The organism is Methanobacterium sp. (assembly GCF_016217785.1).
Lineage (GTDB): Archaea > Methanobacteriota > Methanobacteria > Methanobacteriales > Methanobacteriaceae > Methanobacterium.
In genome coordinates this window covers 57672-112827 of sequence record NZ_JACRGA010000008.1, presented here as the reverse complement: position 1 = coordinate 112827, position 55156 = coordinate 57672, and the positions used below count along the sequence as shown (strand labels likewise).

The 55156-nt window shown below is 40.8% G+C and carries 54 protein-coding genes, 1 tRNA gene and 1 pseudogene (1 of these 56 running past the window's edge); 26 read left to right on the top strand and 30 right to left on the bottom strand.

Going from position 1 to position 55156, the window contains the following annotated elements:
• Positions 1-1417: pseudogene (locus HY987_RS04230) on the top strand (hypothetical protein); the annotation flags it as partial.
• 834 nt (positions 1418-2251) lie between these two features.
• Here HY987_RS04230 and HY987_RS04225 read toward each other — a convergent pair.
• Positions 2252-3640, bottom strand: a complete 1389-nt coding sequence (locus tag HY987_RS04225; RefSeq protein ID WP_292755970.1) for a cation transporter — start codon at positions 3638-3640, stop codon at positions 2252-2254.
• Between the two features lie 294 nt (positions 3641-3934).
• Here HY987_RS04225 and HY987_RS04220 point away from each other — a divergent pair, with 294 nt between their 5' ends.
• The 4 genes from HY987_RS04220 to HY987_RS04205 all read left to right on the top strand — a co-directional run bounded on the left by HY987_RS04220 (position 3935) and on the right by HY987_RS04205 (position 7008).
• Positions 3935-4642 carry a hypothetical protein gene (locus HY987_RS04220; RefSeq protein WP_292755969.1) on the top strand — a complete coding sequence of 236 codons (708 nt, stop codon included), beginning with the start codon at positions 3935-3937 and terminating at the stop codon, positions 4640-4642.
• A gap of 251 nt (positions 4643-4893) precedes the next feature.
• Positions 4894-5568, top strand: coding sequence for a CRISPR-associated protein Cas4 (locus HY987_RS04215; protein ID WP_292755968.1), 675 nt, complete (start codon positions 4894-4896; stop codon positions 5566-5568).
• A gap of 94 nt (positions 5569-5662) precedes the next feature.
• Positions 5663-5734 (top strand) — tRNA-Gln (locus tag HY987_RS04210).
• A gap of 44 nt (positions 5735-5778) precedes the next feature.
• Positions 5779-7008 carry an ATP-grasp domain-containing protein gene (locus tag HY987_RS04205; RefSeq protein WP_292755967.1) on the top strand — a complete coding sequence of 410 codons (1230 nt, stop codon included), beginning with the start codon at positions 5779-5781 and terminating at the stop codon, positions 7006-7008.
• Between the two features lie 111 nt (positions 7009-7119).
• Here the strand turns inward: HY987_RS04205 and HY987_RS04200 are convergent, their stop codons facing one another.
• Both HY987_RS04200 and HY987_RS04195 read right to left on the bottom strand, forming a co-directional pair.
• Positions 7120-7317 carry a hypothetical protein gene (locus tag HY987_RS04200; protein ID WP_292755966.1) on the bottom strand — a complete coding sequence of 66 codons (198 nt, stop codon included), beginning with the start codon at positions 7315-7317 and terminating at the stop codon, positions 7120-7122.
• 104 nt (positions 7318-7421) lie between these two features.
• On the bottom strand, positions 7422-7964 hold the full coding sequence (locus tag HY987_RS04195) for a DUF61 family protein (protein WP_367146875.1): 543 nt from the start codon (positions 7962-7964) through the stop codon (positions 7422-7424).
• On the opposite strand from HY987_RS04195, the gene HY987_RS04190 reads away from it, so the two are divergent.
• Entirely contained in the window at positions 7957-8292 is a 336-nt protein-coding gene (locus tag HY987_RS04190; RefSeq protein WP_292755965.1) for a hypothetical protein, read from the top strand. The two genes, HY987_RS04195 and HY987_RS04190, sit on opposite strands and share 8 nt — an antisense overlap.
• Positions 8293-8395: 103 nt before the next feature.
• Positions 8396-8806: a hypothetical protein gene (locus tag HY987_RS04185; RefSeq protein WP_292755964.1), complete on the top strand. Its 411-nt coding sequence runs from the start codon at positions 8396-8398 to the stop codon at positions 8804-8806.
• Between the two features lie 249 nt (positions 8807-9055).
• Here HY987_RS04185 and HY987_RS04180 read toward each other — a convergent pair whose 3' ends face one another.
• The 15 genes from HY987_RS04180 to HY987_RS04110 form a co-directional block, all read right to left on the bottom strand.
• On the bottom strand, positions 9056-9439 hold the full coding sequence (locus HY987_RS04180; protein ID WP_292755963.1) for a DUF22 domain-containing protein: 384 nt from the start codon (positions 9437-9439) through the stop codon (positions 9056-9058).
• Positions 9439-10092 carry a V-type ATP synthase subunit D gene (locus tag HY987_RS04175; protein ID WP_292755962.1) on the bottom strand — a complete coding sequence of 218 codons (654 nt, stop codon included), beginning with the start codon at positions 10090-10092 and terminating at the stop codon, positions 9439-9441. The genes HY987_RS04180 and HY987_RS04175 overlap by 1 nt, the downstream gene beginning before the upstream one ends.
• A gap of 41 nt (positions 10093-10133) precedes the next feature.
• Positions 10134-11525 (bottom strand): ATP synthase subunit B, encoded by a 1392-nt coding sequence (locus HY987_RS04170; protein ID WP_292755961.1) that lies wholly within the window; start codon positions 11523-11525, stop codon positions 10134-10136.
• A gap of 2 nt (positions 11526-11527) precedes the next feature.
• On the bottom strand, positions 11528-13282 hold the full coding sequence (locus tag HY987_RS04165; protein WP_292755960.1) for an ATP synthase subunit A: 1755 nt from the start codon (positions 13280-13282) through the stop codon (positions 11528-11530).
• Positions 13279-13596: a V-type ATP synthase subunit F gene (locus HY987_RS04160; RefSeq protein ID WP_292755959.1), complete on the bottom strand. Its 318-nt coding sequence runs from the start codon at positions 13594-13596 to the stop codon at positions 13279-13281. The genes HY987_RS04165 and HY987_RS04160 overlap by 4 nt, the downstream gene beginning before the upstream one ends.
• Positions 13593-14750, bottom strand: a complete 1158-nt coding sequence (locus HY987_RS04155) for a V-type ATP synthase subunit C (RefSeq protein WP_292755958.1) — start codon at positions 14748-14750, stop codon at positions 13593-13595. The genes HY987_RS04160 and HY987_RS04155 overlap by 4 nt, the downstream gene beginning before the upstream one ends.
• Positions 14751-14762: 12 nt before the next feature.
• The gene (locus HY987_RS04150) at positions 14763-15386 is read right to left on the bottom strand and encodes a V-type proton ATPase subunit E (RefSeq protein ID WP_292755975.1); all 624 of its coding nucleotides are present in this window, start codon (positions 15384-15386) and stop codon (positions 14763-14765) included.
• A 5-nt stretch (positions 15387-15391) separates the two neighbouring features.
• The gene (locus HY987_RS04145; protein WP_048072398.1) at positions 15392-15874 is read right to left on the bottom strand and encodes an ATP synthase subunit K; all 483 of its coding nucleotides are present in this window, start codon (positions 15872-15874) and stop codon (positions 15392-15394) included.
• A 1-nt stretch (position 15875) separates the two neighbouring features.
• Complete coding sequence (locus HY987_RS04140) at positions 15876-17888, bottom strand: V-type ATP synthase subunit I (RefSeq protein ID WP_292755957.1); 2013 nt, start codon at positions 17886-17888, stop codon at positions 15876-15878.
• A gap of 10 nt (positions 17889-17898) precedes the next feature.
• Complete coding sequence (locus HY987_RS04135) at positions 17899-18213, bottom strand: V-type ATP synthase subunit H (RefSeq protein ID WP_292755956.1); 315 nt, start codon at positions 18211-18213, stop codon at positions 17899-17901.
• Between the two features lie 99 nt (positions 18214-18312).
• Entirely contained in the window at positions 18313-19176 is an 864-nt protein-coding gene (locus tag HY987_RS04130; RefSeq protein ID WP_292755955.1) for a citryl-CoA lyase, read from the bottom strand.
• Between the two features lie 5 nt (positions 19177-19181).
• Entirely contained in the window at positions 19182-20048 is an 867-nt protein-coding gene (locus tag HY987_RS04125) for a fumarate hydratase (RefSeq protein WP_292755954.1), read from the bottom strand.
• A gap of 161 nt (positions 20049-20209) precedes the next feature.
• A complete protein-coding gene (locus HY987_RS04120) occupies positions 20210-21112 on the bottom strand; it encodes a peptidase (RefSeq protein ID WP_292755953.1) in 903 nt (300 codons plus the stop codon).
• 214 nt (positions 21113-21326) lie between these two features.
• A complete protein-coding gene (locus HY987_RS04115) occupies positions 21327-22667 on the bottom strand; it encodes an MmgE/PrpD family protein (RefSeq protein WP_292755952.1) in 1341 nt (446 codons plus the stop codon).
• Between the two features lie 166 nt (positions 22668-22833).
• On the bottom strand, positions 22834-24129 hold the full coding sequence (locus tag HY987_RS04110; RefSeq protein WP_292755951.1) for a tRNA(Ile)(2)-agmatinylcytidine synthase: 1296 nt from the start codon (positions 24127-24129) through the stop codon (positions 22834-22836).
• Between the two features lie 27 nt (positions 24130-24156).
• Between HY987_RS04110 and HY987_RS04105 the strand changes: the two genes are divergently transcribed.
• The gene (locus tag HY987_RS04105) at positions 24157-25113 is read left to right on the top strand and encodes a transcriptional regulator (protein WP_292755950.1); all 957 of its coding nucleotides are present in this window, start codon (positions 24157-24159) and stop codon (positions 25111-25113) included.
• A 59-nt stretch (positions 25114-25172) separates the two neighbouring features.
• Here the strand turns inward: HY987_RS04105 and HY987_RS04100 are convergent, their stop codons facing one another.
• Positions 25173-25922, bottom strand: coding sequence for a hypothetical protein (locus tag HY987_RS04100; RefSeq protein ID WP_292755949.1), 750 nt, complete (start codon positions 25920-25922; stop codon positions 25173-25175).
• 63 nt (positions 25923-25985) lie between these two features.
• Positions 25986-26327 carry a heavy metal-binding domain-containing protein gene (locus tag HY987_RS04095; protein WP_292755948.1) on the bottom strand — a complete coding sequence of 114 codons (342 nt, stop codon included), beginning with the start codon at positions 26325-26327 and terminating at the stop codon, positions 25986-25988.
• A gap of 460 nt (positions 26328-26787) precedes the next feature.
• Here HY987_RS04095 and serA point away from each other — a divergent pair, with 460 nt between their 5' ends.
• Positions 26788-28359, top strand: a complete 1572-nt coding sequence (serA, locus tag HY987_RS04090) for a phosphoglycerate dehydrogenase (RefSeq protein ID WP_292755947.1) — start codon at positions 26788-26790, stop codon at positions 28357-28359.
• Positions 28360-28575: 216 nt separating this feature from the next.
• On the opposite strand, the gene HY987_RS04085 is transcribed toward serA, so the two are convergent.
• The 4 genes from HY987_RS04085 to HY987_RS04070 form a co-directional block, all read right to left on the bottom strand.
• Entirely contained in the window at positions 28576-29019 is a 444-nt protein-coding gene (locus tag HY987_RS04085) for a Mov34/MPN/PAD-1 family protein (RefSeq protein WP_292755946.1), read from the bottom strand.
• 212 nt (positions 29020-29231) lie between these two features.
• On the bottom strand, positions 29232-29978 hold the full coding sequence (locus HY987_RS04080) for a tRNA(His) guanylyltransferase Thg1 family protein (protein ID WP_292755945.1): 747 nt from the start codon (positions 29976-29978) through the stop codon (positions 29232-29234).
• A 205-nt stretch (positions 29979-30183) separates the two neighbouring features.
• Positions 30184-30948 (bottom strand): aspartate dehydrogenase, encoded by a 765-nt coding sequence (locus tag HY987_RS04075; RefSeq protein WP_292755944.1) that lies wholly within the window; start codon positions 30946-30948, stop codon positions 30184-30186.
• A 6-nt stretch (positions 30949-30954) separates the two neighbouring features.
• Positions 30955-31284, bottom strand: a complete 330-nt coding sequence (locus HY987_RS04070; RefSeq protein WP_292755943.1) for a PRC-barrel domain-containing protein — start codon at positions 31282-31284, stop codon at positions 30955-30957.
• 349 nt (positions 31285-31633) lie between these two features.
• Between HY987_RS04070 and HY987_RS04065 the strand changes: the two genes are divergently transcribed.
• Positions 31634-32356 carry a tRNA-binding protein gene (locus tag HY987_RS04065; RefSeq protein WP_292755942.1) on the top strand — a complete coding sequence of 241 codons (723 nt, stop codon included), beginning with the start codon at positions 31634-31636 and terminating at the stop codon, positions 32354-32356.
• A gap of 90 nt (positions 32357-32446) precedes the next feature.
• Here the strand turns inward: HY987_RS04065 and HY987_RS04060 are convergent, their stop codons facing one another.
• From HY987_RS04060 to HY987_RS04040, 5 genes are all read right to left on the bottom strand, one after another.
• The gene (locus HY987_RS04060) at positions 32447-33853 is read right to left on the bottom strand and encodes a lactaldehyde dehydrogenase (RefSeq protein ID WP_292755941.1); all 1407 of its coding nucleotides are present in this window, start codon (positions 33851-33853) and stop codon (positions 32447-32449) included.
• Between the two features lie 123 nt (positions 33854-33976).
• Positions 33977-34195 carry a class III signal peptide-containing protein gene (locus HY987_RS04055; RefSeq protein WP_292755940.1) on the bottom strand — a complete coding sequence of 73 codons (219 nt, stop codon included), beginning with the start codon at positions 34193-34195 and terminating at the stop codon, positions 33977-33979.
• A 21-nt stretch (positions 34196-34216) separates the two neighbouring features.
• Positions 34217-35155 (bottom strand): type II secretion system F family protein, encoded by a 939-nt coding sequence (locus HY987_RS04050; protein ID WP_292755939.1) that lies wholly within the window; start codon positions 35153-35155, stop codon positions 34217-34219.
• Positions 35156-35347: 192 nt separating this feature from the next.
• On the bottom strand, positions 35348-36352 hold the full coding sequence (locus HY987_RS04045) for a Xaa-Pro peptidase family protein (protein WP_292755938.1): 1005 nt from the start codon (positions 36350-36352) through the stop codon (positions 35348-35350).
• Positions 36353-36434: 82 nt separating this feature from the next.
• On the bottom strand, positions 36435-36902 hold the full coding sequence (locus tag HY987_RS04040; RefSeq protein ID WP_367146874.1) for an HIT family protein: 468 nt from the start codon (positions 36900-36902) through the stop codon (positions 36435-36437).
• Positions 36903-37370: 468 nt separating this feature from the next.
• Here HY987_RS04040 and HY987_RS04035 point away from each other — a divergent pair, with 468 nt between their 5' ends.
• From HY987_RS04035 to HY987_RS04000, 8 genes are all read left to right on the top strand, one after another.
• Entirely contained in the window at positions 37371-37976 is a 606-nt protein-coding gene (locus HY987_RS04035) for a site-2 protease family protein (protein WP_292755937.1), read from the top strand.
• Positions 37977-38020: 44 nt separating this feature from the next.
• A complete protein-coding gene (locus HY987_RS04030; protein WP_292755936.1) occupies positions 38021-39217 on the top strand; it encodes a YcaO-related McrA-glycine thioamidation protein in 1197 nt (398 codons plus the stop codon).
• Between the two features lie 264 nt (positions 39218-39481).
• Entirely contained in the window at positions 39482-39982 is a 501-nt protein-coding gene (locus HY987_RS04025; RefSeq protein WP_292755935.1) for a PsbP-related protein, read from the top strand.
• Between the two features lie 176 nt (positions 39983-40158).
• A complete protein-coding gene (gene pth2 / locus HY987_RS04020) occupies positions 40159-40500 on the top strand; it encodes an aminoacyl-tRNA hydrolase (protein WP_292755934.1) in 342 nt (113 codons plus the stop codon).
• Between the two features lie 169 nt (positions 40501-40669).
• On the top strand, positions 40670-41314 hold the full coding sequence (locus tag HY987_RS04015; RefSeq protein WP_292755933.1) for a delta 1-pyrroline-5-carboxylate synthetase: 645 nt from the start codon (positions 40670-40672) through the stop codon (positions 41312-41314).
• Entirely contained in the window at positions 41315-41476 is a 162-nt protein-coding gene (locus tag HY987_RS04010; RefSeq protein ID WP_004030688.1) for a zinc finger domain-containing protein, read from the top strand.
• 228 nt (positions 41477-41704) lie between these two features.
• On the top strand, positions 41705-41974 hold the full coding sequence (locus tag HY987_RS04005; RefSeq protein ID WP_292755932.1) for an elongation factor 1-beta: 270 nt from the start codon (positions 41705-41707) through the stop codon (positions 41972-41974).
• Positions 41975-42213: 239 nt separating this feature from the next.
• On the top strand, positions 42214-43464 hold the full coding sequence (locus HY987_RS04000) for a tripartite tricarboxylate transporter permease (RefSeq protein WP_292755931.1): 1251 nt from the start codon (positions 42214-42216) through the stop codon (positions 43462-43464).
• 9 nt (positions 43465-43473) lie between these two features.
• Here HY987_RS04000 and HY987_RS03995 read toward each other — a convergent pair whose 3' ends face one another.
• Entirely contained in the window at positions 43474-44457 is a 984-nt protein-coding gene (locus HY987_RS03995; protein WP_292755930.1) for a 50S ribosomal protein L11 methyltransferase, read from the bottom strand.
• A gap of 136 nt (positions 44458-44593) precedes the next feature.
• Between HY987_RS03995 and HY987_RS03990 the strand changes: the two genes are divergently transcribed.
• The 8 genes from HY987_RS03990 to acsC form a co-directional block, all read left to right on the top strand.
• A complete protein-coding gene (locus HY987_RS03990) occupies positions 44594-46225 on the top strand; it encodes a CpaF family protein (protein WP_292755929.1) in 1632 nt (543 codons plus the stop codon).
• 159 nt (positions 46226-46384) lie between these two features.
• Positions 46385-47518, top strand: coding sequence for a type II secretion system F family protein (locus HY987_RS03985; protein ID WP_292755928.1), 1134 nt, complete (start codon positions 46385-46387; stop codon positions 47516-47518).
• Positions 47519-47854: 336 nt separating this feature from the next.
• The gene (gene cdhA / locus HY987_RS03980; RefSeq protein WP_292755927.1) at positions 47855-50218 is read left to right on the top strand and encodes a CO dehydrogenase/acetyl-CoA synthase complex subunit alpha; all 2364 of its coding nucleotides are present in this window, start codon (positions 47855-47857) and stop codon (positions 50216-50218) included.
• Positions 50219-50737, top strand: a complete 519-nt coding sequence (gene cdhB, locus HY987_RS03975) for a CO dehydrogenase/acetyl-CoA synthase complex subunit epsilon (RefSeq protein WP_292755926.1) — start codon at positions 50219-50221, stop codon at positions 50735-50737.
• Positions 50738-50896: 159 nt separating this feature from the next.
• Positions 50897-52312 (top strand): CO dehydrogenase/CO-methylating acetyl-CoA synthase complex subunit beta, encoded by a 1416-nt coding sequence (cdhC, locus tag HY987_RS03970; protein WP_292755925.1) that lies wholly within the window; start codon positions 50897-50899, stop codon positions 52310-52312.
• 128 nt (positions 52313-52440) lie between these two features.
• A complete protein-coding gene (locus HY987_RS03965; protein WP_292755924.1) occupies positions 52441-53196 on the top strand; it encodes an AAA family ATPase in 756 nt (251 codons plus the stop codon).
• 12 nt (positions 53197-53208) lie between these two features.
• Positions 53209-54372, top strand: a complete 1164-nt coding sequence (gene cdhD, locus HY987_RS03960; protein ID WP_292755923.1) for a CO dehydrogenase/acetyl-CoA synthase subunit delta — start codon at positions 53209-53211, stop codon at positions 54370-54372.
• A 12-nt stretch (positions 54373-54384) separates the two neighbouring features.
• A protein-coding gene (gene acsC, locus HY987_RS03955; protein ID WP_292755922.1) for an acetyl-CoA decarbonylase/synthase complex subunit gamma crosses the window boundary here: on the top strand, positions 54385-55156 show its 5' portion. 620 nt of this gene lie beyond the right edge of the window; only the first 772 of its 1392 coding nucleotides appear in the window; the start codon lies at positions 54385-54387; the stop codon falls past the right edge of the window.

Below are 55156 nucleotides of genomic sequence, written 5' to 3'. Positions count from 1 at the left end.
GTACACGCCTCCGGTTACTTTTACACCGGAGCAGATTGTTGCTGCGGCTGTAGTGTTACAAAACACCATTGAAACAACCAAATCTATACCTAACACTGTTACTGTTAATGGGATTACCGTTTACACTGCGCAATTCCTGCACCTAGCCACACAAGCCACCAACCAACTAAAAAACAACAATAATAACCCTATTTTACTACAAAATGATGATAAACCGGGGTTCAGTGAAGAATCACTTCGCACTGGCACTATGACTATGGCAGATTATTTGGATTTCGCTCAGAGAATCGCTAATCATATGAATGAGAATCATCAGGCACCACCTTATGGATTTATTGGATTGGGGAAAATTGGATATCAATCACAGGTCTATTTATTTGCACGAATTTTGAGCATCTACAATAGTACGGGAAGTTTACCTTCCTTTGTAACGGTGAAACCTTTCACTTCCTCGAATATTCCGATATTGTACACGCCTCCGGTTACTTTTACACCGGAGCAGATTGTTACTGCTGCTGTAGCGTTACAAAACACCATTGAAACAACCAAATCTATACCAAATACTGTTACTGTTAATGGAGTCACTGTTTACACTGCTCAGTTCCTGCATTTAGCTACGCAGGCTACTGTGCAATTAAAGAATAAGAGTAGTAATCCTATTTTGTTGCAGAATGATGATAAACCAGGATACACTGAAGAATCACTCCGCACTGGTACCCTGACCCTGGCGGATTATGTTGATTTCGCACAAAGAATCACCAACCACATGAATGACAATCATCAGGCACCACCTTACGGCTTTATCGGATTGGGAAAAATCAGTTATCAATCACAGGTCTATCTATTCACACGAGTTCTAACTATCTACAACAGCACTGGGAGTCTACCAGTACATGTAACCATGAAACCATGGAGCGCTAGCAACATTCCAATAGTATACACCCCTCCCGCCTCATTCACCTCGGATCAGATTGTTAATGCTTCCGTCGAGCTAAAAAATACAATAGAAACAACTAAAACATTACCTGGCACAGTAGTTGTGGGTGGAATCACTGTTTCCACGGCACAGTTTTTGCATTTAGCAGTACAAGCTATATCTCAGTTGAATGGTGATAGTAGCAGTAGTCCGATTGAGTTGCAGGATGATAGTGCTCCAAGTTACAGTGAAGAATCATTAAGCTCAGGTAGTTTAAGTCAGGCAAGTTATGTGGACTTTGCAGAGCGTATTAATGGTTATATGAACGATAATCATCAGGCACCACCATATGGCTGGATAGGCCTCGGTAAAATCAGTTATAAGTCGCAAGTTTATCTGTTTAGCCGCGTGTTGAGTGCCTACAAGTCTTCTGATACGTTGCCGGGTTCTATTACTGTCACGTCTTGGTCTGCTCAAAATATACCCATATTGGAACCTTGAAGTCTTTTAACCAAAGATGAATTATAGCTGGGCACCGGAATCGTCAGCTATAATTCCAACTATATCTTATTTCGCATACATAGATTCCATTAACTAATAATTGATTTAGCTATTTTCGAGTAAATATAAGTTAGAATTCATTTTTTTAATCATTTGGGGGGGTTATTTAAATAAGAATATTTACTTCGTTATTCGTATATATTACGAAGTAGCTATTCAATTAGTCTTTTTTTAAATTAACCTTAAATTAAAAAAATAAGAAGATGATTCTGTTGTTGAAGCTAAACTCCATTTTCCAGGCATCAATTGTATTTTAATCAACTAATATATTGGAATAATTGTACTTAAGTGAAACTTTAAAACCAGATTCATCCCCTAATCAATCCGAACAGTTCGCATTCGCCCCGGAATAACCATTAGATATATAAGGCTGCAAGATCAATACTGGTTCTGTTAATAGGAGATCTTTTTTATGGCCCGGTTTTATAACATACGTGATTTTCTCGATGATGAGAGTGTTGAAAGATTTATTAATGAGCTTATCGAGGAAAACATGGAATATTTAAGGACTAAATACAGACAGATCGTGCATACAGCAAATAAATCTAGAAATAGAGTTTAAATAGGATTTAAAAGTGAATTACTAAATTTTCACATTTTATTTAGAATTTTATTGTATTTTTATTCATTAAAACCTTCAATTTAAGTTGATTTAGGTATTGGGGTTTTCCTGGATTGGCTTCATTTTTTATTTTTAACTCTACCATTATTGGAATATTAAATAAACATAAAAAATAGAGAGGGGAATTTTCCCATTCTAACTACTTTAAACTTCTATTCTTTTCCTGATTCTTCCTGTGGCAGGCTTTCATCCTCAGCCATGGCCAACAAAATGGTATCAGACATGTGGACATCGTAGTAGTCAAAATTACGCATGAAGTCCTTCAGGTACTGACTTCCATTATCGGTTAGGAGGAAATATTCATCTTCCAATGCCAGGAGTTCCAGCTCCTTCAGGGGACCAGTCATTTTTTCCCAGTCTCCTTCAAAATCATGAACCTCAGAACAGGTTGCATTAAGCTCTGAAAGTACAGGAATGTAATTTTTGGGGTTGAATGCCTGTTCTAGTGATGCAATGATCTCTTTCTGGGTTTTACGATCACCAGTCCACAGTATGTAGAGTATCCAATTCTGGAAGGCTCTGATCTTGTTATCCTCCCAGCACTCCTCCATAGGGAGTTTGTACTGGGAATAATCTTCTTCTTCTCCTTTACGGGCTGAAATAGCTTCTCGGAGTAAGTCCACAGCATCTTTGAATATTCCAATAGAGATGAATAATGCTATAAGAGAGTCTACAAAGAAAATTCCCTGTAACGTGAAAACTGCACCGGCAATAACGGAAAAACCTATGAATATATGGTTTTTAGAATCCACTGACTGGGAGATAAGGGTTAGATTGGAATCCACCTTTCCCACGTAGCGCTGGTAATAGAATAAGAAGACTGCTGCCATGATAGCTATTCCTTCTACTGCTATAGCCAGATATGGCATACCCATGGGGGTCAGTGTCCCATAAAAGGCGCTTATAAGATGAGTAACAGAATCATAACCAATGCTGAGTGAGGCAAAGAATAGTCCGAATATCACCAGGAGAGTTGAGAGAGTTTCCCGGTGGTATTTGATTCCCAGCCATACCATGAATGCAGAAATTGTGTCCATGGTGGCATCGGTACCATCGGCAGTCAGCCCCACACTTCCACTGACGAGCCCTGATCCTAATTTCATTACAGCCAAAAAGCCGTCTAATACTGTAGTATTTTTGGCTGCTGCATCTACTTTAAAGAAATCCTTCCGCACCAGAGATGCCTTCCTTTCCATATTTTCAACGAATTGTAGGGCTTCTTTCTCGCCCTCTCCAGTCAGGGTATAACGTCCATCATCCAGCTTCACCCAGCCATAATCAATAAGTTTTGCACATTCATCTTCAGTCTTACCCACTCTTTTATCCTTTCTTTCATCTTCTAACTCAGACCTCAGATGGGATAAGGTGAAAAAAAGCCTTTCCATTAGTGGTTCCCCTTTTTCAGGTACTTGCTGGTACCAGATGAGGGATAAAAATAGGATAGTCTTATCATCCAGTTCCTCCAGTGTGAGTGGACCTTCCTTGAGAAGTGCCATCATCAGGAACCGGTCATATCCCAGGATGTTTTTATCAGTTTTCATAATTTACCTCAATTTTTTTCCTTTTAAATTATTTTATTCAATTATCTTCTTTAATTATAATGTATAACTCTGCTATAAACTTAATTGTCTCAGTATCTTTAGAAGGAGGTGGCGGATGAGCCTTAACTCCATTTCAAAGAGGTTAATGATAAAATGTTAACTTAATAATCCCTTTTCAGGGGATTAAAAAATATATGAATTTAATTTTTTTTTTATCCTGTTTTGAGGGAGATAATGGATAATACAACTTTTTGGACTTTTTTAAAATGCAATAGTAATGGTTGTAATATTTAAATGATTGGGAGTGTTGTGTGCTCATCATCAACTATAAAAGACCGTCTTACCAATAGGGATATAGATAAAGGAGTGTTTTTTTACATGGTGAAGCTAGTCAAATCTGCGGTCAAGTGCTATAAGAAAAAGACCAAAAAAACAGTGGGAGGCCAGAGGAAGACCTATGAATACAACCAGTATCTGGTGCCCCTGAAAAGATCAGATAACCTGGATTGCAGCATGGAAGTGTTCATCGTACCCCAGGAGGATCTGGCAGATTTGGTGGATGAAAACGGCGAACTCAAGGATCTTTCCAGTAACAAAGATGAATACGAAAGCAAGCTCGACCAGTATGAAGCTGATTTTGCCGACCTGGAATGGAAACACAGTAAACTGTCCAGAACCTATAAAGAATTATTCAGCAAACATAATAAAACCCGCAAAAAGGAGAAGGAACTGGAAGATAAGATCAAAACCCTGGAAAGTGATAGGCGAAAACTGATCAGTGCCTTGAAAGTGGAAAGAAGAGCTACTGAAAAACTTAAAATGGAACAACAGCCAGTGAACAAAACATCTCCTGCCACAAATGTTACCGTTAAATCGGATCAAATTAAATTAAATAACGAAAATATTAAAAATAAGGATGTAAATGAGGATAAAGAGGATAAGGATATTTGGACAGTTCTCAGAAGCCGCCTTACCAAGAAAGAGGAAGAAAAAGAAGAGTAACCTTATTGATTACTTTTCAAATACCCTACCCTTAACTTATTATTCTTAAGTTTTTAATATTCATTTAAGTAATTAACTATCCCTTATCTATCATATCAATTAATTTTTACACAAGTTTCAAAAACACGATTAAAGTTTTTTAAAATAAAATTAAGTTTCAAGAAACGTTTAAGTTCCCCTAATATGCGTAAATCTCCTAACGGAATCAAATTCCAAAAAAAACAACTTAATAATATATTAATGGTGGTTTTATGCCCAAAACCAAATCTAAACCCCATCCTGAAATATCGCAGGTTATGATCATTGATGGGTGCAACAACTTCCCCATCAGCTGGCTGAATAAACAGGGATACTGTGAGTACAGCATATACTTGGAGAATGTTAAGGGTATTGATGTAAAACCCACCAGAAACATGGTGGTAGGGACCCAGGAACACACCCGGTTAGAGATGGAATTCCAGAAGGATGCAGAGCCAGCCACCTTTGAAGAGATGCTTGAAACTTCCAAGACTGCAGAACTCTTATCCCGGGAACTCCCGGTCATTTCATCCCGTTATGGTATCCGCGGATACATTGATGAAGTGTGGATGACTCCTGATGAATTCATAATCATTGATGATAAACCTGGAAAGAGAGCCTTTTCCTCATCCATCAACCAGGTTTTCGGATACTGCCTGGCCTTCCAGGATATGGTTAAGGATGAAAGGAGGATCGTTGGTGCCCTAAGGGAGCGAGGAACTGATAACATATTCTGGTCAGCATACTTCGATGGAAAGGCGGAACAAGACATAGTATCATTAATTAATCGTGTTCAGAACCTTTTGGTTGGGAAAACGGATTTTATACCCACTAATAATCCTAGGAAATGCCGAAGCTGCCGTTTGAAGATAAAATGCGATAAAAAAGCCAGGCCAGGGTCACTTTAAACAATCTGATCCACTTTAAATAAAATGTAGATAACTTTAAATATCACCTCCGCCTAAAAGGAGAATGCTGCAACTGCGGCCTTTTTTAATGTTTAGTCCCGTGGGGTAGTGGTAATCCTGCTGGTCTTTGGAACCGGCGACGGCGGTTCGACTCCGCTCGGGACTATTTTTATTCTAAAGGAAAATCACATTCTTTTAAAGGGTGATCACATGGAAAACATTCTTCTGGTGGGTGTAAACACCCGTGCCGTGGCCTGCTCCCTTAAAAAGTTAGGATATACAGTTTACTCTTCTGATTATTTTGGAACAATGGATCTAAGATCCTGTGCAGATAGGGTGCAATCGGTTTTGGATCAAAAACCAGAAAGTTCCTGTGGTAAGTTCACTCAGCGCTTCAACCCCCAGCTAATCAGGGATATGGCCCTGGAAATGGTTGATGATGCATATGGGATAATTTGCTGCGCAGGTTCCTCTCCTACTTGGTTCCCTTCCCATAAAATCATTGGAAACCGTGATATTGGTGGTGTTGAAGATAAATTTTCCCTATACCAAAAGCTTAAAAAACATTTCCGTGTTCCAGAAACATACCTCCCTGCTGATATTCATGAAGCTGTAGAAATTGTCAGTAATGCACCTGGAAAAAAATTTATTTTAAAACCCCAATCAGGAGCGGGTGGTTACGGGGTGAGAATTCTGGAAGATAAAAATATTGGACTTTTGAATGATAAGAATATTGGACTTTTGAAAAACATTGATCTAGGGCTTTTAAAGGATATGGATCCTGAAAAAGACCCTACAAATATTATCCGAGAACTTTCATCTGATGAGTGTATACTGCAGGAGTTTGTTGATGGTGAAAATATCAGTGCATCAGTTCTATCCACCGAGGATGAAGCCAGGACTATACTCACCAGTACCCAGATAATCGGTGATACCAAGTTGGGGCAAATGGAACCTTTTGGATACTGTGGGAACACCGTTCCCTACATTGGTGATATGGAAATCTCCGAACTTGCCCAAAAAGTGGTGACTCATCTATCCCTAATTGGCTCTAATGGGGTGGATTTCATGGCCAGAAATGGGGAACTATATGTTATTGAAGTTAACCCCCGACTACAGGGAACATTTGAATGTGCAGAACTATCACTGGGTATGAACATGGCTGAAGCCCACCTTGAGGCATGCCAGGGACACCTGGTAGAAGTTCCAGCTCCCCATAGATTTGCAGTTAAGATGGTGGTCCATGCACTGCAATCATCAACAGTGGGTAATCTAAACTTCCCAGGAGTTTGTGACCTACCCCGTCCTGGAGTTATAATAGAAAGAGGAGAACCCCTGGTCACAGTTTTAAGTTCAGGACAATTAAGGGAAGATGTAATATATACGGCCCGAAAACTGGTTGGTAAGGTTTACAACTCGGTGAAGGTTGAAAATCAATGAATTCTTATTAAAATTTTGTTGAATTTAATGATTAAATTAATTTGAAATATTTCGTTTAGATTGTAACTAAAAATAGATTAGATTTATTAAAATTTTTTTTATCCACCTAAATCATCTAAATACAACTGCTAGGATGAAGATGATTGTTCCGATTACAATGAGAACTGTAACCATAATTTCGGCACCAAAAACTAACATGGATACTTTGGCCATTTTATCCGGGTCTTTCTTTATTTCTTCCCAATCAAAATCGTATAAAAAGTCTAAATTGAATGATTTCAATTTTTTCCATATATTTCTGAATCCCATGCTTAAATTCATCCCTTTAATTTGTTTTATTGTTTAATCAAATTCAAATTTTTATGGTTAGTTTCAATTAAATCAGTTATTATTATTAAATTTAAGTTCCAACATCACCTGACCAGAAATATGTACTGTGAAGTGGTGGGTAACTCTCTCCTAACTAACTTTATGTCCCCTCTGTAAATATAGATTTCCTCACCACAATCTTCCTTCTTTAGAATCTGGCAAACTATTCTGCATTCTTGCTCTCCTTTTATACGAGACCCGCTCATTTGGGAACTTATTTCAATATACAGTGGTAATTTTAATCTCCCCCATGATTCTTCTGGAATTAATGATGCGATTTTATAAAGTTCATTTTTCTTAAAACGATGACGGGATCCGTCTGTACCCAGCACATGGGGTTTTTCCTCCCCTAAAAGCTCCTTTAAGGTTTTTCTCTTCCGGGGAAGATGACGGTTTAATACCATTATCTGCTTTTTTAAGAGCCTATCATCCCGGTTTCCATCTCCTCTTTCCATAGTTAAGAATATATCTGGGTGGAATATAATATTTAGTAGGATTGTTTGTAGGTAGTAGAATTGTTGAGAAATTGTTGCAGTATTATTGGACTCATTGAAACTTTGATGGATGGATGTGATATGGATGGACATCGATATTGAACAGTGCCGGGAAAATGATAAGATCAAAGATATTATCAGCAAAAGTGGACTTCCCATTAAACATATTAAACTCTTACTTCGCTTATCTGACACCATCTACATAAATGGCATTAACTACAACGTGATGGTGGAGGGTGAACATGTTCTGATACTTCTCATTTCATCAAAACCCGATAATGAGACCGGTGTCTTCAATACTTACTCCCTCACCAATGTGCTTTACAAGCTTCGGGAAATGGAAAAAGAACATGATGACCTGGAAACCCGATGTGAAGTTGAAGATAATCTTTTTAAGATACTGGTGAATATAAATCTTTAAATTAAGATACTAGTGGATTTAACTCTTAAATTAAGATACTAGTGGATTTAACCCTTATGCTACTCCCACCTTGCAGAGAAATTCATTTTAAAGGTACCATTAGATGAGAATAAAAGATTACCATATCGCTATTGATGAAATCTCCACTATTGACCTGGAAGCTGATTCTATTGCTGATTCCAGACGGATTTTAGCTGAACTCAATGAAAGAGAGATGATCTTAAAGGAACTTAAAAAAAGCATCCGGAAGGACATCAAAAACATGGAAATTGATTTTTTAGAAAGGAAACGGAAGATCAATAGAGATTATGCTGGAGGCAGATCACCGGGCATTGTTTCGAAGGTTAGGGGAAAATCAAAGGTCAAAGAACTGAAGAAACTGGAAAAACAACGTAATGAGGCCCTTGAATCTTATTATGATGTTAAGTATATAATAGATGATCTATTAATCCAGATTGATGATGCCAAAGAACCACTTAATAGTTATATTAAAAAGAAATTGTTTGGAGTTTAAAAGATCCTTTTTAGGGGTTAATTATATTTAATTTATTTTTCAATATTTCCATTAACAAATTAAAAACTTAAACCTTATATTTTATATTTAAATTTTAAAAATATCACTAAGCTCTTTTTAAGGTTTAAACTTAAATAATTATTTAAATTATAATTATTCTGTTTTAGAAATAGGCTTTTAAAATAAAAATAATAAAAAAAAATATGAGATAATTTTAAGGTGCTATTTACTTCTCTTGCAAACTAAGGATTAAAAGTTCAGTTCCACGGGTAGAAGTATTAGAATACCTAATAAATCATCTTTTTCCACTTGGTAGTCCAGTGCAGCTGCAAAAAGTGCATGGTCTGCTGTTCGTTCCATGCTTATGGGGAGGTAGGTTTCTTCACCAACTGCCATGGTGTGTCCGTACTTGTTGGTACCGTAGGCGCTGATGAAGCAGATATGGTTAGCATTGATGTCGATCTTTTTGATCTGGATGGGTTTGGTTTCCCCTGCCTTGAATTCCTTCTCTTCAGCGGCAATTATTGCCCTGACTTTTCCGGAGACATTACCTATCTCGAAGTCAATGGCGGGTTTGGCATGTTTTTTTTGCTCTTTTTTAACCTGGTCCAGTCGGGTTATTATTCTAACCATTAAAGGGCCTCCTCAGCTTCTTCCATGGTCTTTTTGATCATCTTCAAGCGTACAAAGTTCTCCCTTTCCATTTCTTCTAAACGCATTTCAATGTACTTGACGGTGTTCTCCAGTCGGGGAATGATGATGTGTTCCAGGGCGTTCACACGCCTTTTGGTTGATTCAATCTCACCAGCCAGTAACATGATGGTCTTTTCGATTTCTCCCAGTTCAATGATGAGCTGGATGGATTCCTCGAATTTTTTGGCAGCATCATCCAGTTTAACTGAGGTGTCCATGAATCCGTAACCACGTTCCACAATGGTCCTCTGGGAAATTTGGGACTCTATTACCGGTACCACCACTCCCATAACACTCCTGGAGTCGATGTCCACATCAACTGATTCAGTGACGGACATGGCAGCTTTCTTAACAGACAGATCACCCATCATTACCTGGGCTGCTGTTAAGTCCTGGTAGGCTTCCTGGAGTTTCTCGGAAACTTCATCCCGGGATCCTTTCACCCTTTCCAGGATGTTGAAAAACTCCATTATCAGGGCATTTCGTTTCTCTTTGAGGAGACTGTGCCCTTTGACTGCGAGTTTTTCACGCTGTTTTAGTTTTAGAAGCTCCATCCGGGTTGGATTGATGCCTTCTATCATTTCTTGTGCCATTTTATCCCTCTTTTATCCCTCCTAAAAAAATAGGATGGGGGTTATTTATGGTCAGGGTGGTATTTGGGAATGTGTTCTGCCCGTACCCTCTTAAGCTCTGCTTCGGGTAGTAAGCTCATTAACTCCCAACCGAGGTCCAGGGTTTCCTGGATGGACCTGTCTTCGTCCCTGCTCTGGGTTATGAATTTACCTTCAAAACCATCGGCAAAGGCCAGGAATTTACGGTCACGCTCGGTAAGAGCTTCTTCACCAACCACAGCCATCAGGTCACGCAGGTCACGTCCTTCAGCGTATGCTGAGTAAAGCTGGTCAGACACACCGCTGTGATCTTCACGGGTTTGCCCTTCACCAATTCCACCACTCATAAGTCGTGATAGTGATGGTAACACATCTACTGGTGGGTAAATACCTTTACGGTGTAAGTCCCTGCTTAAAACGATCTGTCCTTCAGTGATGTAACCGGTTAAATCTGGAATAGGGTGAGTAATATCGTCCTGAGGCATCACCAGAATAGGCATCTGGGTGATGGAACCCTCTTTACCAGTTATACGTCCTGCCCTCTCATAAAGACTGGAAAGGTCAGTGTACATGTAACCAGGGTAACCCCTACGTCCAGGTACTTCGTCACGAGCAGCTGAGATTTCTCTTAAAGCTTCTGCATAGTTGGTCATATCAGTTAGTATAACCAGTACGTGCATATCATGTTCGAAGGCGAAGTATTCAGCAGTAGTTAATGCCATACGTGGGGTGATGATCCTTTCGATTGCTGGGTCGTCAGCCAGGTTCATGAACACAGTCACACGTTCTAAGGCTCCGGTTCTCTCGAAATCACGCATGAAGTAGTTTGCTTCTTCGTGGGTGATACCCATTGCTGCGAATATAACTGCAAACTCTGATTCTTCAGCTAACACCTTGGCCTGTCTTGCGATCTGGGCGGCTAGCTCGTTGTGAGGTAAACCGGATCCAGAAAAGATTGGCAGTTTCTGTCCACGTACCAGGGTGTTCATTCCGTCGATGGTGGATATACCAGTCTGGATGAATTCTGCGGGGAACTCCCTGGCAGATGGGTTCATAGGGCTTCCGTTGATGTCCAGTTCCTTTTCAGGAATGATTTCTGGTCCGCCATCAATGGGGTTTCCAGTACCACCGAATATTCGTCCGAGCATGTCCGGTGAAACTCCTATACGAGCGGTTTCTCCGGTGAATCGTACTTTGGTGGTGGATGTGTTGAGGTCGTCGGTTCCTTCGAAAACCTGAACTACAGCAACATCTCTTTTAACTTCCAGAACCTGTCCTCTTCTCATGTCACCGTTTGGTGTTTCTATGTCCACTATTTCATTGTAGGCAACACCTTCAACACCTTCAACAATCATGAGGGGACCAGCCACTTCTCTGACTGTGGTATATTCTCTGGTTTTGATATTGGCGTTCATTTTCACACCTCACTCGTCTGTTTAACTATTTTATCCTGGATATCTTTGATCTGTGTGTCAAATTCATCTTCTGGGATGAACTTCATCCTTCCGATTTCTTCTTTGACTGGTAGATCAGTTAGATCAGCTGCTGATGCTCCACGTTCCAAGGCGGCGGTGGCCTGTTCCTGGAAGATGATAATAGTTTTGAGTAGTTGGTATTGTTTGGTTGGGGAACAGTAAGTGTCCACTTCGTGGTATGCGTTCTGTTGCAGGAAATCTTCCCGTATCATACGGGTACTTTCCAGAGTGATCCTTTCCCGGTCAGGCAGTGCATCCGGTCCTACCAGTTGCACGATCTCCTGAAGTTCGGATTCTTTCTGGAGTAGGGCCATGGCTTCGTCCCTGGTTGCTCTCCAGTCTGCGCCCACAGTGGTTTCCCACCAGTCTTCCACACTGTCCACGTATAATGAGTAGCTCTGTAGCCAGTCTATGGATGGGAAGTGACGTTTATCTGCTAGGGATGCGTCCAGTGCCCAGAAAACTTTACATATACGCAGGGTGTTCTGTGTAACAGGTTCTGATAAGTCCCCACCAGGTGGTGATACTGCACCAACTACACTTACTGATGCGACTTTGCTTTCAGTTCCCACGGTGTTAACTCGTCCTGCTCGTTCATAAAACTGTGCTAGACGTGATGCCAAGTATGCAGGGTATCCTTCTTCACCAGGCATTTCTTCCAGTCGTCCGGAGATTTCCCTCATGGCCTCTGCCCACCTGGAGGTGGAGTCTGCCATTAGAGCCACATCGTAGCCCTGGTCACGGAAGTACTCTGCTATGGTTATACCGGTGTACACACAGGCTTCCCTGGCTGCCACTGGCATGTTGGATGTGTTAGCAATAAGTACAGTTCGGTCCATTAATGGTTTACCGGTTTTAGGGTCTTCGAGTTCTGGGAATTCTTTTAGAACCTCAGTCATCTCGTTACCCCTTTCACCACATCCTACGTAGACGATGATGTCTGCGTCGGCCCATTTAGCCAGCTGCTGCTGGGTAACAGTCTTACCTGATCCGAATGGTCCTGGTATGGCTGCGGTTCCACCTTTAGCCACAGGGAAGAAAGTGTCCTGTGCCCTCTGACCTGTTACCAGTGGTATGTCTGGGTCTAACTTGTCCTTGTAAGGTCGACCAACCCTGACCGGCCATTTTTGCATCATCTGCACTTTAACTGGGCCTTTAGGAGTTTCCACTTCTGCGATATCATCTATCACGGTGTACTGGCCTTCACCAACGATACTTTTAAGGGTACCGCTGACTCTTGGGGGGACCATTATTTTCTGGACTACTGCAGAGGTTTCCTGCACTTCACCCAGAATGTCTCCACCTTTAACTTCACTGCCAGCTGTGGCTATGGGTTTGAAGGTCCATTTTTTATCTTTAGGTAGTGAGGGTACATCCACACCCCTTTCAATGTAATCTCCCACAGCAAGTTTAATGGTTTCCAGTGGTCTCTGTATACCGTCAAATATAGAACCGATAATTCCAGGTCCCAATTCCACGGATAATGGGCCTCCTGTACTTTCTACTACTTCTCCGGGTTTCATACCGGCTGTTTCTTCATAAACCTGGATGGTGGCGGTGTCGCCTTCAAGTTCGATGATTTCACCGATGAGCTTGTCTTCACCTACTTTTACCATCTCATGCATCTGGGTCCCTCTCATACCGTCTGCGGTTATAACAGGACCCGCTATCTTTATTATCTTTCCTTCGAGAGTCATTCTACCATCTCAACCCCGATTACTCGTTTTATAAGCTCTCTGATTGGGTCTGATTCCCGATCTACTGAGCCTTTTTTATCTGGAATTTCAATTATCATAGGCAGTGCACTTTCACTGCTTATCTTATCTATCATTTCTCTGAAATTATCGCCTATTTCTTCAGTGGTTATAATAATAGAGTACTCCTTGGTTAGTTCCTTCAGTTTATCTCCTGCTTCGTCCATATTGCTGACTGGAAATCCATCCTTGATTCCTCCCAGCATGAAACCGGTGACGGTGTCAGGATCTGCCATTACTGCTATTTTTGAACTCATACTAACATCTCCTTAATCATAGCAGGGGTGAATCCTTCTTCGCGTTTACCACGGACAATGATTTTCAGGTTTTTGATTTCCTTTTCCTTTCTGCTTAAAAATCCAATCATGGGTCCGATTCCGAACTGATTCTTTAAAGATATCTTTTTGGCGGTTTCGGTCACATTATTATCCAGTGCACTTTCAAATGCGTCAATGGAGCCTGTTTCGTTGTAGGTAGCCATGGCTTCTGCTAATATTGGAGCATAGTCTGTTCCTTCCAGACCACTTACCACACCGGCAACATCTTCTGCTTCCATGAGATCTTTAAGTTTCCATTCTCGTATCTGGTAACCGTCACTGATCATGTAAGGTTCGATATCCTCGAATTTTAATCCATCCACTTTGGCCCTTAAGATGATTTTGAGGTTGGTTCCATCAACGATGTTTCCCACATAAGTCTTTAGATAGGATGTGTTGTCATCTTCAGGGGTGGTTACACTTCTGAGAAGGTTTTCCAGGAGATACTTGTCCAGGGAAGCTTCCAGTGGTAGTATCATTCCTGTTTCCTGGTAAGTGGGAATGGCATCTTCAAGGATAGGGGTGTATTCTGTTCCTTCCAGGGCACTTAACACTTCATTTACATTGTCAGCGTCTATAAGTGTGTCCAGTTTATCGGCAAGATCACCGAATGGAACCACTAGGTCTAGGGTTTCTTCGTGACTTAACCCTGCTTCTTTAGCGATTATTATACTTTTTATGTTTTTTATGTCCCATTTTTTCAGGAGAAACTTGAAAGCATCTCTGCTGTTTTCAGGGGTTATCCTTGCTACTAAATCGTAGTTTTCAGCAAGCTGGGTGTCCAGAGCCTTTTCCAGGGGGTACTGATCAATGTATTTTGCGTAATCTGGGAATCCTCGGAGGTAGTTTTTAACTTCTTCAATGTTCGCAGCCTCAATGATTTCCTGAAACTGTTTTTCATTGAATATCCTTCCTATTCTGGCCCTTACACGTGCATTGGGATATGTGTATGGAAACATGCTCAGAACGGGTCGGATGGTTGCTATAACTACGATTGCTCCGAAGATGGCCAGTACTAGAATTACTGCTGCTAAAAAAGATTCAATAGAGGGAAATCCCAGTCCAGTGACTAATGAAGTAATGTCCTCTGCCATGTGAAATCTCCCCTATTTGAACAGTATCCCGGCAACTTCAGATCTTAGAGATTTTTTGAATCTTAACATCCTTGCTTCGATGGTGTTGTTAACCTCTATATCACCATTTTTGGTTTTTAGAATAGCTCCGCCAATGGTGTTGATGTTTGTTCCCATCTCCAGTTTAGTAGGGTTACCTGTTTGATTGCTGATACTTTTTTCAATGGTGGGTAGGTTACCTTTTATTTTGGCCACATCGCTTTCTTTAACGAAGACCAGGAGATCACCTCCCCCAATTTCTGCACCAGCTTCTTTGATTACTTTTTCAAGAGATGCTTTGTATTCAGCTGCATCTGAAGAAGCTATTTCCTTAAGCTTTTCTTCTGCTTTTTTGAATGCTTCTTCAATTACTTCTTCTCGAGCCTCAAGTTCCATTCTCCTAGAGTTCATCTTAGCTTCTGAGATAATCTGCTGATACCTCATTTTTGCCTGTTTTTCGGCGTTTTCTAAGATTTTCTCTTTTTCAGCTGTTGCTTGTGCTTCACCTTCAGAGAGAATGGATTCATTTTCCTTTTCAGCTTCCGCTAATATGGATTCTGCTTTTATCTGGGCATCAGACATTATACTTGAGACTATCTTATCTGTCCCGGCGCTCATCTTTATCATCCTGCCAGAATTCCACCGAATACCATGAGGAGTATAGCAATCAGGAACCCGTAAATAGCCTGGGTTTCTGGTAGGGCGGTGAATATGATACCTCTGGCAAACATGTCTTCGTTTTCAACTACTGCTCCTACTGCTGAGGATGCGGTTATACCCTGACCCATACCAGAACCAAGACCGGCGAATCCTATTGCGGCTCCTGCACCTATTGCCACCAGACCTAATGATGCGGGTAGTGCTTTATTAGCCATAATTGTGAAAACCATAAGCAGTATAGCAATTAGAAATCCGTAAATAGCCTGAGTTTCGGGCAGTGCAGTGAAGATAATACCTCTAGCGAACATATCTTCATCTTCTGCCACAGCACCCACACTTCCTGCTGCTGCTATTCCCTGACCTAAACCTGATCCTAATCCTGCGAAACCGACGGCTAATCCAGCGCCGATTGCTGCTAATGCTGTTCCTAAAGCGACTTCTACCATGTTATTTTCCTCCTATATTCGTAAACTTTCTTTTGGCACGGAAAGCCTTGAATTTCTGACTTCCGCCTATGTAAAACTGAGCGAAAAACTCAACGTAATGCAAACGTAATGCATTTATGAACGCACCTAGTGTCTGGAAGGAAAGGTTTGCGATCTGTCCTCCAATAAATACTATTGGTGCGATTATTATTCCAATCAGAGGGATCATTTCACCACAAATTCCAGCTAATATATTCACTGTCATTGCGATCCCACCGGTGGAAAGTGCCAGTGCCAGTAGTCTGGCGTATGATAAGACATTTCCCAGGAAACCGGACAAATCCATAATTCCAAACAGGCCGTTGAAATAAACCAGCATGATTAAGCTTAATACTAAGACGCCTATTCCGGCGTACATTAATATTCCTCCTCCAAATAAGAGGTATCCTAATGCCAGTAATACAATACCTGCTTCCAGGATAAACCACACAATTTGAGCTCCTAACGCTTCTTTAGTGTCTCCTCGGACTATATTGTTGTATGCTCCAATTGCTAAACCCAGGTTTAAATGTATAATACCCACAGCTAATGCGACTATGAGGATGTTTTCTGGGTGTGCGAAGGAGTTTATGGAGGGAATGGTGGTTGGAATGGCCATAGTTGGATCTCCCCAGATAAACCGGGGTATAAAGTCTCCTATGAAACTGTTGGTAACCAGTCCCAGTATTACAGCCCATACTCCACAGGCAACCATAATCAGACCAAGGTTGGCCATGGTTTTACTGTTTCTTCCCAGTCCCCGGAATATAATGTAACCCACAAGGGCATCGACTATACCATAACCGGATTCTGTGAGACAGAAACCGAAGAAAAATGGGAATACGATTGCCATGAGGATAGTGGGGTCAATCTCCCGATAGTTTGGGGGAGAATACATGTGCACAAACATTTCATAGGGTTTGGCAAATTTGGGGTTATCCAGTTGAACAGGGATTTCATCCTTTTCCACATCAGGGTCAGCAACATCCACAATGGAATGACCTTCAGTTGATGTGTCGATGGTTAAAAGAGTCTTTTTGAGTTTTTTCTCGGGCACCCATCCTTCAAACAAAACAGTTTTTTCAGTTTCACCAAAGGAAGAAAACACTTCGTTGCGTTGTTTTTCGATTTCTAACTCTTCTTTAAGAGCTCTGAGTTTTTCAAACCATTCAGCAGATATGTCTGCTAGATCATTTAAAACAGATTCTTTTTCCAGGGCTATAGATTCCAGTTCAGATTCTGATTTCTGGATTATATCCCCTGGTTTACCGGAAAGACCTGAAAATTCAAATCTTTCAAACTCCATCTTACGCAACTGACTTAGAACTTCTTCGGTGTGTTTTTTCACAGTTACGATGACCAGTATTTTAAATCCTTTCAATTCACTTTCCTGGTCAAAAACTATAATTTCGTCGGTTAAATCCTTCAGACTACCAATGAAATCATCATAGTATCCTGAGGATATTTTTCCCGCAATAAAAGAGACATAATTAGATTCTTCCAGAAGACCAAGATCAACATCAAAATTCGAAAGACTTCCAGCAACTTTAAGGGCATTATCAAGTTCAGTTTTCCTAGAGTCGAGCTGGTTTATTTTTTCTTCCTTGGGTTTAGTTTGAGATTCAACTTTTCCCAGGATTTTTTCGGCTTTTTGAATTAGTTCTTCAACATCCAGAGCTTCTACTTCTACTTTAAGAATGGGTGGTGGGTTTATGAAACCCTTAACCAAGGGTAAAATTCCCTTCTCTTTCTTGGCCATTGATTTTAGAAAATCAACAGTTCCTGAGGTTTTCATCAAAAGGGAAGAAATTTTACCGGTAAAAGGAGAGGCGCTGGAGGGCTTTAAGATTTGTCTCCATTCTGCGTCCTGTTGTATGCGCTCGGATATATCCTCGATCTGGACTAAAGCTTCTTCGTGAAGTGAACTCACTGCAGAATCAGCGTACTTGTCCAGGGTGATTATCCTGAGCTTTTTCATCCTTGCCGGTTTGAACATGGTTCTCACACTATAATATGCTTTTTACAATGACTTCAGCAGCTTCATCAACCATACCGGTAGCTTTTGTTTTTGTTATCTCTACTTTTTCAGTGGTTTGATTGTTTATTTGATATGCTTCCTTTTTGGCGTTAGTTTCGGCTTCAAAAGTGATCTTTTCAGCATCACTATTGGCCGCTTCTTTGGCCTTTTCTATGGTTTCTTTTGATTTAGATTTGGCTTCTTGGACCATTTCAGAAGACTTGGCTTCTGTGTCCTCTATTAGTTTATTGGCATCACTTTCAGCCTTTTTTATCGTTGTAATCGCTTCCGACATCGTTGTCATTTAAATCACCCTAATATGACCATGATAAACGGAAATCTATTAAGGCTTATATTTATCTTTTGCTATTTAATTTTCGAAGTATGAAAAAGAGTATGAGACTTATTTAGAAGTATGTAGTTCTGCTCTATCTGTATCAATATTTCTGGATTCTGAACCATTATAATAGATGTCATCAACTTCAACAAACTTTCTAAAAGGAGTTTCAGCGGATTTTTCTTCGTGGATATGGGATACAATGGCTGGAACTCTTCCTATCATGAATATGCCCGTCCCTAATTTCCAGTCAAAACCCATGTCAGATAGTATTCCGGAATTGGCACCATCTATATTCATACGGATGCCTTTCATTTCCAGGAGTAGATTTTCAATGGAAACGGCTAATTCGGTGTGGATTCCGAAACACCCATATTTTTTAGCGGTTTTAATGAGTTTTGTGGGTCTAGGATCTTCATGGTGGAAACGATGACCAAATCCTGGTATTTTTTTTCCTTTTTCCAGATAGTGTTCCACTGTTTGCATTGCAACATCTTTTAAATCAGATCTTGATGCAGGAGGTCCTTCCGAATCAATACCTTTTTTGATCAATCCCTGTAACATGCACATAGAACGTTCCAGAGCGCCTGCGTGATGTTTTCCAAATGAGGAAAGTCCTCCTGAAACGCAGGTGTTCATATGGGCCCCTGTGGATGCCATAATCCTGGCAACCTGGGTGCTGGGAGGGGTTACTCCATGATCACAGAATGAGACTAAAACAGCTTCTAACATTTTTGCCTGTTTTTCATGGGGGAGTTCTCCTTTTAGAAGCAAATAAACCATTTCAGGGAATGAAATGTTTCCTATCAAATCTTCCTGGGGATATCCTCGGGTGATTATGCGGTTAGGTTCCACCTTGGTAATGGAGGTTCTCCATTTGGGCTTGGTAAGCTTTAATAAATTTTCCACAGTCTCTCTTCCAATTGCCATTTTCCTCACTCCAGTGCATTTTGTGAAAGATAAATAGATGATTTTCTTGGTTCAACACAACAACAGGGACGCATGCAAACGATACGAACTCCACTGGCCCTTTGTGGTCCTACTTTCACCATTGCCCCCAGGGCGGTGACTGAACCCCCCAGACCAAGGGCACCAACATTGGTATGATTCAAGGAATCAGTTATCTTTTTTTCAATTTTTGATTGATGATTGAGGTTCCCGTAGGCCATTGCCTTTAGCATCAGTGTTGAAGCCTCATAATGGGTTCTCCCAATGCCCAGTGCCGGGATGCATGGTGTGCACCCCAACTTAGGAATCTCTGATCTCATCCATGTCAGCGCTTCCTTAAAAAGGTTTCCATGATCCCGCTGGTGAAAAACACGATAAGTATGACTCCTTATCTCTGGACCGCCACCTAACATCAACACATGGATTTTAAGACCATCTCCATCCATTGTATCCACCAAAACAGATGGAGGTATTACTTTTCCGGGGTCATTGAAAAGCCCTTTGCTCTGTTCAATTCGTTCTATATCATTCCCTGAAACTGCCATTGGTCTTCCAGGGAGTTTTTTAAGACCCAAAGCCACACCATCATTTATTTGGTTAAATAAATCTGGAGAAAACTGCGTATTAATTCCTAATTCCACGAGTACATGGGGAATTCCAGTGTCGTCACACAGGGGAACTTTATTACTGCTGGCTATTTGTTCATTTTCCAGGAGCAACTTTAGAACCCAGCGGGCATTATCATTTCCCTCCTTTTCAATTGCCCTTTGGTAGGCTTGAATCTGGTCATCTCTGAATGTGGTACTGGCCTCTATCACTGCATCTTTAACCAAGTCTTTGATTTTTTTGGACATAAATGGCTCCTAAGCAGGGATTAATCTCTTGATTTGAATTTTTTTATGAGCTATTAAATAATATTTGATTGAATCAATATTTCGAAATTGAGTAAAAATCTAAATTTGAATATGATAATGATGGGGATAATAAAATATAACTGGATTTATCCTTTGATTTTCTACTCGGGTATGGCCATATCTTTGACCCCTTTTTTGGATATAACTGCTCCTGGATAAAAGCGGTTGATCATGCTTTGGACCAGCAAAACCTGCCTTGCTCTTTCACCTGCTTCTTTTCGGGTGGTATCGTATCCATGATGGGCTGCAACTGCTCCACCTGTTTTAAGATACACTGGACAGGCTTTTTTAATAATTTCAGGTGCTTCGTAATGTCTGATGAAACCTCCCGAAGATTTGGGGTTTTCGGTGTGAATATCCAGAGAGATGTCAATGGATTGTCTTATGGCAGCCAGCATTGCTATCTGCAGATCCCGCACCGGGTTAAATGAATCAGCCCCAATAGTTTCCACAAGACGCGCAGAGGCAGGGTTTCCATGACCACAGTGGGCTGAAACCTTGAAGTGCACACTGGTGGGCAATTCTCCTTCTTCGCGCATTTTACCCAGAACCCACAGGAGACCCTCATCGTAGACCACTATTCCCCTCACACCAAGATCCACAGCCCGTTTAACGTCTTCAATGGCGTAGGTGAGGTTATCGTAACCTCTGAGCCTGTATCCTATCCGCGCACCTTCCTTGGTCCGGGCCGAGGCACTGGTGTCATAGGGAGCGCGGGGACCAACACTTAAAAAGAGTTCCATCCGGGCATCACGGGCTAGATCTGCCATTTCCAGGATTTCATTGTCAGTTAAGAGCATTATCCCCTTGGTCTGGGTCACCCTGTGCACCATAATCTCGTACATGTCCAGAGCTTCCAGAAGACCCTCCAGAGCTCCGGGTTTCTGGATCCCAGGAACTTCAAAACGATACTGGGCACCATCTGGAAACCTTTTCGTTGAATCTGGTAAATTATCAGCTGGTTTAATGATTCCAATCTTATTCAAAAAGTTATGAGTGTCCATATCATAACACCTCTTCTCTACATTATTTTCTTAACATCATAATGGTTAATTTTCTTCAAATTATTATCATAAAGTTGATATCTTCAAATATTTCATTAAATATCTCCATTTCAACAAATATTTCATTATTTACTTTCATTATCTCCACTCAATAATTTTATACCCAATTATTACAGTAATCATAAGGATTACGGTATGGTATGATTGCAGAATATTATTTAAACCCCTGATTAAGGGTACTCATTAATTCGTTTATGTGTATATATTCCAAGTCATCCAGAGTTTTTAAAATATTCACATCCACTTGCGGATTAAGGTTGCTGAATTTATTTAAGAGTTCATCCTTGGTGAATGGATTTTCAGGTTCTCCTTTAGCCAGATCAATTCTTTCGGTGTAAATGCGGTCTGTGGTTTTTATGGTTACCTTTGATGGCCTTTTTTGAGGGTAAAGATGGTTCAAATTTTTATCACATTTAATCTGGATTTTCCTGGAAACTTCACTAGTTCCATCATCAGGGTTGACACGTTCCATATCTTCACTATTCAAATTTCCTCTCATAACAGCCAGGGCCAAACTCACTGGCAAACTCTGCCGGATTCCTTCTACAGTTTGGGGATGGTACTCATTATGGCGCGCTGCAATTTCATAGGTTTTGACAGTTATATCCTGAATATCAGCGATTTTAATATTTTTATTTTTCATAAGATTAATGGTAACATCCAGTGAGGAGTGTAAATGCCTGCAGACAGGATATTTTTTGAAATAAACCCTGAGGATTTCAAATTCTTCAGGAGAGTACTTTCCAGAGCCAGATTTCTGAAGAAGATTTGTTTCTTCTTTTAAATCGCCCATGGTCTGGAATAGTCCTTCTTTTCCCTCGATAATGGTGTGGGCTCCAGTGAAGCCCTTCTTTGCCAGTAATGCGGATAAAACCCCAGATTGGGCGGCTTTCCCTGCGTGGAGGTGTTTTGCCATGCTGCCTGAATGATCCGACTCCAATAACCCTGCTGCCTGGGTCCCGGCCAGTCCCAGTGCATTTAATATTTCTTTTTCATCCAGATCTATTATTTTTGATGCTGCAGCTGCAGCTCCCAGAGTACCACAGGTACCTGTGCTGTGGAAACCTTTCTGGCGGTGACCTGGATTTAAAAACATCCCCATCTGGATAGAAACCTGATATCCTACCACCATGGCAGTAATGAATTTTTCTCCGGATTTTTCACAGGATTCGGATAAAGCTAGTGCTGCAGGAATTATACAGGCACCAGGGTGAAGCTGGGCCAGACGATGACCATCATCTAAATCCAGACAATGGGCAGAAACCCCGTTGACTAGCGCCGCATCCATGGGGGTGGCAGTATCTCCGCCGATGACAGTGGAATCGCCTCCGGCACTGATGATCTCTCTCACAATTCCTGCGCTTTCACTACGGCACCCTTTAAGGGAAACCCCTAAAAAATCAAGGAAGCAAAGCTTGGCCTGGTCTACCACTTTTTCTGGAAGGTCCTGGTAACTGGCAGAAGCAATGAATTCTGCAAGGTCTCTGGTAATCATTTTTTTAGTCTGTAAATTGGTTATAAACTGTAAATTGATTATTATTGGTTATATGAAATTTTCGATGGTTAATAGTTACTGACAATATTTTATTTTCATTAATTTACATTATTTTAAGGGTTTTTTCATATATATCCCTTAATTTAGTATCCTATTAATGGGAGTATCAATTTCTAACTAATGGTTTACTCAAATGTCTCCGTGCAGAGGGTGGAACCTCATAAAAACCTTTTTTTATCTTCCTTTCAACTTCCCTTCTTTTTTTAATTTCTCCATATTCTGGGGGGGCTCCACGTATCTTACTACCGCACCGGGGACATTTATATCCTTTATTTTTACCTGCAGATTTCATACGCTTCCCACATTCACAGAGGGGATTCAGATATTCATATAAAGTGGATAGATCTGTGATTTTGATCTTTTCCACATTGAGGGTTCCCTTATTTCCAATTCCACCGTAGACCACCAATTGGTCTCCCGGGGCCAGATGACGAACCACATCACGGAACCCTTTGGTAGGTTCATATGCCGCACATTCAACCTCTCCTGATTCATCTTCCAGGGTGAAAATAACGTGTCCACCTTCAATAACCACAGGCGGACTTTTAACAGTCCCCCGGACGATGTAGCACTGGAACTGGTTCATCTGGGAAATGGCATCTACTTTTTGCAGGTGCATATCCGTGTGTTGGTTGGTTAAAAACACCCTGAAGGATTCCACTGGTTCAGATACCTTCACCAGTTTGTGGGCTTCCTCCACTGCAGCCCGGGTTTCCCCTCTAATCCCGTAAAGAACAGGGCAGGGGGTATGTGGTGTTATAGCCATGTAACCATCGTCTATGTTGTCAAATGTAGCAGGGTATGTTTTTCGGTCCATTTCCAGGACAGATTCTGGGTCAACCCTCCTTTTAGTACCGTAATTTGCAGGGTCGCGGTAGGCCAGTAATTCATAGGTTGCATCAGTCAGGGGGCAGCCAATGGCTGCCAGGGATCCAATTATTCCCCTTCCCTTTTTGAACTTGAATATCTCTGCCCCTACCTTCTCTGCTAACTTCTCGGCTTCTTCTTGGGTTACAATAGTTCTAATGGTTCTCCACGCATAATCCTGAAGTTCGGGAGTTATTTCACCTTCATAAAATACCATTCCTGGATTGGTTTTAGGGTCTTCCATTACTGCCAGTTCTTCCACCATCTTCAGAATAAGATTCTTGGCCGTTTTAACTTCTTTTTTTGATTTTAAAACTAGTTTGAATGATACTGCTCCGTTTCCCCTGGTTTTATGGGGTGCGAATGGATTAAGGCGTATCAGACGTGGCGGACCATCAACTCTAAAACCACAAGCTTTAAGTCGGTCCATTATCACACAACATATATATGTGGTGCACATTCCACTAACAGAGTCTGTGTCATCCATACCTACATAGATATTATACAAATCAGAATTCATATCAACATTATTCATATCAAATATCACCGGGGTGTTTTTTTCATGTCGAACATGCCCTTACATAGAGATCATGTAATTATTGAGATCAACGAGCTTTTATCCAAGCATGGTTTTGACACTTCTAATATATATGATCGAAGTTGTTTTGATCTGGTGGCCCGAAGGGAACTACTTCTACTTTTAATGAAAGTACTGGTTAACGTGGATGGGTTCAGCGCAGCCCACGCTCATGAAATAAAAAGAGTAGCGCGCACATTCTTTGCTTCACCCCTCTTAATCGGCCTTAAATCTAAGAATGAGGCTTTGGAAGAAGACGTGGTATATGAACGCCATGGAATACCAGTGATTGCACCTTCAACTCTGCGAAATATAGTGGTGGAAGAAATTTATCCGGAGATATTTGCTGATCGGGGTGGATATTACGTTCAGATTGATGGTCAGGTTATTAAACAGATGAGGGAGCAGCAGAACCTGTCACTGAAAGATCTGGCTGATAGAGCTCATGTGTCCAGGGAAACTATCTATAAATATGAGACCGGCAGGGTACGGGCACAACCCGACACCGCATTTTTACTGGAAAGCATCCTTGACATGAGGATCACTCTTTCAGTTAACTTATTTGCGGTTCCTGAGGATGAAGATGCTGCAGAAGTTAAAAAAGGCGAACCCCGAGAACTGGTTGATCTGGGTTTTGGAGTTATCAACACCAACCGAACCCCTTTCGATGCACTGGCCCAGGCTGAAGCAACTTCCAAAAAGGCAGAACCACTACTGACCGATCTTGAAAAAAATAGAAATCAGAAAGTGCTAAACAAGATGGCCACCAATCTGAAGGATCTTTCTGATGTTATTGGCACTGATGCAGTCTTTATACTGGAAAATAAGAAGGATACTGAATGTATCGATGGAGTACCAGTGGTTCACAGTTGGGAAATTGGTGAAATGAAAAACCCTGCTGAATTTTTAAAGATGCTGGCAGAAAGACGGGAATGTAATTAACTATTACAATATTATTAATTTTAGACATTAATATTTAATTTTAGATATTAGTGGGATAATCAACGTTTAAACAGCTTAGAAAAAGATTCATCTGCCTCTTTCTCGGAAGCTATTCCCAGAGTTACCATATCTATGTAATCTGCTGTTTTAAGATAATCAAAGGCATCATCTGGTGTCATTATTCCCGCAGCAAGCACGTGCATGGCAATAATGGTCTTATCCATTTTCAGGATCATTTCTCTGAATTGGGCTCTTTCATCAGGACCGTAGGTATCACAGTCCATTAAATATCCCAGACGGTTAAGGGGGACCATGTAAAGCTTGAAATCATTTAGCACAGGTGAATCCAGTAGTTTTCGGGTGGTGTTGAATGGGAATTGGGTTATCAGGCCCGGCACAGATCCGGTATCTCTGATGATATCCAGCTTTTCTCCTATTAAGTCCCAATCTGTCTGGTCGGTAATCACCGGGTCAATCAGCATGGCTTTGGCATCCAGATCAGATAATATGGATATATCCTCATCTTCTGATTCGGGGCGGATGGTGGCTATGATATCCATGGAAAAACCGTTATCACGTGCTATTTGCAGTGCTTCTATCACTGGTGGGTGGGGTATCAGTTGGATTCCCCGCACTCCCATCTGGTAAGATCTAGCCATAACTCTGGCCATTGCCTCTGGGTTCCGGTAGAGATCCAGGAGGTACAGTCGGGCCCGGTGGCCGAAGTGAGATGCTCCAATAAAAGGAGATGTCCCCAGTAAAGTACGGGGAATCTTCTTTCCATCTATTTCAAGGTAACCTTCTAACATTTAAATCTGTTTTATTTTAATTTTTTGCAGGGGTTTTATTATGGTTTGCAAGTAGGGGTTGTTCTATTCAACTTTGTGGGCCACAACTGCGGTTCCGAAAACCAGGATCTCCTGCATCACATCAGAAATATCGTTGGAATCATAACGTGCGCTGATTATGGCATTGGCCCCCATGGCTTTAGCATGATCAATGGCTCGGGTCATGGCTTCATCCCTGGTTTCCTCCATCATACTCACGTACTCCTTAATTTCTCCTCCAAACATGGAGCGTATCCCGGCACCTATCTGCCCTCCAACACCTCTGCTGCGAACTGTAAGGCCGTACACAAAACCTTTAGTTTCTGTAATCTCATATCCTGGTATGTAATTCGAGCTCACAATAACATATTCATCCACTGAGACCATGATCTAAACCTCCTAACACATCACAATTTCGAGTTTAAGAAAATCGGTTCCAGAAATTTCAATTCAAGGAACATTTCAAAAGTTCATTGTATAAATCATAGTGATTCTAAGATATATATTTATGCGCTTTAGAAGCTTAAATCTTTAAAATCCACTTTAAAACCAGGGGCATATGTTTAAATTAACTAATACTTGTTTTGATAATTTTTATAATCATTTAAAGTTAAAAAAACATTTATAATAAACTAAATTTATAATCTTCTTACTAAAATAGTGAATATTTAAAAAATATTTATTATTATTGGTTTTTTTAGTATAGAAAATATTATAAAAATTTTGTATAATCTTTTTGCGAATTCACAACAGATTTAAATCTACATTCATACCTAATAAATAATTGAACGATAATTGAAATTGCATAATTATAAGTTTGTAATAAAAAATGGATAACGTGGATAATATGAAGGTACTTATCGCTGATCAGATAAACCAGAAAGGAATTGAAGAGCTGGAAGAGGTTGCAGAAGTAGTTGCGCGTACAGATATCACTCCAGAAGAACTGGTAAGTGACATCAAAGATTTTGATGCCATTGTAGTAAGAAGCAGGACCCAGGTGACTCGAGAAGTTATTGAAGCCGCTCCTGCACTTAAAATTATTGCCAGGGCCGGAGTGGGTGTGGATAATGTGGATGTGGAAGCAGCCACAGAAAAGGGAGTAATGGTTGTCAACGCACCTGAATCCACCTCCATAACCGTGGCTGAGCACACCATGGGACTGGTGTTATCCATGTCCCGTAAGATAGCCATTGCTGATAAATCAGTTAAAGATGGCAAATGGGAAAAAAGCCGATTCATGGGAATGGAACTCAATGGTAAAACATTGGGTATAGTTGGTATGGGCCGCATAGGTAGCCAAGTGGTCATCCGGGCCAAGGCATTTGGCATGGACGTCATGGTCTATGACCCTTACATCACTCCAGAAGCCGCAGCAGAACTGGGAGTAGAAGTAGTTGATCTGGAAACCCTCCTTAAAAACGCTGATGTAATCACCATCCACGTACCACTAACTCCAGAAACCAAATACCTCATCTCCAATCCACAGTTTAAGATAATGAAAGAGAACGCCATCATTGTTAACTGTGCCCGAGGCGGAATAATTAAAGAGGCAGATTTATATGACGCACTCAAAGCTGATGAAATAGGGGGCGCTGCCCTCGATGTGTACGAAAAAGAGCCACCAAAAGAAAATCCTCTTCTGGAACTGGACAATGTGGTTTTAACCCCCCATATAGCTGCTTCAACTTCCGAAGCTCAGCGTGATGCTGCCATAATTGTAGCCCGGGAGATTAAAAAGGTTTTCCAGGGAGAATCCCCTAAAAATGTTATTAACATGCCAGTGATGGATAAAGAAACTTTTCAATTAATCAAACCATTCTTCCCTCTGGCAGAGAAACTGGGTAAATTCCTGATTCAAACGGCTAAAGGTAACATAACTGAGCTGGATATCACCTACTGTGGAGAACTGGCTGAAATTCAAAAACATGACATAATAACCCGGATGATCTTACAGGAAGTCCTGAACCCCATACTCACCGAACCAGTTAACCTGGTAAACGCCCCCGGAGTTGCTAAAAATAGGGGAATAATCATTACCGAAGGTAAAAGAAGTGATTCCAAGGGTTACAAGAACCTGATAAGCATTAAAATGAGGGCGGATAATAATGAAGTTAGTGTTGATGGTGTTTTTGACAAGGAACCAAAAATAGTCATGATCAACACTTACCAAGTGGATGTTGAAACCGAAGGAACCATGCTAATTGTCCGTTACAAAGACATACCTGGCATTATAGGTTCCATTGGAACAAAACTGGGTGAACATGACATAAACATTGCTAAAATGCAGGTAGGTAGACAAGCCCCTGGGGGAGAAGCAGTAATGGTTCTTAAGGTGGATCAGAAGGTTTCAGGGGATGTGGAAGATGCCATTAAGGCTCTGGATCAGGTTTACGATGCAGTGTCAGTTAACCTGTAATCCAACCTTTTAGAAAAAGGTTGATCAAAACCTTTTTTCTCAACCTTTCACACCTTTTTTTCTTTCCTTATTTTATCGTATGGGGCTTTTTTTTAAAAGGAACATCAAAATTCTGTTAATTCATAATAAATCCAAGAATATTAAAAAAAGGTGTTGATTTTTTGTTAAACTAAATTCTTTTATTAAATGAGAAATATTATGAACTAATTTTGAAATTTAAATTATTTTATAACTGGTTATTTCGCCAAATGAGTTATATCCAATCATACTCTCTTCCATGTAAGGTTCTGCGATTATTAAATGAAAAAACCCATTTTTAGCGAACATTTGTAAATCTGCAGTTGAGGGAGTTGCACTGGGGCCGGGATGACTGTGCACTGAGCCAACGGTACCAGTGGATATGGGTATCATAAAAGTATTTATCACCGCACCTTGATGGGATGTTTCACCAGCTGAAAAAACCAGGCCATCTATGGTTAAGGTTTCATCTTTAATTTTCCCCTCCAACATGGCTACAAATTCAAAAGGATGAGCTTTTCGGGCTATCTGGATTATTTCATCTGTAACTTCCCGGTCAATAAGGATTTCATGAAAATTTTTATCTTTATTTCCAAGGACATGCCCTATAATCTTGTCCATCCAAGTTTCTTTTTCAGTCATAATGGATCATTTTTTCAAACTTTTTCAAAGCTTTAGTTTAATAAAGTTTTAATTGAATACATTGGTAAGTTTGATTGAATACGTAAGTAGGAATACATTTCTTCTTATCAGATATTATAATCTGAGTTTAATACCTTATAAAGGAGTTTAATCTATTATAAAAAGATAAAAGAATTTATTTGTTTTGATCAATTGTTTTTGAATAGTTCAATTCATTTTAACAGTGAATTCACCCGGAAGAACTCCTCATCAAAGAGTGAAAGTTCCCAATCAATGAATATCTTCTTCCGATTGGATGTGACTTTTTTCTGGGTCAGTGGGTTTAAACCCTCAATTTTGACCATTTTTTTGTAGATCCCCACCCCTCTTCTCTGCCAGGCTGGCATCTCAGCCAGTTTAATGCCCTTCTTAAAAAGCAGATCATGCAACTGACTGCTCTTCTTTTTATGGAGGATTTCCATTGCCTCTTCCTTAGAATGATCCTCCCGTAAAGTCCAGTAAGAATATCCGTTCAGACAGTTTCTCCAGGATTCCAGCTGCCTCCACTGGAAGTACTCCATTACTCCCTCACGAGACAGGGGGATCACCCTTGAATCAAAGGAGATGGGATTTGTTCTGGTAATTTTTCCCTTGAATTTCTCCTGTTCCATGATCTTCCGGGTAAACGCTCCGCTTAAAAAACTGGCCATAACTGAATCTATTTTCTCAACTCTCCCTGCAAATGGTATCTCTCCCAAAAGCAGGCTGATTTCATCGGAAAAGGTATATATAAATAGGGGACTGAACTCCTGGAAAAGCAGACAAGCTGCTTCAGCAATGATCCTAACAAATTCCGGGTCGTATGGTTTTTCAAACTCCAGTTTACGGGATAACTGTGAGAAATTCCTGCCATCAAGTCTGACCACAGTATTTGAAGTACAGGGAACCTTTAAACTCGAAAATATTTCACATTCTTTCATATAATCAACGGAGATTGTATTTTGTTAAAAAATTTATAATCATTGGATTTCTATATGAACTTTTATATCATATATTAATCGTATCTTATTAAGTATTAATAAGATACGTATGTGTGCAATATGATAAGTATTTTTTTTGCAATGATTTATTTTTTTGTTATTGATTAATAAAAATAGATTTTATAAAAATTTATAAAAATAGGATTTAAGTTCCTACCAACAGGTTTTCATTGAGGCTGTTAAGTAGTTTTATAGCAGAATACGCAGCTAGAACACTGGTTTTCGGATTCATGGAACATCTGAGGTTGCTGGTCATGGTACGGAATTCTCCAAAGTCTCCCACTACCTCTAACTCGTGCATGTTCCGGTCCACTTGGGGATCGGCGATGATCTTAACGTCGATTTCATGACCTGCAGCTAAACTCACCGTGGCAGCCACATTGATATTCAAGGGGAACTTCTGAACTGCTTCACTGGCTTTACCTTCATACAGTATGGTCTCTTTTTCAGTGGTGATACCCAGTGAACGCGGTGGTTTACGGGTTACAAGGGTAATATGCTCGATTTTACCCAAAGAAGCGGCTTTAATCCCATCCAATCCCACAATAGCGCCTGAAGGGGCGTATATTCTGCAATTATTTTCTTTGGCTAATTTTTGCAAGTTTCCCCTAATTTCGGAGTCAATAAGTCCTCCCACACTCATAATAATAACATCCTTACCTGCTTTAAGGATGGGAGGTACCATTTCTTCCACTGCCCGGGGGGAAGCAGCTTCAATCACCAGGTCGACATGGTTAAGCATGTCTTCCATGTCCAGAACCACCCGACCATCCACCTGGGAGGCCAGGTTCTCGGCTCTTTCCATATCTCGGTCATAAAAAAAATTGATTTCAACGCCAAGCTTCCCTTCCCTGGCAAAATTAGTTATAATGTTCGCTATGGCGCCACATCCCAGAATGCCGACCCTCATCTAAATCTAAGTCTCCGTACTGGTAGGTACTGCTGTTTCCTTAATTTCTGGACTAATAAGTAGAATGTCTCCCACTGCCTGAACCCGGTCGTATGGTATTTCCACAGTTCCTTCTTCTCTAAGAGGTCGTATTTCGTCTCCTTCAGGAACTATTCGTATGCTTTTGGTTATAACATCTTTAATACCCACACTTTTTTTGTCAGGGTTTGTGGCTACGGCTTTTAGGGTTGAAACCCTACCTTTTTTGATGTTTAAGATCACGTCCTGGATGCGTCCCACGTACTTTCCGCGGGTGGTGTACACATCTAAGTTGTACAGATTCGTTAATTCCACCATCTTTCCACCTCTTATTTTTTGGCGCATACCCTGGTCTATCAAACTCATCTTAATACATTTCAGGGGGCACCGTTAACTAAATTAAATTAAACCCTTCCCTGTACTTAAATATTTCGAAAGAAGAGGTTCTTGAGAGAGAAATTTTAGGGTAACACCTTAAATCCAGTTGGTCTTCATAAAATTATAAATAGTAATCCTAGATAAAAAGCATAGAATTAACCAGAACTATACCTATAAAAAAACTAATTTATCCTTAGTGGAAAATTTAGGATATGAATTTAGGATATGAAATAGGGGTTATGTAAATTTTAACAAAAAATTATTGATATTAATATATTTGGGTGCTCTAATGTGGGATACTAGTAACGATTACAGGCTTTTGGTGGCAGAAAAATCAGTTGAACTTTTCCTGAGGACGGTTGAAGGGGCTAACTTCAAGGGTAAATGGAATAAGAAACAGGCCTTGCAGGCTGCCCGGAAAATGACTTCAGAAATACAGACCCTTTATTACTCTTACTTGGAACCGGCTGAAATGATTAAAACGCCTCAAATAAGTTTATTGGAAGAACAGGCAATGGAAATAGTGGAAGCGCTTGGGGGAGAGACATGGCACAGGCAGTTTCTGGAACTGGCTAATCGTGAGGAGAAACAGAAACTGGAGGAGTCCCTGGCTAAGATCAAATTTTTCCTCAACACCATTTCTGGTCTCAAGGGTCGTATCAGCCTGGGAGAAGTCAAAGACCCGGTTATGGGAATAGATATTAAAAAAGGGGAAATTTTAAGTGTTTCCAAACATCCTCAGGCAGATCAACTACTGGTGTGCAATGTTAACTTACAGGAACGGGCCATTACTGTGGTAACAAATGATCTGGAAGTTAGAGAGGCTAATCCGGTGGCAGTTGCATTACTCCCTCCGGAAGTTTTCATGGGCATAACCAGTGAAGGAATGTTTTTAGGCTTTGGAGGTAATGTTTTAAAGGATGTAAAAGGAGATTTGGGAAAAATACCCCAAGGAATTCCACTTGAAGCATTGAATGAATCCAGAAATCTGGTGGAAAACTTTTTACAGTGATTAATTTATTTTCTGTTTTAATTTTCCTATTTTTTTTTATTTACTCTAAATAAAACAGAGAATATTCGAAGATTGACCCACATATGGGGATTAACCAATAACAACCATCTTACTACGGGTCATATCTTCCACAGCATATTTAACTCCTTCCTTACCCATACCACTCATTTTAAACCCTCCAAAGGGCATGTTATCTGTCCGGAAGGTTGATTGTTTATTTATAAGAACGGAACCTGCTTCGATTTCCTTCACCGCCCTTTTGGCGTTTTCTATACTGCTGGTGAAGATACCGGCCTGTAACCCATAAGGGGTGCCGTTAGCCACTTCAATAGCTTCATCCAAATTTTTAACCCTTATAATGGGTGAAACAGGTCCAAAAGTTTCTTTTTGAACAAGTTCCATCCCCATATCCACGTGATCAATTACTGTGGCATCATAAAAAGCATTCTTTCTGTTACCTCCGCAGAGAAGTTGAGCACCATTTTCAATGGCATCATTAACCCTATGTTCCACATGAATGGCTGCACCCTCATCAATCAGGGGTCCCATCTCGGTTTCAGGATCCAGGGGGTCTCCCATTTTTAACTTTTTAGTATGAGCCACCAGCTGATCTATGAACTGGTCTGCCACCTTTTCATGAACGATAATCCGTTTAACTGCAATGCAAACCTGTCCCGCGTTGAGGTAGGAACCAGCCACTGCTCCCATGACTGCCATGTCCAAGTCGGCATCATCCAGAACCAGGAGTGGGTCGTTTCCCCCCAGTTCCAGGGTTAACTTCTTCATACCTGCTTTTTGGGCAATGGAAAGACCAGTAGGAACACTACCTGTGAAAGATATCTTATTAACCAGGTTACTGGTTACTATTTCATCCCCCAAAAGATTTCCAGAGCCAGTGATAGCATTTACCGATCCATCGGGCAGATGCCTCCCAATGATCTGTGCCATTTTCAGTGCAGCAAGGGGGGCTTTGGTGGAAGGTTTAAAAACCACCGTGTTTTTAGCAGCCAGAGCAGGGGCTAATTTATGGATGGCCAGGTTCACTGGATAGTTGAATGGGGTGATGGCTGCAACCACTCCTAAAGGGATCTTAATGGTAAATCCAAATGCACTCCTCCCAGCAATGGCAGCATCCATGGGAACTGTTTCGCCATGTATCCTTTTTGATTCCTCAGCAGCCATAAGTAGAGTTTGCAGGGACCGATCCATTTCTACCCTTGAATCACGTATGGGTTTCCCGGTTTCAAGAGTGATAAGTTCAGACATTTCCCGGTGTTTTTCCTTCAACTCCTGGTGGATATCATAGAGTATGCGGGACAGTTTACGGGAAGACATTTCATTCATGGACTTTTTTGCTTTATTAGCAGCGTGAATAGCATCACGCGCATCTTTACTATCCCCCAGAGGAACATGATCCACAGTCTGGTTATTGAATGGATTTATAACGGCGATTTTTTCTTCTTTATCGATTGAATTCCCGTTTATAAGCATTTTCATGGTATTACCCCTTAAAAGAAAAATATTAGTTATAAAATGGATAATATCGTTTTTATACGTATCAATGCCAGTAAAACATCCCTTAAATTTAATCTATCCCTATTTCTTTGAGAAAAAAATTTATTATGTCTGGTTTAGAGTTTGGTTTATATCCTGAAGATTGTTTTCCACACTCTGAATTTCACTACCATTGGTAAGGTTGCCTCCCAGACCGCGAACATAATTCTGGTAGGAGATGACTGCCACTAGGACGATTACTATGATGCCTCCGAATATCATTAAGTATTCGGCGGCTGTCTGGGCTGCTTCGTCCTCCATTATTCCCATATCTATCATTTTCATAGTAAACACTCCGGTATTAATTTATGTTGGTACTCCCATCACAGCAGGTCCAACCAGTATAATTGCATAAAATATTCCATAAGACACTGGAGCCAGGGCCAATGAGAATTTAACTCCTTTCTTGGCGCTTCCATAAAGCACGATTCCGATCAGTAACCCAACAATTATGGAGTGAATGATAATGTATCCGGTGGCGCTTATATAAGCAGCATCCGCGAGGGGGTTGGGTTTTCCCAGGGATCCAATGAAAGAATTGTAAGTCATGGCCATTCCCAGTGCAAAGGGAGCGGCGATTACGCCTGCAATTAACAAGAACATCACTGACATCATGACGTTGGCTTTTCTTTCCCGTTGTAGTGCTAGAACAGCCCTTAAATCTTCTGCAACTGTTTCAATAACATCTGCAAGGCTGCCTCCAACTCTTCTACCTTCAATAATCATTCGGAATGTTCTATCGAGTGTTTTAGATTTCAAACGTTCGCCCATTCCCAGAAGAGAGTCTTCAAAGGTACTTCCTATTTTTATTTCAATTACTGCCCTTTTTAGTTCGTCGGTTAGAGGGCCCTCTCCATGTTTGGATATGTCTTCCAGGGCGGTTTCAACACCTACTCCTGATCTTAAAAGTGATGCGATTTGCCTTAAAAAGTCGGGAGTACCCTGTTCAATGGAATCTACTCTCCTTTCCATCATAAAAAAAATCCAGGTAAATATAAGGGCGCCAGGAGCAATTAAACCAAGAATAAAACCTATTAATGGATCTACACCCATTATGAGAAATGCTACAAGGGCGATCATACCCAGTAAGATTCCTGCACCGACAATTAGGGTTAAAAGATCAGAGGCCTTAACATACATACCGGAACGAATCAGCATTTCCTGCAGACGAACCAGGTATTTGTCAGGGAAAACATTATCAATACTATTAGATATGGGGGAAAGCGCAGAAGGTATGATGGCCATTTTCTCACCTTTATTTATTATATTGGTATATTTGTATGGCTTTATTAGTTATATTATTATCTTGTATTATAATATATATTCTAATCTGTCTTATAAATATGCGAATAGTCTTATCAGATATACGAATTTAGCCATCACCATATTTCATGCCAGTTCTATTGAAATACTAGAATACAAATCTTCGGTGTTTTTTTAAGCGATAATTTTTCGGGGGTGGCTGGTTAAGACTTTGGCCCGGTTTTTAATGAGTACCATGTCTTCAATTCTAACTCCAAATTTCCCTTCAAGGTATATTCCAGGTTCAACAGTTACCACCATTCCCTTTCTGAGTTTTTCATCACTCCTGACGGATAATGATGGCTTTTCATGAACTTCCAAACCCACTCCATGTCCCGTGGAATGGATGAAATTGTCTCCGTATCCATATTCTTCAATAACATTTCTGGCCACTTTATCAATGTAAGACGCTTTCACACCAGGCTTAATGGTTTCTATGGCTTTTTTCTGGGCTTCCAGGACTATAGAAAAAATTTCTTCCTGTTCTTCACTATGGATTATAGTCCGGGTTATGTCAGATGCGTAATTCTGATATAACGCACCCCAGTCTATCATTACTGGACTTCCCACCTTTCTAGATGTGGTGGTAGCATGTGGAAGGCTTGATCTTGATCCGGAAGCCACAATAGTTTCAAAGGAAGGGCTTGGAGAACCTGCACTGCGCATGTTATACTCCAGCTGCGCTGCCAGGTTATCTTCAGTCACTGAAAAATCCAAATTTTCAAATGAATTCTCAGCAATCCTGATGGCCCCTTTAATTTTTTTAGCTTCATCCGCAGATTTAATTGCTCTGAACTGTTCAATCAGGTCGGTGAGTTCTACCTGAAAATCCCCACAAAATTTTTGGTAGATTCCTACAGTCATGGAATGCTCTACACCCATCTTTCCAGGGTTACTTTCTTTCAAGGATTTTTTAAGTTTATCAAGGGATTTGAATTCCTCCACAGGGAGGTGTGATTTTTGATGAGCTTCTTCCAGGTCTAATTTTGAGGATAAAAGCAATGGTTCTTCTTTTAATATTAAAACTGAGATACTTGAAGGTTTAAAACCGGTAACGTAAGCTATATTTTCGGGTTTAAGGATAATTAACGAGTTGAAATTTTCCTGATTCATTTTTTGTATTATTTCATCTATTTTCATAGGCTAACCTTGTAAATGATCTCATAATTATTAAAAAAATATTATATTAATGATATTATGAAATTTAATAGATATTTTATTCTTATTTAATGTTATCTTTAATTCTTAGGGCGAGTTTTTCCATGACTTTCCCTGGAATTTCTCTTTTTTCAGGAAGGGGAATATATCCAAAATCGGGGTCATGGAAACTGATCCCCTCAAAATCCACCGGGTTCTGATAACGGGGTATGAAATGCCAGTGAACCTCAGGATTGGGATTTTCATTCCTGAAAACTGAATTTTTAAAACAGCTCCAGTTATAGAGGGTGGGCTGGAATGTTTTTTCCAGGGATTTTTCCAGTTTCTGCACCACCAATGCAAAATCAATCCATTCCTCATTTTTTACCTGGGAAAGATCTCTGCAATGCCTTTTAAGAGCCACCACACAGGTTCCAAGATAACGTTGGCTTGGTGCCAGATATACGTTCCAGTGGACTGTTTCCCATATAAGTTTCCCGTATCCTCCGGCTATTTGACAGTATTCGCAAGTTGAATTCGTGTAAATCACCATTATTGGATCGTGTGTTGATATTTACTTAAACAAATCAACATCAGGTAATATTTTGAGAAAATACTAAATTTAACATGTAACTCTAAATTTAATATTATTGTTTTCTAATTCGTTTGTTTCTAATTTAGTATTATTGGTTGAGATTATTTAAATAATTCTCCAAATATTTTAGTCAATTCACTAAAATTAGTCAATTCACTAAACAATCTGAGGGAGGATGCTTTAAAAGAGAGAAAATATCATTATTTTTAGGGATGAGTTGATTAAGCTTATTATGGATTGATTTAGTTGTTTATAATAATAAAATCTAGTAAACATTATTCATCAATAGGAATCATTTGATTTTTAATTAATACTCTTAATCTCTAATACTCTTATTTCAATAAACTTCAGTATATTGCTGTTTAATGAACAGTTTATGCTATGGGGGAAATCATTTATAAATGAAGAGAGGTTCTTTAATATATTATGGTTAACTTCACATCCCATGAGATTAGGGACATAATAATCTCCATGCTGGTTATTGCCGGGGTTTTTGCTTATGTATTCCGGAATATTAACCAGGGAGACTTCATTACACTCATCCCCGTCACACTGGTGGCAGTGGGATTCGGATTCGTATTTCACGAGCTAGCCCATAAATTTATGGCAGTAAGATATGGTTTTTATGCAGAATACAGGCTCTGGGTTCAAGGACTTGTCCTGGCCATAGTAACAGCAGCCCTGGGATTTGTATTTGCAGCTCCGGGTGCGGTATACATTCACGGACAGTACATCTCCAAGGAAGAAAACGGAAAAATATCCATAGCAGGCCCATTAACTAATATAGCCCTGGCAGCAATATTCTTCGTTTTAATTCAATTTGTATCATTTTCACCCATATTAACACTAATCTGTGGTCTGGGTTTCACCATTAACAGCTTTTTAGCATTTTTCAACCTGCTCCCGGTCTTCATGTTAGATGGGGCAAAAGTTTTAAAATGGAATCCCGTTATATGGGTCGTTACCACGGGAATAGCATTCATAATGATGGCTTATCCCTATATTATTTCTTATATGCGATTAACGATATAGAAATTACGATATAATTACTAGCTGAATCTTAAATAAGGATTAACATGTTTAAAGAAGTTCCAGTAAAATACTTCGGAGGCACCCACCGTTGCCGTGACCCTCAAGAAACCATAGAAAAGGTAGAGGGAAAGCTTTCTGTTGCCGGAGTTACCAGAATAGCTGAAATAACCCACCTGGATCGTATTGGGATACCTGTCTATTCTGCCATCCGTCCGGGTGCTGCAGAGGGTGCAGTGAGTATTTACGCTGGAAAGGGGGCTACCAAGCCACAGGCCAAGGCTTCGGCAATGATGGAAGCTTTTGAAAGGTATTCTGCTGAACAGCAGGAATCTGATAATGAAAAAGTTATCTGTGGTTCTTTTAAGGAAATGGAAGGATGTATAGATCCATCATCATTGATTTTACCTGCCAATGCCTTAGATGCAGATAAAACTGATATTGATTGGGTAATAGCGGTTGATGCGGGTAATGACCAGGAGTGTCTGGTACCCGCCAATGCAGTTTACCATCCCTACCAGCCAACCAATGGAAGTTTTCTTTTCAAATCCAGTACCAATGGCCTGGCATCAGGTAATGTTATAGAAGAGGCAGTTTTCCATGGAATAACTGAAGTTGTGGAAAGAGATGCATGGAGCATCTTCGAAGCCCTGCGCCAGCCAAAGATGGAAGTGGACTGTGAAAACACAGACAACCCCCTGATAAATGATATCATATCCAAATTCAAAAAAGCAGGTGTAGAAGTGAAACTGGTTGATTTGACTGCAGATGTGGAAATAACCACCATGGCTGCGGTATCTGATGACACCGTGCTCAGGGACCCTGCACTTTTAACGTTGGGTGTGGGAACTCATCTCGACCCGGAAGTTGCAGCTCTCCGGGCCTTAACCGAGGTGGCTCAAAGCAGAGCTACCCAGATCCATGGAACACGCGAAGACACCACCCGGGCAGTTTTCATGCGCAAGGCAGGATATGAGCGTATGAAACGGATTAACAAACACTGGTTCGGAGAATCCAAGGGCACCATAAATATTTCCGATATTAAAAACATGGCTAAAAAGTCCTTTAAAGATGATATTGAAACTTCCCTGAATCTTCTGAATAACTGTGGGTTTGATGATGTTTTATACACTGATCTCACCCGACCTGAAATCAAGATTCCAGTAGTGAGGGTTGTTATTCCCGGAATGGAAGTTTATTCAGTTGATCCAGAAAGAGTTGGGAAAAGACTTAGACAGCAATGATTTATTTTATTATAGGCGGGAACTTGGGGGCCTTTGAGGAGAAATTGGATTATATGATATGAATTCAATTTTTTTCTATGGATAATAATTGGAATTTTATGGATAGTTTTTAATTTTTATGGATAGGTTTTATTGAATAATTTTATTGAATAAATTATTTATTTCATCAAAATCTAAAGATATACTATACAAAAAATTCTGATAAACATTTATTAAGGGGGGATTGGGCTGGATAAATATCCTTTTTTGATATTAGGTATCTTTATGGTGTTAGCTTTTGTATCGGGATGCACCAGTAATGTTTATAAAACATACGATAATAATGGAATCAGTTTTAACTATCCTTATGGCTGGAGTGAACTTTCACCCGATCAGTTGAGTTTAACTGTTGAGGGTAACTCTGAAGTTCTGGCTGCAGTAGCAGACCCCAACAACGTCCAGAACGATAATTACCAGATACTTGCTTTCTTCCAGCATATCTCAACCACCAGCACATTGGCCGATGCGATTTCAGCCATCAAAGCTGAAATTCAGGCGGCAGGGGGGCAGATAATATCAGAAAAAGACAGAACCATAAACGGAGTTCCTGCTAATGATCTGGTCTATACCATAAGCACCCAATCCGGTGTAGCTAAGAAGGAGCGTTTTATCGCTCTGCAGGATAACAACAACCTTTATTACATTGTTTGTAGTGCACCAACAGCAGATTTCGACGGGCAACAATCTAACTTTGATCTAATAATAGATAGTTTTGAAATTCAATAATGATTTAAAAATAATATCCTAATGATTTCTAAAAAATAATATTCCTATGATTTTAAAAAAATAATAATGCCAGATTGATTTACATTCGAAATTGATTTACATTATAACCCATTAATTTATATTATATCTGATATAAGGAATTGATTCGATAATTCTTTTTTGTTTGGTGGAAGAAAATGAAACAAGTCATTGTAATGAGAGCAGATCTGAAAATGAGTAAGGGTAAATTAGCTGCCCAGGCGTGCCATGCCAGTTTAGGAGCATATAAAAAGGCTGATGAGCGGGTTATAAGAGAATGGGAATTGGAAGGTGGGAAGAAAGTAGTTGTTCAGGTTAAAAGCCAGGAAGAACTATTTGAAGTTTATGAACTGGTGAAGGCAGCAGGAATCCCTAGTTTTCTTGTTAGGGATGCAGGACACACTGAAATTCCTCCCTCCACCGTAACTGGTCTGGGAATAGGGCCGGAGAAGGATGAAAAGGTAGATAAAATAACTCAGGATCTCAAATTACTCAAATAAATTACTCAAATAAATTGCACGAATATTTAATGAATGTATAATAAATACCGTAATTATATTATGATGTCGTATTATCATGCAGATATAATATATATTATACTCATGTATTCTGTATAAATTACATTATTTATGTTTTAACCTGTTTAACCTTGTTTGGAGGGAATATAATATGGAATGGGTGGTTAAGATAGGTGGAAGTCTCTTCCCGGAATATTCAATCAATTTGGCCCAGGAACTGGTGGGTGAAGATGTTCTAATAATATGTGGTGGTGGCCACCTGGCCAACCAGATCAGGGAGTACCACCATGAATTGAATTTTTCCCCAACTACTCATCATAAAACTGCCATCATGTGCATGGATATATTGGGTATGCTCCTGGCAGATAAAGTTAAAGGGGCAGAGGCAGTTAGATCCCTGGAAGAGGTTAAAAAAGTCCGGGATGAAGGGAAATTACCTGTGCTAATCCCATCCATGCTCCTTGAATATCTGGATCCACTGGAACACTCCTGGAGGGTAACCTCTGATTCCATCTCATTATATATATCATATCTACTTGAGGCGAAACTATTAATAACCACAGATGTAGATGGTATATACACACATAGACCATCACTGGATGGCGCCCAATTCATCAAGGAAATTAGTGCAAAAAAACTTCTAAATTTTGGTGAAACATCACTAGATGAGAGCTTTGCTGAGCTTTTACTTAAATATAAAACCAGCGCTTATGTTGTTAATGGCAAACACCCCGAGAGGGTTATGGCCATATTAGAAGGGCGAAGCTCTATAAACACGTTTATCGGAGGAGATTGAATGGAAAAAATAGAATGTACATCATGCAAACAAGAAATATCACCTGTAGAAACTTATGTGAAATTTGAATGTCCTGAATGTGAAGAAATACTGTACCGCTGCCAGAAATGCCGAACATTCGGCCACCTATACCAGTGCAAGTGCGGATTTAAAGGCCCATAAATTATAATGTACTATTAAAGGACTTGGACTATTAAAGGACTAATATCTTTAATATCCTTATATGCGTCCTTTGAATATAAGCTTCATTAATCTAAAAAAAATCTAATTTTTACTGAACATTACAGATTAGTGACTTGTGTAAATTTAAGAATTATACACAATGTTTTTATGGAATAAATTCATGAGATTCAATATCCATGGAATTTCAAGTAATTGGAGGAATTAAAGATGGGAGAAGTAGTTGCAACCATAAAATTAATGCCAGAAAGTCCGGAAGTGGATCTTGCTCAGATCAAGGAAAAAGTTTCTCAATCAATACCTGATGGAACTGAGCTACACAAAATTGAGGAAGAACCAATAGCTTTTGGCCTGGTGGCCCTCAATGTAATAGTGGTAGTTGATGATGGTGAAGGTGGGACTGAGAAGGCAGAGGAAGTTTTCGCCCAGATCGACGATGTGGCCAGTGTAGAAGTAGTGGACATACGCCGGTTAATGTAAACTTACTTTAGAAGTAATATTAGGAACTATTTTCCTATTAGGAACCATTTTCCATTGGGAAAACCGTCTTCCTAAATTATTTTTTTCTCATTTTTTTTAGTAATTTTTTTTATTTTAGTAATATTATTCATTTTTGATTTTTTAAGATCCCTTTGATGATTTTAGATAAATTTTTAGATAAATATAATTAATACTATTTTTATAATTAATATTATTAACAAGATGGTGGGTGTGCAAGATTGTTTGACCTTATATCAGCATGCATAATTGGAGTCTTCTGTGGTGTCATCACCGGTTTAATTCCAGGAATCCATGTAAACACTGCAGGTGCATTTGTTTTCTCGGCATCACCCTTTCTCCTGTACTCCTATTCCCCTGAAGTCCTGGCTGTTTTTTTATTATCCATGTCCATTTCCCATGCACTGCTGGAGTTCATTCCTTCCATGTTTCTGGGGGTGCCTGAAGAGGGAACAGTCCTCTCAGTAATGCCTGGACATCATCTCCTCCTTCAGGGAAGGGGAAAAGAAGCCATACGCCTGGTTTCATTGGGTGGTTTTGGAGCTATGATCATAACCATCCTACTATTACCCCTCTTCATGGTGGGGTTACCCTTTTTATACGGATTGTTAAAGCCGTATATCTGGATTATTTTATCAGTGGCAGTGGTTTACATGTTGATACGTCTCAGCCGGGATTTGAATTCATTGATATGGTCTTCAATACTATTTCTTTTCTCAGGAATCATGGGATGGACCGCCCTGAATTCACCATTATCCGCAAGTGTTTCACTTTTATGCCTATTTTCGGGCCTTTTTGGGGTGAGCACCCTTCTTCACAGTCTTTCCCAGAAATCCATCTTACCTGCTCAAAACAAGTACCACCATTTTGAAGTTGATATGGATATTATTAGGGGGATATTCGCAGGGGGAATTGCCGGCAGTATTCTGGGATTTCTACCAGGGATGGGACCTGCCCAGGGAAGCCTTCTGGCCCAGGAATTGAGTGGTGGTTCAGATAATAATGGGAGTGAAAGGGAGGGATTTCTGGTGGCCATGAGTGGGGTTAATGCATCAGATGCACTTTTTTCCCTGATAGCCATTTACTTAATTGGCAACCCTCGCAGTGGAATTGCAGTTTATGTCAATCAGATATTACAGGGACTGGACTTCAACCATCTTTTAATCATGATCTTCGCGGCTGTAACTGCAGTTTCCATCTCACTGGTGCTCTGTATAAAACTAGGGGATTGGTTCAGTCATTCCATGCAAAAAATAAATTATAAAAAACTATCTTGGACGGTTATAATCTTTATGAGTTTCCTGGTGGTTCTATTTGGAGTGATGGAACATGCAAATCTCTTTTTTGTTATGGTAACCTACATAACCTCCATCGCTCTAGGATTACTCCCCCATTACTTGGATATTAACAAATCCAATCTTATGGGGGTGTTAATTGTTCCTGCAATCGTGGTGTACATGGGAATGGGTTAAATAGATACCTCAAATAACCACAACTTCCTCACAGAGGGCCATTACCGCCTCGGTAAAGCTGGCTGTATCTACCCCTGGGAAGGTATCCACCACACAGATATTGAATTTTTCTCCTAAAACCGATCCAAGTTCTTTTATATCCAGGCAGTACACATCCCATGATTTGCCATGGGCGACCAGTCCCTGTTTATTAGGGAATAATTCTACTGGAAACCCATTAACTTCTAGATTAAGGGCGGTGGTGTAGGCAGCCGGATACCAAATATCATTGAAAACCACTCTGCTGGCCCCGTATTTAAGGGCAGCTATCCCCAGTGTTCCTGGACCACAAGTACAGTCTAATATTTTGGGATCATCATATTTACTCATAACCCTGGTTAAGGTTGAAATTTTAGGAGATACAGGTTTAGGGAATTCAATATGTATCTCACCCTGATGTTTGTAGATACAAAGAGGGCCGGCAGGGGTTTGCACCAGATCACAGCGCATATCACAGCCAGCCAGGAGCTCATATTTGTTAAATGATAATGCACTGTCTTTAATTCCAACGGTGTCTGTAATATCTCCTTTAAGCACACCTTTAACTTCAGGAACTTCTCCAAATATTCTTTTTGAACATTTTTCATTAAGGTCCGGAGATAATATCACTAAGGTGTCTTTGGAGAGGTAAGGTGCATTTTTAAGTGGGTATGCAGGTGTTATCAGGGGAATACATGCATCCCTTAATGTGGATTTTTCATCCTTCACTCCCTCTTCCTGCATTATCCTCAGGATATGGGCCACCACCACATCCAGGTGTCGGCGGCCACAGGAGCATCTTCCCCAGTTTGCATTCACCTTTTGAATGGGATCAATTTGTTCACTGAATGGTTTGAATTTCTTAAAATTCCATTCTGGACAGTTATCACAGGGAGAATAAATATATCCAATTTCCTCTAAGACCGCAGGCGGTTTTTTTATACATTCTTGGTTGCATCTGCACTTTATGTCCATATACTTAAATATTTGATACTTTATATAAATAATATTAAGCTAATCTAATAATAATGGAATAATTTAATGATGTAGAGTCATATGGTCCATTGGAATAACGGCCTATTGGAATAATCTACTCGTGAATTGTGAGAAAATGAAGGACAAGCGCAAGGAAATACTGAAGGATCTTCTGGGAGAGTTTGGTTCTGAAGAAGACCGGGATGAGGATTCAGTTGAAGAAGAGGAGTATCCTTTACCTCGTGAAAAGAAGGCACCTCAGGTTAGGGAAGAAGTTCCGGAAGAAGAAGAGGAGAAGTTTACCCTAGATAAAATAATGAAAAAACCGCCTAAACGTGCGAAAAAGGTTAGGAAAGCTTCTGACGGATTAAAGGCGGAGATAATAGAGGAAGGACTGATCCCCAAATACAATGTGAGTGTCCCTCATTTTTCAGATAAAGAAGAACTGATTTTCAACGAAGTCCGGGAGAAACTGGTGGAAGTAGCTGTCTCCCAGGGCGAAGAATTTAACATTGATGAAGATTCATTCATAGGTGAGGTTAAACAATTCCTCAGGACCCGGGGAGTTCGAGATGTGGAAAGACTGGCCACCCAGATCTCCCAGGTGATGTTGGGGTACGGAAAACTGGATCCCATGATCAAGGATGATGATCTTGAGGAGATCATGGTTATCGGTACCGGTAGCAAGGTATTCGTTTACCATCGTAAGATTGGGATGATGGTCACCAATGTGGTTTTTGATTCTGATGATGACATTCGGGCTATAATCGATGTTATAGCTCGTCAGGTGAACCGTCGTATTGACCAGCAGACTCCCATACTGGATGCCCGTCTTAAGGATGGTTCCAGGGTCAACGCTACTCTTCCACCTGTTTCTGCGGATGGTCCCACCCTTACCATCAGGAAGTTCAGAAAAGACCCCCTGACTGTGGTGGATTTAATTAACTTCAAAACCATGTCCTCCCACCTGGCAGGGTTCCTGTGGTTGTGTACCGATGGTATGGGTGTAAAACCCTGTAATGCCATCATTGCCGGAGGTACTGGTTCTGGTAAAACCACCACCCTGAATACCATTGCTGCATTTGTACCCCCAAGGGAACGTATTATAACCATTGAAGATACTCTGGAATTGCAGTTGCCTCACTCTCACGTGCTGCGTATGGAAACTCGCCCCCCTAACATTGAAGGTAAGGGTGAACTCACCATGGATACCCTGGTTAAGAACTCCCTTCGTCAGAGGCCGGACCGGGTAATTGTTGGTGAGGTTCGTGGGTCGGAGGCCATAACCCTCTTCACAGCATTAAACACAGGGCACTCTGGAATGGGAACCCTTCACTCCAATACTGCCCGAGAAACCATCACCCGTTTGATAAATCCCCCCATGAACGTGCCTAATATCATGATCCCTGCCCTGGACTTCATCATCATGCAGAACCGGATGTACCGTGCTGAAGGAGGATCCCTTCGGCGTATTACTGAAGTTGCTGAAGTAGTGGGAATGGAAGAGGGTAATGTACAGCTCAACCGTGTGTTTGAATGGAATAACGTCACCGATAAAGTGGAGTATGTGGGAATTGCCAGTCAGACCCTGCGGGAAATGGCAGAAATGAGGGGTGTGGGCATAACTGAACTTGAAGAGGAAATCGAAAAAAGAAGACTGGTACTTGAATATCTGGCTGATAACAACATCCGTTCCATTGAAGAAGTTGGTCGATGTGTGAACAGTTACTACAAAGATCCAGACGAAATGCTGGACAGAATACTTTAAATTAGGGGTTCACATTTAATTAGTGATATAATTTAATAGAAATTTATACAATATTTAATAGAATTAATGGGCTGATTATAATAAAGGGAATTGACAGTAAAACTTGAGTATGGATTAATAAACTTGATTATGGATTAAAAGAGGGTTTTGGTGAGATAAATGGTCTTTGGCGGCATTAAAAAGGTCTTCAACCGTATTGGTAACCTCACGGTAAACTCCAGCCAGAAAGTTGGTGGGGGAGTTCAGAAGGTGGGTGAGGGGGTGCAAAAGCCTGTTAAAAGGATTAGGGAAGTTGAAAGGCCTAAAATCTCCAGGTCCACTACTAAAAAAGAATCTAAAACTAATTTAAGTACGTTTGATTCTAAATCTATTTCTAAGACTAAATCTGCTTCTAAGACTAAATCTCCTCGTAAAGTTATTAAGAAAATGGGGATGGAAAAGGATGAGATTGAGATTTTCCGTGACCTCATTGACCAGAAATACGAGCGAAAGGAAAAAGTTGAAGATGAAGATAAAGCCAAAAAAGCAGCGGTACGCAAAGCTTCCCTGGAAGAACTCCTGAAAGAAGAGGAAAAACCAGGACTGGACCCCAAACTCATTTTAATTATTGGTGTTCTTTCTTTTGCAGTGGTCTTCACAGTTATTGTGGTACTCGGATTTGGTATTGAGATCGGACTGGTATTTGGTATCATCATCCTGCTGATGACCATGTTCATTGTGTACATGCCCAAAATCAAAATGGGAGGACGGTCTACAGCAGCTTCACGAGAACTACCATTTGCTCTCAGACAAATGGCCACAGAATTAAGGGCAGGTATTGGATTGCACGATAGTATGCGTTCTGTTGCCATGTCGGGTTACGGTCCATTATCTGAAGAATTTGCCAGAGCCCTGGAAGAAATAAAATATGGGGAAACCACTGAAAAGGCTCTGGTAGATATGAGTGAAAGAATTAACTCCGAAGGATTAACACGGGCAATATACCAGATCACCCGAACCCTGACCAGTGGAGGGGATCTGGCCAAAACACTGAGTGTAATCGCCGATGACACTGCATATGAAATGAGAATGAAACTCAAAGATTATGCTCAGAAACTCAACTCCTTCACCATGATCTACATGTTTGTAGCCATACTGGGTCCAGTTATCTTCATGATCATGATCATTGCCGCATCAACGGTTATGGGGTCAGTTGTACCACCTATACTCCTTTTAATCATGTATTTATTCCTGTTCCCAGCTATTGTGGCCTTTATGGCCTTTATGATAAAAAGGCTGGAACCAAAGGTCTAAATATTAAAATTAGAGTTTAAAATGATTGGGGTTATCAATTACCCTCAATCATGTTTTTGGCAAAACCCTTTTTAACAGGGGCTTGTTATTTTTGACTAGTTTTATATCGACATGGTCTAATGAAGCATGAGTAACATTAGATTTTATATATAACCTGTGCTAATTGATAATTTCCTAACATTAGGATCTGGGGTGAAATAAGATGCCATCTGATTTTCTTGGGAAATGTTATTAAAGTATTACAAATTCTGTTTTTAAAGGACATTGATTATGCACAAACTATATATGTTCTAATCGGTAGAAGAGAAAATATCATTATAAATCATTAATAATTCGGTGATTGTTGTGGCACCTAAACCAAAGTCTAAACCAAAAGATTTCAAAGATGCTTTTTGGAAAACCAAGGACATCAAAGTTTCCATTGGCGAAATTGATGAAGCAGGTGGGGGAATGGGAACTCCCGAAGTTGAAGTTGAGGGACCTACTCCTAAACCCAATATAACTGATCTGAGATCATGGGATATGAAGCTAATGGGCAGATACGAGCCATTTTATGCTCCATTCTGTGACATGTGCTGCCTGTGTACCTTCGGTAAGTGTGATTTAACCAATAAAAAAGGAGCCTGTGGGATTGATGCAGCAGCTCAGCAGGCCCGAATGGTTTTACTGGCCAGCTGTATTGGTTCAGCATGTCATTCTGGCCACTCAAGGCACTTAGTTGAGCATTTAATTGAAGAATTCGGTGCAGATCATCCCATAGATATGGGTATGAACATCGATATTCAGGCACCAATTATGATGACCGTGTTGGGTAAAAAACCCAAAAAACTGGGTGATTTGAAAGAAGCCATGGACTATCTGGAAGAACAGATGATACATCTTTTATCTTCCTGTCACACCGGCCAGGAAGGAAAATCAATAGATTTTGAATCAAAAGCCCTACATGCGGGCCTGATGGATAATTTAGGTATGGAAATTGGAGATATTGCTCAGATAGCAGCCCTTAACCTGCCCAAAGGCGATGAAGATGCACCACTGATCGAGATGGGCGTGGGCACTATCGATACAGAAAAACCAGTTGTATTATGTATTGGGCACAACGTGCTTCCTGGTGCGGGGATACTGGATTACATGGATGAAACAGGTCAGGAAGAAGATCTGGAAGTCTGTGGAATATGCTGTGCAGCCATTGACATCAGCCGGTACAATCCCCAAGCAAAGGTTGTTGGCCCCATATCCAAACAGCTTAAATTTGTACGCAGTGGAGTGGCCGATGTTATAGTGGTGGATGAACAGTGCGTACGTACCGATATCTTAGAAGAAGCACAGGCTAAAAACGCGGCAGTAATTGCCACCACCGACAAAATCTGTCTGGGACTACCAGACCTCACCAATGAAGATGCGGACAGAATCGTAAGCAAACTGGTGAACAAGGAAATAGAAGGAGCATTAATACTTGATCCAGCTAAAGTAGGTGAAGTGGCTGTAAAAACGGCCAAGATATTATCCCCTGAACGAGCAACACTTAAAATGTTACCGGATCTCGATGAAGTTCAGAAAATGGCCTCTGAATGTACAGAATGTGGTTGGTGTGTTAGGGTTTGCCCCAACGGTCAGCCAATGATGGACGCAGTTGTTAAAGCCAGTGAAGGTGACTTTTCCAAGTTCGAAGAACTTTATTTAAATGATGTGTGTTACACCTGCGGAAGATGTGAACAGGAATGTGAAAGAGACCTCCCCCTCATGTCCATGCTGGCTAAGGTAGGCGAAAAACTCTCTAAGGAAGAAAAATTCAACATCAGGGCTGGAAGGGGACCTGCACAGGACGTTGAAATCCGAAGAGTGGGTGCACCAATTGTACTGGGAGATATACCTGGTGTAATTGCCTTTGTGGGATGTTCCAATTATCCCAATGGTGGGAAAGAAGTGGCTGAAATGGCCAAGGAATTCCTGGAACGTAACTACATTGTGCTCGCCACTGGCTGCGGAGCCATGAACATCGGAGAATACCGGGATGAAGAAGGTAAAACATTATATGAGCAGTACAGTGGTGAATTCGATGCCCGTGGCCTGGTTAACATGGGTTCATGTGTATCCAACTCCCATGTAGTGGGAGCCACCATCAAAATAGCCAACATATTTGCCAAAAAACCATTGGAAGGCAACTTCGAAGAAATTGCTGATTACATCTTAAACCGTGTTGGTGCCTGTGGAGTAGCATGGGGTGCTTACAGTCAAAAAGCTGCGGCTATAGCCACTGGAGTCAACCGTTGGGGAATACCCGTTGTTCTAGGGCCTCATGGATCTAAATATCGTCGGTTATATCTGGGAAGGGCAGATAATGAGGACAGTTGGAAAATAAAGGATCTCAGGACTGGAGAAATCATGGAAGGAGAACCAGCACCAGAGCACCTGCTTTACGCTGCTGAAACCAAGGAAGAAGCTCTCCCTGTTATTGCTAAACTATGTATCAGGCCTACTGACACTCCTAAAGGTAGGCAGATCAAACTGAATAATTATATGGATCTTTATAAGCGTTACTTCGGTGAATTACCTCCAGATATTCATCTTTTTGTAAGAACTGAGAAAGATATTCCTATAGTTTATAAAAAAGATGTTCAGAATATCCTGGAAGAAGTAGGATGGAAACCTCGAAAAATAGCCCAGGAACCATCTTTAATGGGAATGGACGGTGATTAAATGGCTAATGATAGAGTAATACCATGGCAGCCTACAGTAATTGCAGGACCTAAACAGGCATTACTAGTAACACCTGAAACAGCAGAGCTCATGATAAAAAAGGCTAAAAGGCCTCTTTTAATTCTTGGGCCGTTAGTAAAGGAAGATCCAGTTCTTTCACTTGCTACAAGGATAGCAGAAAAATGGGATCTTCCAGTGGTTACCACTGCAGATGCATATAAATCTTTTAAGGATAAAGGTCTTGATCCTACTGCTTATGGGGTGGTGGAGATTGTAAATCTCCTTAAGGACCCTGAATGGCAGGGTGTGAACGGTGAAGGGCAACATGACCTGGCGATTTTCTTGGGATGCATTTACTACATAGGTTCCCAGGGCCTGTCTACACTCAAACACTTTGCACCCCACCTGAAAACACTTACCATATGCAAATACTTCCATTCCAATGCAGATGCATCGTTCCCTAACATGAAGGATGAAGAATGGTTCAATTACCTTGAAAAAATGGGTAAAGGGGGATAATATTAAATTCAGTGGAATGGAAAAATGGAAAGCATGGTTATATAAGAAAAATGTCAATTCAAAAAACCTCGAAAATAGTATATATAAGTCGCTAATGGATTAATTAACTGATTTGGTTAGTATGAGATAAAAAAGGTGGATTGTAAACGGAGGAATTGGATGTTTGAAGATATACCTGTTGATGTAAGCCCCATGTATGAGGGGGAACGTATCAGATCAGCTAACATGTTCGTGGAATTGGCAGGACCCAAGTCCATGGGCGCAGAGCTGGTGCAAGTAGAAGAAGACGTTGAAGATGGTAAAATTGAAATCATAGGGCCTGAACTGGATGCCATGCAGGAAGGAGATATCCATCCTTTGGGAATCCTGATTGAAATCCAGGGAGAACACCTGGAAAAGGAACTGGAAGGTGTAATAGAACGCCGAACTCACGAGCTATGCAACTACGTCAAGGGATTTATGCACCTCAACCAGAGGGATGCCATATGGTGCAGAGTTAGTAAAGAAGCCCTTGCAGCAGGTTTCAAACTGGAACACCTGGCAAAAACCCTTTCAATACTCTTCAAGGAAGAGTTCCCACTAATTGAATCCATAGCAGTTACCATTATGACTGAACCTGCTAAGGTGGAAGAATTTGTTTCCAAGGCCAAGGATCAATACCAGACCAGAGATGCAAGAGCTCGTGAACTCTCTGATGAGGATGTTGACGTTTTTTATGGTTGTGTGATGTGCCAATCCTTTGCACCCACCCACGTTTGTGTAGTAACCCCTGACAGAACCGCATTATGTGGTGCTATCAACTGGTTTGATTGCCGTGCAGCTGCTAAAATGGATCCAGATGGACCAATATTTGAGATTGAAAAGGGAGACGTACTTGAAGAGGTAAAAGGAGAATACAGTAACGTCAACACAATGGTAGCAGAGCGTTCCCAGGGTACTGTTGAAAGAGTATACTTGCACAGTGTATTTGAATATCCTCACACTTCCTGTGGTTGTTTCGAGGCAGTTGCCTTTTACATTCCTGAACTGGATGGTATAGGAATAGTTGACCGTGATTTCCGTGGGGAAACACCATTGGGAATACCCTTCTCAGCAATGGCAGGCCAGTGTTCAGGTGGTAAGCAAGTGGAAGGATTTACAGGACTCAGTTTGGAATATATGCGTTCACCTAAGTTTTTACAGGCAGATGGAGCTTTCGAACGAATTGTATGGCTGCCTAAAGAGATTAAGGAATCAGTGAAAGACTACATCCCTGAAGATATGTGGGATAAAATACCCACTGAGGAAGATGTATCTGGTCTTAAAGAGATTCGAAGCTTCCTAGAGAATAAAGGTCATCCTATCATGGAAAGATCAAAAATTGTTCAGTCAGAAACCTCTGAAGATGAAGCAGAAGTTGCTGTTGAAGAAGAAACAAGTCTAATGGAGGGTATACAAATGGAAGGGGGACCTATGGCTCCGGTAGCATACGCACCAGAACTAACAATGCCTTCATCTGGTGGAGTTAAAATCATTTTCAAAAACGCTAAAGTTTATGCGGAAAAAGTGATAATAAAGAAAAATGATAAGCCCTAACTCCTAAATTGACGAATATCATAGCTTTCGAGTTAAACCGGGCATATCCATGAAATAACTAATTTAAGAATACAATAATCTTAGAAAATACAAAAACCAATTAGAACATTAAAAGCGGAGCATATAACGTGATCATCGCAGTAAGTGGTAAAGGTGGAACCGGTAAAACCCTGGTATCATCTCTTCTCATAAAAGCCCTGTCAGACACTAAGCTGGATATTCTGGCAATTGACGCCGACCCTGACAGCAACCTACCTGAAGCATTAGGGGTTGATGTACATAAAACAGTGGGAGATGTCAGAGAAGAACTAAAAGAAGACACTGCCAAGGGCAGAATACCCACGGGAATGAACAAGTGGGATATTCTGGATTATCGTGTAATGGAGTCAATCATCGAAACTCCCAACTTTGACCTCCTGGTTATGGGGAGACCTGAAGGCAGTGGATGTTACTGTGCAGTCAATAACATGCTCCGAAGAATAATCGAAAACCTATCATCCAATTATGATGTGATCATTATCGACACCGAGGCTGGACTTGAACACTTGAGCCGCCGAACCACTCAAAACGTGGACGTGATGCTGGTGGTCACAGATAAATCCAAAAGAGGAATACTCACCGCGCAACGAATCGGTCAACTGGCTGATGAACTTGAAATCAAATTCCAGGAATTATACTTGGTATTAAACAGGGTGAACACTGAAAATGAAGAAGAAATCCTGAAAAAAGCCAAGGAAACCGGTCTGGAGATGGCGGGGGTAATCTATGAGGATGATGAGGTAACCCAGTATGATATTGAGGGAAGACCCCTGGTGGAACTTCCTGATGAATCCAATACTGTAAAAGCAGTATCCGGGATATTATCCCGTATTAGAAGTAAATAAGGGCGTGGGTATATGGATAAAATGTCGCAACTTCTTAAACTACTGGAAAAAACTGACTATATAGAAATAAACGAATTTAGAATGGATTTTGAGGAACTGGAATTGCAGATCATGCCAGCAATGCAGAGAGTAGTGCAGCAGGCAGCAACAAAACAGGCTGCAATTCAGGAAACCATTAAGACAATGGAAGCCATCGATTTTGTTCCTCCAATAAAGGATTATCCTGGCGAAGTCGCCCAGGTACAGTTGGGAGCTGGAACCAGAAAACCGGTCTATCTTGGTGGTCAACAGGCACTTTACCGCTTTGAAGAAGCTCAACCAAACCCTCCTGTGGTAACCTTTGATGTTTTTGATATTCCCATGCCAGGGCTACCACGCCCTATAAGGGAACACTTCTCTGATGTTATGGACCACCCGGGAGACTGGGCTAAAAAGGCTGTTAAAGACTTTGGGGCTAATGTGGTAACTATACACCTAATTGGAACCGGACCTAAAGTTATGGACAAAACACCAAGACAGGCTGCTGAGGACATAGAAGAAGTCCTGCAGGCCGTGGATGTGCCCCTGGTTATTGGAGGATCTGGAGATCCTCAGAAGGATCCAGTCGTCCTTGAAGCCGCTGCCATCGCTGCTGAAGATGAGCGATGTTTACTGGCTTCAGCTAACCTGGACTTGGATTACAAGAGGGTGGCTAAAGCTGCAGTGGATTATAACCATGCTGTCCTAAGTTGGGCCATCACCGATATTAACATGCAGAAAACCCTGAATAAATACCTGATGAAGGAAGGATTAACTCAAAAGGACATTGTCATGGACCCTACTACCTGTGCCCTGGGTTATGGTATAGAATTTTCAATTGATGTCATCACCCGAACCCGTCTAGCTGCACTTAAAGGGGATAAAGATCTGCAGATGCCAATGAGCTCTGGAACCACCAATGCATGGGGATCCAGGGAAGCCTGGATGAAAAACGATGCATGGGGTCCCACAGATTACCGGGGACCAATCTGGGAGATCTTCACCGGACTAACCATGATGCTCTGCGGAGTGGACATCTTCATGATGTTGCACCCACAATCAGTACAGATTTTAAGCGAAATAGGCTCCACCTTTACCAAGGATTACCTTACAGCTGATGTACCGGACATATCCAACTGGATAACGGAGCTTGAATAGGAGGTTATGAGTATGCAAGTCACTGCAATGGATATATACCGACTGCTTCCCCAGACTAACTGTGAAGACTGTGATGAAGCCGCCTGTGGAGAGGCCTCCTGCATGGCCTTCGCCACCAAACTCTCAGAAAAAGAAGCCCAACTGGAACTATGTACTGAAATATCCTCTGAAGGATTCGCCAAACTGGAAGCCTTACTGGCACCAGCAGTCCGAGAGATAACCATAGGAACCGGTGATAAAACCACCACTATAGGTGGAGATGAAGTTTTATACCGTTACGAGCTAACCTACTACAACCCCACATCCCTGGTTATTGATGTGTCCGATAACCTGAGTGATTCAGAATTCGCTGAGAGGATTAAAGTAATAGAAGAAACCGAGTTCGAAAGGATCGGTGAAATGCTCACCCTTGACGCCATAGCTCTTAGAAACGCATCAGGAGATGCTGCAAAATTCGCAGAAGCTGCTTTAAAACTAAAAACAGCTAAATTGCCCCTGGTATTATGCTCATTTGACCCTGTGGCTATGAAAGCAGCCCTGGAGAAAGTAGGGGATGAAAGACCACTGATCTATGCGGTTAATGAAGCCAACCTTGAAGAAATGGCAGCACTGGCACTGGAATACAACTGCCCTATAACCATATTCTCCCCCAACGACCTGGAGAAAATGAAACAGATGAGCAGAGCGCTCCGGGAAACTGGAATAGAGGACATAGTACTGGATCCTGGAACCTTTGTGGAGGAAGGAATTGGAGACAGTCTGGATAACTTTGTTATGATCCGCC

What these genes read in the sequence shown, in the direction of transcription:
- HY987_RS04225 (WP_292755970.1), bottom strand. Translation starts at nt 3,640, where the DNA reads ATGAAAACTGATAAAAACATCCTGGGATATGACCGGTTCCTGATGATG.
- HY987_RS04220 (WP_292755969.1), top strand. Translation starts at nt 3,935, where the DNA reads ATGATTGGGAGTGTTGTGTGCTCATCATCAACTATAAAAGACCGTCTT.
- HY987_RS04215 (WP_292755968.1), top strand. Translation starts at nt 4,894, where the DNA reads ATGCCCAAAACCAAATCTAAACCCCATCCTGAAATATCGCAGGTTATG.
- HY987_RS04205 (WP_292755967.1), top strand. Translation starts at nt 5,779, where the DNA reads ATGGAAAACATTCTTCTGGTGGGTGTAAACACCCGTGCCGTGGCCTGC.
- HY987_RS04200 (WP_292755966.1), bottom strand. Translation starts at nt 7,317, where the DNA reads ATGGGATTCAGAAATATATGGAAAAAATTGAAATCATTCAATTTAGAC.
- HY987_RS04190 (WP_292755965.1), top strand. Translation starts at nt 7,957, where the DNA reads ATGGACATCGATATTGAACAGTGCCGGGAAAATGATAAGATCAAAGAT.
- HY987_RS04195 (WP_367146875.1), bottom strand. Translation starts at nt 7,964, where the DNA reads ATGTCCATCCATATCACATCCATCCATCAAAGTTTCAATGAGTCCAAT.
- HY987_RS04185 (WP_292755964.1), top strand. Translation starts at nt 8,396, where the DNA reads ATGAGAATAAAAGATTACCATATCGCTATTGATGAAATCTCCACTATT.
- HY987_RS04180 (WP_292755963.1), bottom strand. Translation starts at nt 9,439, where the DNA reads ATGGTTAGAATAATAACCCGACTGGACCAGGTTAAAAAAGAGCAAAAA.
- HY987_RS04175 (WP_292755962.1), bottom strand. Translation starts at nt 10,092, where the DNA reads ATGGCACAAGAAATGATAGAAGGCATCAATCCAACCCGGATGGAGCTT.
- HY987_RS04170 (WP_292755961.1), bottom strand. Translation starts at nt 11,525, where the DNA reads ATGAACGCCAATATCAAAACCAGAGAATATACCACAGTCAGAGAAGTG.
- HY987_RS04165 (WP_292755960.1), bottom strand. Translation starts at nt 13,282, where the DNA reads ATGACTCTCGAAGGAAAGATAATAAAGATAGCGGGTCCTGTTATAACC.
- HY987_RS04160 (WP_292755959.1), bottom strand. Translation starts at nt 13,596, where the DNA reads ATGAGTTCAAAAATAGCAGTAATGGCAGATCCTGACACCGTCACCGGT.
- HY987_RS04155 (WP_292755958.1), bottom strand. Translation starts at nt 14,750, where the DNA reads ATGGCAGAGGACATTACTTCATTAGTCACTGGACTGGGATTTCCCTCT.
- HY987_RS04150 (WP_292755975.1), bottom strand. Translation starts at nt 15,386, where the DNA reads ATGAGCGCCGGGACAGATAAGATAGTCTCAAGTATAATGTCTGATGCC.
- HY987_RS04145 (WP_048072398.1), bottom strand. Translation starts at nt 15,874, where the DNA reads ATGGTAGAAGTCGCTTTAGGAACAGCATTAGCAGCAATCGGCGCTGGA.
- HY987_RS04140 (WP_292755957.1), bottom strand. Translation starts at nt 17,888, where the DNA reads ATGTTCAAACCGGCAAGGATGAAAAAGCTCAGGATAATCACCCTGGAC.
- HY987_RS04135 (WP_292755956.1), bottom strand. Translation starts at nt 18,213, where the DNA reads ATGACAACGATGTCGGAAGCGATTACAACGATAAAAAAGGCTGAAAGT.
- HY987_RS04130 (WP_292755955.1), bottom strand. Translation starts at nt 19,176, where the DNA reads ATGGCAATTGGAAGAGAGACTGTGGAAAATTTATTAAAGCTTACCAAG.
- HY987_RS04125 (WP_292755954.1), bottom strand. Translation starts at nt 20,048, where the DNA reads ATGTCCAAAAAAATCAAAGACTTGGTTAAAGATGCAGTGATAGAGGCC.
- HY987_RS04120 (WP_292755953.1), bottom strand. Translation starts at nt 21,112, where the DNA reads ATGGACACTCATAACTTTTTGAATAAGATTGGAATCATTAAACCAGCT.
- HY987_RS04115 (WP_292755952.1), bottom strand. Translation starts at nt 22,667, where the DNA reads ATGATTACCAGAGACCTTGCAGAATTCATTGCTTCTGCCAGTTACCAG.
- HY987_RS04110 (WP_292755951.1), bottom strand. Translation starts at nt 24,129, where the DNA reads ATGAATAATGTTGATATGAATTCTGATTTGTATAATATCTATGTAGGT.
- HY987_RS04105 (WP_292755950.1), top strand. Translation starts at nt 24,157, where the DNA reads ATGTCGAACATGCCCTTACATAGAGATCATGTAATTATTGAGATCAAC.
- HY987_RS04100 (WP_292755949.1), bottom strand. Translation starts at nt 25,922, where the DNA reads ATGTTAGAAGGTTACCTTGAAATAGATGGAAAGAAGATTCCCCGTACT.
- HY987_RS04095 (WP_292755948.1), bottom strand. Translation starts at nt 26,327, where the DNA reads ATGGTCTCAGTGGATGAATATGTTATTGTGAGCTCGAATTACATACCA.
- serA (WP_292755947.1), top strand. Translation starts at nt 26,788, where the DNA reads ATGAAGGTACTTATCGCTGATCAGATAAACCAGAAAGGAATTGAAGAG.
- HY987_RS04085 (WP_292755946.1), bottom strand. Translation starts at nt 29,019, where the DNA reads ATGACTGAAAAAGAAACTTGGATGGACAAGATTATAGGGCATGTCCTT.
- HY987_RS04080 (WP_292755945.1), bottom strand. Translation starts at nt 29,978, where the DNA reads ATGAAAGAATGTGAAATATTTTCGAGTTTAAAGGTTCCCTGTACTTCA.
- HY987_RS04075 (WP_292755944.1), bottom strand. Translation starts at nt 30,948, where the DNA reads ATGAGGGTCGGCATTCTGGGATGTGGCGCCATAGCGAACATTATAACT.
- HY987_RS04070 (WP_292755943.1), bottom strand. Translation starts at nt 31,284, where the DNA reads ATGGTGGAATTAACGAATCTGTACAACTTAGATGTGTACACCACCCGC.
- HY987_RS04065 (WP_292755942.1), top strand. Translation starts at nt 31,634, where the DNA reads ATGTGGGATACTAGTAACGATTACAGGCTTTTGGTGGCAGAAAAATCA.
- HY987_RS04060 (WP_292755941.1), bottom strand. Translation starts at nt 33,853, where the DNA reads ATGAAAATGCTTATAAACGGGAATTCAATCGATAAAGAAGAAAAAATC.
- HY987_RS04055 (WP_292755940.1), bottom strand. Translation starts at nt 34,195, where the DNA reads ATGAAAATGATAGATATGGGAATAATGGAGGACGAAGCAGCCCAGACA.
- HY987_RS04050 (WP_292755939.1), bottom strand. Translation starts at nt 35,155, where the DNA reads ATGGCCATCATACCTTCTGCGCTTTCCCCCATATCTAATAGTATTGAT.
- HY987_RS04045 (WP_292755938.1), bottom strand. Translation starts at nt 36,352, where the DNA reads ATGAAAATAGATGAAATAATACAAAAAATGAATCAGGAAAATTTCAAC.
- HY987_RS04040 (WP_367146874.1), bottom strand. Translation starts at nt 36,902, where the DNA reads ATGGTGATTTACACGAATTCAACTTGCGAATACTGTCAAATAGCCGGA.
- HY987_RS04035 (WP_292755937.1), top strand. Translation starts at nt 37,371, where the DNA reads ATGGTTAACTTCACATCCCATGAGATTAGGGACATAATAATCTCCATG.
- HY987_RS04030 (WP_292755936.1), top strand. Translation starts at nt 38,021, where the DNA reads ATGTTTAAAGAAGTTCCAGTAAAATACTTCGGAGGCACCCACCGTTGC.
- HY987_RS04025 (WP_292755935.1), top strand. Translation starts at nt 39,482, where the DNA reads ATGGTGTTAGCTTTTGTATCGGGATGCACCAGTAATGTTTATAAAACA.
- pth2 (WP_292755934.1), top strand. Translation starts at nt 40,159, where the DNA reads ATGAAACAAGTCATTGTAATGAGAGCAGATCTGAAAATGAGTAAGGGT.
- HY987_RS04015 (WP_292755933.1), top strand. Translation starts at nt 40,670, where the DNA reads ATGGAATGGGTGGTTAAGATAGGTGGAAGTCTCTTCCCGGAATATTCA.
- HY987_RS04010 (WP_004030688.1), top strand. Translation starts at nt 41,315, where the DNA reads ATGGAAAAAATAGAATGTACATCATGCAAACAAGAAATATCACCTGTA.
- HY987_RS04005 (WP_292755932.1), top strand. Translation starts at nt 41,705, where the DNA reads ATGGGAGAAGTAGTTGCAACCATAAAATTAATGCCAGAAAGTCCGGAA.
- HY987_RS03995 (WP_292755930.1), bottom strand. Translation starts at nt 44,457, where the DNA reads ATGGACATAAAGTGCAGATGCAACCAAGAATGTATAAAAAAACCGCCT.
- HY987_RS03990 (WP_292755929.1), top strand. Translation starts at nt 44,594, where the DNA reads ATGAAGGACAAGCGCAAGGAAATACTGAAGGATCTTCTGGGAGAGTTT.
- HY987_RS03985 (WP_292755928.1), top strand. Translation starts at nt 46,385, where the DNA reads ATGGTCTTTGGCGGCATTAAAAAGGTCTTCAACCGTATTGGTAACCTC.
- cdhB (WP_292755926.1), top strand. Translation starts at nt 50,219, where the DNA reads ATGGCTAATGATAGAGTAATACCATGGCAGCCTACAGTAATTGCAGGA.
- cdhC (WP_292755925.1), top strand. Translation starts at nt 50,897, where the DNA reads ATGTTTGAAGATATACCTGTTGATGTAAGCCCCATGTATGAGGGGGAA.
- cdhD (WP_292755923.1), top strand. Translation starts at nt 53,209, where the DNA reads ATGGATAAAATGTCGCAACTTCTTAAACTACTGGAAAAAACTGACTAT.